47 protein-coding genes (2 of these 47 cut by a window edge) are annotated in these 57,671 nt (G+C 39.8%); 18 read left to right on the top strand and 29 right to left on the bottom strand.

Annotated features, from left to right (window positions below):
- From EJ103_RS07400 to EJ103_RS07365, 8 genes are all read left to right on the top strand, one after another.
- Window positions 1-317 carry the 3' portion of a hypothetical protein gene (locus EJ103_RS07400; protein WP_126006825.1) on the top strand. The gene continues 112 nt to the left of window position 1, outside the view, so the window shows 317 of its 429 coding nt (coding positions 113-429); its start codon lies off the left edge, out of view; it ends in the stop codon at window positions 315-317.
- Between the two features lie 190 nt (window positions 318-507).
- Complete coding sequence (locus tag EJ103_RS07395; RefSeq protein WP_055253336.1) at window positions 508-1,212, top strand: hypothetical protein; 705 nt, start codon at window positions 508-510, stop codon at window positions 1,210-1,212.
- Window positions 1,213-1,451: 239 nt separating this feature from the next.
- Window positions 1,452-2,000, top strand: a complete 549-nt coding sequence (locus EJ103_RS07390) for a 3'-5' exonuclease (RefSeq protein ID WP_126006823.1) — start codon at window positions 1,452-1,454, stop codon at window positions 1,998-2,000.
- Window positions 2,000-2,455 (top strand): hypothetical protein, encoded by a 456-nt coding sequence (locus tag EJ103_RS07385; protein WP_126006821.1) that lies wholly within the window; start codon window positions 2,000-2,002, stop codon window positions 2,453-2,455. Before EJ103_RS07390 ends, EJ103_RS07385 begins: the two co-directional genes overlap by 1 nt.
- Window positions 2,456-2,589: 134 nt before the next feature.
- Complete coding sequence (locus EJ103_RS07380; protein WP_126006819.1) at window positions 2,590-3,192, top strand: helix-turn-helix transcriptional regulator; 603 nt, start codon at window positions 2,590-2,592, stop codon at window positions 3,190-3,192.
- A 28-nt stretch (window positions 3,193-3,220) separates the two neighbouring features.
- The gene (locus tag EJ103_RS07375; RefSeq protein WP_126006817.1) at window positions 3,221-3,631 is read left to right on the top strand and encodes a DUF3310 domain-containing protein; all 411 of its coding nucleotides are present in this window, start codon (window positions 3,221-3,223) and stop codon (window positions 3,629-3,631) included.
- Window position 3,632: 1 nt separating this feature from the next.
- Window positions 3,633-3,815: a hypothetical protein gene (locus EJ103_RS07370; RefSeq protein WP_055253325.1), complete on the top strand. Its 183-nt coding sequence runs from the start codon at window positions 3,633-3,635 to the stop codon at window positions 3,813-3,815.
- An 11-nt stretch (window positions 3,816-3,826) separates the two neighbouring features.
- The gene (locus tag EJ103_RS07365; RefSeq protein WP_126006815.1) at window positions 3,827-4,693 is read left to right on the top strand and encodes an FAD-dependent thymidylate synthase; all 867 of its coding nucleotides are present in this window, start codon (window positions 3,827-3,829) and stop codon (window positions 4,691-4,693) included.
- A gap of 44 nt (window positions 4,694-4,737) precedes the next feature.
- On the opposite strand, the gene EJ103_RS07360 is transcribed toward EJ103_RS07365, so the two are convergent.
- The 3 genes from EJ103_RS07360 to EJ103_RS07350 form a co-directional block, all read right to left on the bottom strand.
- Window positions 4,738-5,289 carry a hypothetical protein gene (locus EJ103_RS07360; protein ID WP_126006813.1) on the bottom strand — a complete coding sequence of 184 codons (552 nt, stop codon included), beginning with the start codon at window positions 5,287-5,289 and terminating at the stop codon, window positions 4,738-4,740.
- 107 nt (window positions 5,290-5,396) lie between these two features.
- A complete protein-coding gene (locus EJ103_RS07355; RefSeq protein WP_126006812.1) occupies window positions 5,397-5,762 on the bottom strand; it encodes a S24 family peptidase in 366 nt (121 codons plus the stop codon).
- A gap of 155 nt (window positions 5,763-5,917) precedes the next feature.
- The gene (locus EJ103_RS07350) at window positions 5,918-7,540 is read right to left on the bottom strand and encodes a methyl-accepting chemotaxis protein (RefSeq protein WP_126006810.1); all 1,623 of its coding nucleotides are present in this window, start codon (window positions 7,538-7,540) and stop codon (window positions 5,918-5,920) included.
- Between the two features lie 213 nt (window positions 7,541-7,753).
- Here EJ103_RS07350 and EJ103_RS07345 point away from each other — a divergent pair, with 213 nt between their 5' ends.
- Window positions 7,754-10,273, top strand: a complete 2,520-nt coding sequence (locus EJ103_RS07345) for a bifunctional diguanylate cyclase/phosphodiesterase (RefSeq protein ID WP_126006808.1) — start codon at window positions 7,754-7,756, stop codon at window positions 10,271-10,273.
- Between the two features lie 104 nt (window positions 10,274-10,377).
- Here the strand turns inward: EJ103_RS07345 and EJ103_RS07340 are convergent, their stop codons facing one another.
- The 4 genes from EJ103_RS07340 to EJ103_RS07325 form a co-directional block, all read right to left on the bottom strand.
- Complete coding sequence (locus EJ103_RS07340; protein WP_164521616.1) at window positions 10,378-10,812, bottom strand: thermonuclease family protein; 435 nt, start codon at window positions 10,810-10,812, stop codon at window positions 10,378-10,380.
- Window positions 10,813-11,061: 249 nt separating this feature from the next.
- Window positions 11,062-11,973 carry a hypothetical protein gene (locus EJ103_RS07335; protein ID WP_164521615.1) on the bottom strand — a complete coding sequence of 304 codons (912 nt, stop codon included), beginning with the start codon at window positions 11,971-11,973 and terminating at the stop codon, window positions 11,062-11,064.
- Window positions 11,951-12,937, bottom strand: coding sequence for a DGQHR domain-containing protein (locus EJ103_RS07330; protein ID WP_126006805.1), 987 nt, complete (start codon window positions 12,935-12,937; stop codon window positions 11,951-11,953). Before EJ103_RS07330 ends, EJ103_RS07335 begins: the two co-directional genes overlap by 23 nt.
- A gap of 278 nt (window positions 12,938-13,215) precedes the next feature.
- Complete coding sequence (locus tag EJ103_RS07325; RefSeq protein WP_126006802.1) at window positions 13,216-15,123, bottom strand: beta-ketoacyl synthase; 1,908 nt, start codon at window positions 15,121-15,123, stop codon at window positions 13,216-13,218.
- 124 nt (window positions 15,124-15,247) lie between these two features.
- Here EJ103_RS07325 and EJ103_RS07320 point away from each other — a divergent pair, with 124 nt between their 5' ends.
- Window positions 15,248-16,258, top strand: a complete 1,011-nt coding sequence (locus EJ103_RS07320) for a helix-turn-helix domain-containing protein (protein WP_126006800.1) — start codon at window positions 15,248-15,250, stop codon at window positions 16,256-16,258.
- A gap of 75 nt (window positions 16,259-16,333) precedes the next feature.
- Window positions 16,334-17,560, top strand: coding sequence for an EAL domain-containing protein (locus tag EJ103_RS07315; RefSeq protein ID WP_126006799.1), 1,227 nt, complete (start codon window positions 16,334-16,336; stop codon window positions 17,558-17,560).
- Between the two features lie 44 nt (window positions 17,561-17,604).
- Here the strand turns inward: EJ103_RS07315 and EJ103_RS07310 are convergent, their stop codons facing one another.
- From EJ103_RS07310 to EJ103_RS07300, 3 genes are read right to left on the bottom strand one after another with little or no spacing between them, the layout of a single operon-like run.
- A complete protein-coding gene (locus EJ103_RS07310; RefSeq protein ID WP_126006797.1) occupies window positions 17,605-18,117 on the bottom strand; it encodes an MgtC/SapB family protein in 513 nt (170 codons plus the stop codon).
- Between the two features lie 17 nt (window positions 18,118-18,134).
- Window positions 18,135-19,244 (bottom strand): GNAT family N-acetyltransferase/peptidase C39 family protein, encoded by a 1,110-nt coding sequence (locus tag EJ103_RS07305; protein ID WP_126006795.1) that lies wholly within the window; start codon window positions 19,242-19,244, stop codon window positions 18,135-18,137.
- A gap of 3 nt (window positions 19,245-19,247) precedes the next feature.
- The gene (locus EJ103_RS07300; protein ID WP_126006793.1) at window positions 19,248-20,642 is read right to left on the bottom strand and encodes a RimK family protein; all 1,395 of its coding nucleotides are present in this window, start codon (window positions 20,640-20,642) and stop codon (window positions 19,248-19,250) included.
- 305 nt (window positions 20,643-20,947) lie between these two features.
- Between EJ103_RS07300 and EJ103_RS07295 the strand changes: the two genes are divergently transcribed.
- On the top strand, window positions 20,948-21,289 hold the full coding sequence (locus EJ103_RS07295) for a zinc ribbon domain-containing protein YjdM (RefSeq protein ID WP_126006791.1): 342 nt from the start codon (window positions 20,948-20,950) through the stop codon (window positions 21,287-21,289).
- Window positions 21,290-21,445: 156 nt separating this feature from the next.
- On the opposite strand, the gene EJ103_RS07290 is transcribed toward EJ103_RS07295, so the two are convergent.
- From EJ103_RS07290 to EJ103_RS07270, 5 genes are all read right to left on the bottom strand, one after another.
- On the bottom strand, window positions 21,446-21,940 hold the full coding sequence (locus tag EJ103_RS07290) for a transposase (protein ID WP_004587815.1): 495 nt from the start codon (window positions 21,938-21,940) through the stop codon (window positions 21,446-21,448).
- 197 nt (window positions 21,941-22,137) lie between these two features.
- A complete protein-coding gene (locus EJ103_RS07285; protein ID WP_126006789.1) occupies window positions 22,138-22,614 on the bottom strand; it encodes a GreA/GreB family elongation factor in 477 nt (158 codons plus the stop codon).
- Window positions 22,615-22,731: 117 nt separating this feature from the next.
- A complete protein-coding gene (gene secF, locus EJ103_RS07280; protein ID WP_126006788.1) occupies window positions 22,732-23,664 on the bottom strand; it encodes a protein translocase subunit SecF in 933 nt (310 codons plus the stop codon).
- Window positions 23,657-25,495, bottom strand: coding sequence for a protein translocase subunit SecD (gene secD / locus EJ103_RS07275; RefSeq protein WP_126006786.1), 1,839 nt, complete (start codon window positions 25,493-25,495; stop codon window positions 23,657-23,659). Before secD ends, secF begins: the two co-directional genes overlap by 8 nt.
- Before the next feature lie 105 nt (window positions 25,496-25,600).
- Window positions 25,601-26,062 carry a hypothetical protein gene (locus EJ103_RS07270; RefSeq protein WP_126006785.1) on the bottom strand — a complete coding sequence of 154 codons (462 nt, stop codon included), beginning with the start codon at window positions 26,060-26,062 and terminating at the stop codon, window positions 25,601-25,603.
- A 612-nt stretch (window positions 26,063-26,674) separates the two neighbouring features.
- Here EJ103_RS07270 and EJ103_RS07265 point away from each other — a divergent pair.
- The 3 genes from EJ103_RS07265 (at window position 26,675) to EJ103_RS07255 (ending at window position 30,989) form a co-directional block, all read left to right on the top strand.
- Window positions 26,675-28,738: a hypothetical protein gene (locus EJ103_RS07265; protein WP_126006783.1), complete on the top strand. Its 2,064-nt coding sequence runs from the start codon at window positions 26,675-26,677 to the stop codon at window positions 28,736-28,738.
- A gap of 168 nt (window positions 28,739-28,906) precedes the next feature.
- Entirely contained in the window at window positions 28,907-29,620 is a 714-nt protein-coding gene (locus EJ103_RS07260; protein WP_126006781.1) for a YebC/PmpR family DNA-binding transcriptional regulator, read from the top strand.
- A gap of 73 nt (window positions 29,621-29,693) precedes the next feature.
- On the top strand, window positions 29,694-30,989 hold the full coding sequence (locus EJ103_RS07255) for a leucine-rich repeat-containing protein kinase family protein (RefSeq protein ID WP_126006779.1): 1,296 nt from the start codon (window positions 29,694-29,696) through the stop codon (window positions 30,987-30,989).
- 69 nt (window positions 30,990-31,058) lie between these two features.
- Here the strand turns inward: EJ103_RS07255 and gap are convergent, their stop codons facing one another.
- The 5 genes from gap to glk form a co-directional block, all read right to left on the bottom strand.
- A complete protein-coding gene (gene gap, locus EJ103_RS07250) occupies window positions 31,059-32,063 on the bottom strand; it encodes a type I glyceraldehyde-3-phosphate dehydrogenase (protein ID WP_029773117.1) in 1,005 nt (334 codons plus the stop codon).
- A 10-nt stretch (window positions 32,064-32,073) separates the two neighbouring features.
- The gene (eda, locus tag EJ103_RS07245; RefSeq protein ID WP_004587806.1) at window positions 32,074-32,694 is read right to left on the bottom strand and encodes a bifunctional 4-hydroxy-2-oxoglutarate aldolase/2-dehydro-3-deoxy-phosphogluconate aldolase; all 621 of its coding nucleotides are present in this window, start codon (window positions 32,692-32,694) and stop codon (window positions 32,074-32,076) included.
- A 34-nt stretch (window positions 32,695-32,728) separates the two neighbouring features.
- A complete protein-coding gene (gene edd, locus EJ103_RS07240) occupies window positions 32,729-34,579 on the bottom strand; it encodes a phosphogluconate dehydratase (protein ID WP_029773525.1) in 1,851 nt (616 codons plus the stop codon).
- A gap of 325 nt (window positions 34,580-34,904) precedes the next feature.
- The gene (locus EJ103_RS07235; protein ID WP_024034047.1) at window positions 34,905-35,918 is read right to left on the bottom strand and encodes a LacI family DNA-binding transcriptional regulator; all 1,014 of its coding nucleotides are present in this window, start codon (window positions 35,916-35,918) and stop codon (window positions 34,905-34,907) included.
- Window positions 35,919-35,952: 34 nt separating this feature from the next.
- Window positions 35,953-36,945, bottom strand: a complete 993-nt coding sequence (glk, locus tag EJ103_RS07230; protein ID WP_126006777.1) for a glucokinase — start codon at window positions 36,943-36,945, stop codon at window positions 35,953-35,955.
- A gap of 279 nt (window positions 36,946-37,224) precedes the next feature.
- Here glk and EJ103_RS07225 point away from each other — a divergent pair, with 279 nt between their 5' ends.
- The gene (locus EJ103_RS07225; RefSeq protein WP_054982417.1) at window positions 37,225-38,241 is read left to right on the top strand and encodes a LacI family DNA-binding transcriptional regulator; all 1,017 of its coding nucleotides are present in this window, start codon (window positions 37,225-37,227) and stop codon (window positions 38,239-38,241) included.
- 108 nt (window positions 38,242-38,349) lie between these two features.
- Here EJ103_RS07225 and EJ103_RS07220 read toward each other — a convergent pair whose 3' ends face one another.
- The 6 genes from EJ103_RS07220 to EJ103_RS07195 all read right to left on the bottom strand — a co-directional run bounded on the left by EJ103_RS07220 (window position 38,350) and on the right by EJ103_RS07195 (window position 50,462).
- Window positions 38,350-40,761 (bottom strand): glycoside hydrolase family 15 protein, encoded by a 2,412-nt coding sequence (locus tag EJ103_RS07220; RefSeq protein ID WP_126006775.1) that lies wholly within the window; start codon window positions 40,759-40,761, stop codon window positions 38,350-38,352.
- Between the two features lie 9 nt (window positions 40,762-40,770).
- Entirely contained in the window at window positions 40,771-42,270 is a 1,500-nt protein-coding gene (locus EJ103_RS07215) for an MFS transporter (RefSeq protein WP_126006773.1), read from the bottom strand.
- A complete protein-coding gene (locus EJ103_RS07210) occupies window positions 42,263-44,122 on the bottom strand; it encodes an alpha-amylase family glycosyl hydrolase (protein ID WP_126006771.1) in 1,860 nt (619 codons plus the stop codon). The genes EJ103_RS07215 and EJ103_RS07210 overlap by 8 nt, the downstream gene beginning before the upstream one ends.
- An 88-nt stretch (window positions 44,123-44,210) precedes the next feature.
- Window positions 44,211-46,067: a glycoside hydrolase family 13 protein gene (locus tag EJ103_RS07205; RefSeq protein ID WP_126006769.1), complete on the bottom strand. Its 1,857-nt coding sequence runs from the start codon at window positions 46,065-46,067 to the stop codon at window positions 44,211-44,213.
- Complete coding sequence (locus tag EJ103_RS07200; protein WP_126006767.1) at window positions 46,067-47,560, bottom strand: tryptophan halogenase family protein; 1,494 nt, start codon at window positions 47,558-47,560, stop codon at window positions 46,067-46,069. Before EJ103_RS07200 ends, EJ103_RS07205 begins: the two co-directional genes overlap by 1 nt.
- Window positions 47,561-47,675: 115 nt before the next feature.
- Window positions 47,676-50,462 (bottom strand): TonB-dependent receptor, encoded by a 2,787-nt coding sequence (locus EJ103_RS07195; protein ID WP_004587796.1) that lies wholly within the window; start codon window positions 50,460-50,462, stop codon window positions 47,676-47,678.
- Between the two features lie 653 nt (window positions 50,463-51,115).
- Between EJ103_RS07195 and EJ103_RS07190 the strand changes: the two genes are divergently transcribed.
- Entirely contained in the window at window positions 51,116-52,741 is a 1,626-nt protein-coding gene (locus tag EJ103_RS07190) for an alpha-glucosidase family protein (protein WP_096739693.1), read from the top strand.
- A 121-nt stretch (window positions 52,742-52,862) separates the two neighbouring features.
- On the opposite strand, the gene EJ103_RS07185 is transcribed toward EJ103_RS07190, so the two are convergent.
- Entirely contained in the window at window positions 52,863-53,414 is a 552-nt protein-coding gene (locus tag EJ103_RS07185; RefSeq protein ID WP_126006765.1) for a TIGR00645 family protein, read from the bottom strand.
- A gap of 235 nt (window positions 53,415-53,649) precedes the next feature.
- Here EJ103_RS07185 and EJ103_RS07180 point away from each other — a divergent pair, with 235 nt between their 5' ends.
- Window positions 53,650-53,892 carry a hypothetical protein gene (locus EJ103_RS07180; protein ID WP_004587793.1) on the top strand — a complete coding sequence of 81 codons (243 nt, stop codon included), beginning with the start codon at window positions 53,650-53,652 and terminating at the stop codon, window positions 53,890-53,892.
- A gap of 119 nt (window positions 53,893-54,011) precedes the next feature.
- Here the strand turns inward: EJ103_RS07180 and topA are convergent, their stop codons facing one another.
- Together topA and EJ103_RS07170 are read right to left on the bottom strand one after the other, a co-directional pair.
- On the bottom strand, window positions 54,012-56,708 hold the full coding sequence (gene topA, locus EJ103_RS07175) for a type I DNA topoisomerase (RefSeq protein WP_126006763.1): 2,697 nt from the start codon (window positions 56,706-56,708) through the stop codon (window positions 54,012-54,014).
- 249 nt (window positions 56,709-56,957) lie between these two features.
- On the bottom strand, window positions 56,958-57,671 hold the final stretch of the coding sequence (locus EJ103_RS07170; RefSeq protein WP_126006761.1) for an Ig-like domain-containing protein. Its footprint extends 3,258 nt past the window's final position; only the last 714 of its 3,972 coding nucleotides appear in the window; its start codon lies off the right edge, out of view; its stop codon occupies window positions 56,958-56,960.

Raw genomic sequence — 57,671 nt, 5'->3', positions numbered from 1 at the left:
TAGCTCTAATTGAAGCAGAGCAATTAAAAACCCTGAAAGAGCGTAAAACCGAGCTTGAGAACTACCTAAAGGCAACCTTAGAAGTAGGCGAAAAAGTGGCTTACGTTGGCGTAGGCGCTGTATCTATGAGCGAAGAAACACAACCCTCTGTTACGGATTGGGACGCATTGTACGAGCACATTAAAGACAATGATGCGTTTTACCTTCTACAGCGTAAAGTCAATGCAGCACCATTTAGAGAGCTTATCTCGATGGGCGACACACTAGCGGGGGTACAACCTGTACAAGTGCGAAAACTATCGGTACGAAAAAATTAATTAGTAACACTGTTGACTTGAATTAACAGTGATACTAATATTGCGGCCTCAACTGGTTCTCTCTATGTACTTGTTGTGGTTGCTTGCTAACCCCCTACTTCCTAGTCAGTTGTTGGGGGTTTTTCGATCAAACTATTTGATCCAATGACTCATTAACGATTAACAAATAACGAATATAAGGAATACCATCATGGCGAATAACACTAACGTAGCTGTTCAAGCGGAAAAATTCGGCGGTGTAGCAACTATCGAAGAACGTGGCGATTACGTTGGCCGTGGCTCAGAGAATGTAACCACAGACGATTTAGCCATTCCTCGCTTGAAACTGTTACAAATGATCAACCCAGAAGTAGAGCCTGGCAACCCTAAACAAGTTGAAGGTGCGCAAGCTGGTATGATCATGAATAGCGTTACAGAAGAACTGTACACGTCGCTTTTTCTAATCAATTTAAGCTTTACGAAGAAAATCGTTGTATGGCGTAAGCGTAAGTTAGGTGGCGGTATGGTCGGTTCATATGACACAGAACAAGAAGCCCTAGACGCACTAGAAGAACAAGGTCTAGCGGTTAAAGACCATGATATTTCTGAGAACCCTACTCACCTAGTATTACTTCTAGACGACGAAGGTAATCCGAAATCTGTTGCACTACTTGATATGCCGGGGGTTAAAGTCAAAAAGTCACGTATCTGGAATACCCTGATTAATGACGAAGAAAAACAAGGCAACCCTCGCTTTGGTTGTGTGTGGCAATTAGGCGTTGTGTCTGAGTCTAATAGCTCAGGTAATTTCTTCAACTACGACGTATCACTTGTAGCTCATGCTCCTGACGAGTTATACGATCAAGCTGTTGAAATGTATAGCGCTTTATTTGCTTCAAAGACCGAAGCAGCATAATAGCCCTACCACTTTAGGGCATTGGCCGACTCGTTTTAGGGTCGGCTTTTTTGTGTGAAACATTAAAACAAAATGAATGAATGTTTAAAGTTTGATCATAAAAATTTACTATTTTTTGAATCTTTAGTTAACAATTAATTTTTTATTAGATTTCATAAAATTAACACCTCAAAACACCTTTACAATACTTTACATTAGCGCCTTAAATTTTTGGTGGCCAATGGTAAAAGGAGAATATAATGGTCAGCGATTACATGGTGGACATCGAGTCTATGGGCACGAACGCAGGTGACGCGATTCTGTCAATCGGCATTGTTCCAATGGATTTAAAAAGCAAAAAGATACGCAAAGGTTACTACACTCGTATTAGCCTCGAAGATAGCCAAAAAGCGGGTTTCCGCATCGACGCGAGCACCGTCCTATGGTGGCTACAGCAAGAGCAAGCAGCGCGTGACGAGTTCAAGGGTAACTACGCACATAAGCCAGTTAAAGACGCACTAATCGAGCTAAGCGAGTTTATCGCTGAACAATCGAAAGATGTACCTGCCGACGAAATTCGCCTGTGGGGTAATGGCGCAACGATGGACAATGTGCTGATAGCCGAAGCCTACAAGATTTGTGGCCTCCCCCGCCCTTGGTCATACCGAGGTGACATGTGCTACCGCACTATCAAAAACCTAACACCACACGTTGAGCGAGTTGAGCCGACTGTTGCTCATCACGCATTATTCGATGCGGAGGCACAAGCACTTACTCTATTCAAACGACTAGAGGCGTTAGGCCTGTAATGATTGAGTCACAGTACACAGCGAACGTCGGCAAGAAGCTGAGTTCTGACATAATGCGTACGTGGAAAATCAACGATAATTTCGCGGGTGGCGTACCTGACGCATTTTATCGGCACCGCAATGGAAAACGCCCATTATGGGCTGAGTACAAATTCATAAAGACACTACCCAAGCGGCCTACGACGTTCGTTAAGCCCAACTTATCTGCACAGCAGCTATTGTGGCTTAATGAAGCTGTAGAGGCCAATGAGCTTGCAGTAGTGATCATCGGCTGCGAAGCCATAAAACATCAACGACAAGTTTGTGGTGTTGTCCTAACTGACCCTAGCGAATGGGTTAACGGCATAACCGCCGAAGAATTTGCCAATCGTGCAGAAAAATTAAACTACACAGCTATAGCAGCATTTATTGAGGAAACTACATTAGAGGGGGGGCTTTCAGACCATCGATTATAAGGAGGCTAGATCGGCTGGAGGCCACTCCGAATGTGGTGTTCATGTCTTAGCAAACGTTAACATATGCGTTGACATGTAACAGTGCTACTGTTAAATTATGTATAAGCAACACAACCACAACGGGGATTTTTAAGATGGAATACAGTAATGATGTACTAAAGAAAGTACAGCTTGCATGGTCATCCCATAAAGATGCTACGGCGCTAAGTCAGGCCAGAGCAGCAAAAGCTATGGGCATGAACCAGTCGGCTTTCAGTCAATATCTGAGAGGGACGATTCCGCTTAACACTGACTTTTTGACCAAGTTCACTGCTTTTACAGGGCTAGAACTATCTGACTTCGGTGCTTCCTCGGACACTGTTCCCGAGAAGCCGTTACGGGTATTAGCAACATTGTCGGGTCGTAAACCAACGAACCCGTCAGTGCTTGTAGAAACCATACTCGAATGCGACGAGTCGTATTTCATAGAAGTGGATTACGACGACTTCGGCCTAAGAAAAGGGTCAATGCTGCTCGTTAACCCAAAGGGTAACGTACGAGCTGGCGACAGAGTGGTTTACCTTCGTAAGAAGGGACAACCAATTGTGTTTGGTGAGCTATCAGAAACCGAAGAAGGCTGGGAGATCTTGGAACAACTCTGGCAAGGTGGAAGACGCTATTTAGTTGACCCTAAAGACGACGTTTTTAGAGTCGTGTCTGTATATAATCCGCAAGCTAGGGGGAGAAAATTTAGATAGAGTACGAGTGTGTACTAAAGGAATTTAAATGCCTGACTCAGCACAACAACACGACATTATAGAAAAATCGCCCCACTACAATACCCGTTCAGTGGAGGCTATTCACTTTATTAGGCATATGGATTTTGCAACAGGTAACGCGTTTAAATACATTTGGCGCTATGGCCTGAAAGACACAACCGACTTGGAACGCGGAAAAAGAAATTATTACATTAAGAACGCTCTTATATACAGACCCAACTTTGTATCTGAGGACGTTGGCTATTGCATGATTCGCATGTTATCAGCAATGGCTGAAGAATTTGAAAGAGAACAATTCGAGCTTTTAGTTGCCCTTATATCTGCCTCTATGGGTGACTACGAAATGTTAATCGCGCGTGCTAGACAGCTTGAGCTGTTCCCTATCGCCGCAGAACACCTACTACTAAATGGGGGTTAATATGGCTTTTAACGTTGAGTGGGTAACGCTTAACGCTATGGCTAAGGCAACGGGTTACACCGTTGCCGCCCTACGTAGCAAAATTAAGCGTGGACAGCTATTTGAGGAAAAGCACTGGCGCAGAGCGCAAGATGGGCGTTTACTCATACATGTAGAAAATTTTAACGACTGGCTTAAACAGTAACACTAATAAATATGATAACAGTAAAGATTATTGCAGATTTAATCGCAAATGGCGTACGTATTACAACAGCAGAACTAGAGTACCCTAGATTCATTCACGCTGAGCTTATGACTCATCGTGTCTTTTCACGAAACAGTGCAAGCTCGCGCGCTATACCAACAAAGAAAGTGAGACAGCAAGTATGGAATACGCCAGAGTTGCCAATACATTGGGGCGCGAACCAGAGTGGTATGCAAGCCCAAACGACTTTAAAGACCCTCCCGTCATCCTTAGCACGCGCTTTGTGGAAAGGTGCATCGAAAGCGGCATGTATGTTTCATTGGGGGATGGAAAAGGTAAAGCTACACAAACAAGTCTCGAATCGTATATTAGAGGCCTTCCAAACAATGAAGGTTGTGGTTACATCGACGGGGTGGGCGAATTTCTTATGGTTACGCGACCACAAAGACGCACAACCAGAGATACGTGAACTCGCACGTCAAATAAGCACGGCCTTAAATAACAGTGTTCCTAATGAACTAGGCTATCAGGAATGGCACTTACCATACATCACTGATGAAATGCGTGAGAAGTATGAGCTACAAGAGTTACTTATCATTTCTGTTTCGTGCTGCGCGCAGGTTAGCTACCGTACGCTTGATATGTCACTAGACAAGGCGCTGCGTATCTTTGAGTCATTGACCTCGGGCGACCGTGTTCATGCCTCCCCTTTCGAGCATCAAGCTACACCTATTCCTAATTACCATAAGCTAACGAAGGCCAAAGCTAAACGTATTGGTGTTACGCACTTTGACGTAGATGGTGCTCGCTGGTCAGGTAACTTCCGTGGTTGGATTCAGCATAGACAGCTCATTAAGGGGCATGTAGTTATCGATTAACAGATTACGCCCGCTTTTTGCGGGCACATCACACATACTACCTGTTACGGAACTAAGGAAAACTCTTTCTTAAACTCATCGCCCTGTATAGACGAATAGCTAAGCTCCAAAGAGTATTCACGTAATTGCATTAGTATACTGTCATATACCTCTTTTTTCTTCGTTGAAAAGCTGAGTATATTTAAGGAAGAATTTGCCGAAATACCTAATTCAGAACCAATTTCTAATTTAATCCACCCACCTATAGCTAAAATTTGCTCTTGAAGAACTTTAACTGTGAGCTCCTGCTCGCCTCGCGTAACCGTATACTTAAAATTAATTGCAGAACCAGTACCATAGTTTTTGAGACTAAACTTATATGCAAACTTGTCCTCATCAAGCGCTATGAACCTTTCAATCACAGGCGTTATTGAACTCATATAAATTTTTCTATTATGTTTTAGACCATTACTTGCATACCATAAAGTACCGAGCGTAGCGCCAAGTGTAAGTAGATCTTTTAGCTCTACTTTAAACTCGAAGCCTTGACCAATTATTACCCCCGCAATCAAGACCAAACAAACAATTACGAAATATAAGCTACCGCTACTACTCATAGATATTTAAACCTGAACATAAAATAAAACTACAGTATACAGTTTTTTGCGAAGTTTAAAGCCTATTCCCTTTTACAACAAAATATACGATCCAATAAAATTTCGAGCTACCCCAACCTAGAACTGCCCCTGTGCATCCTTATCGACTGCGTAACAACCCCTTCTACACAATATTCGTCGGTTGCCTTGATTTTAACTGGCTTATAATCTGGGCTAGCGGACACAAGCTGATTGTTCTTCATATCCGCTAATTTGCATATGAATAAACCGTTGTAGCACGCTACGATGACATCATAATGCTTTACGTTTTGTGCCCTATCGATAATTAATATATCACCGTCATATATTCCTACGCCCTCCATGCTTCGACCGCTGGCACGGCCAATAAACGTAGAATCTTTGATAAAAGCTGAATCTAGCGTGCTTTCTAAGTCTGTAAGTTGAGGCCCAACTTGGGCGTTTTCTGTTAGCATTGTATAAGCACCAAATTTATACTGTATATATACACAGTATAAATGTATAACCATTCTTTTGGTACTTCATTTCATAATTTTGGCATTTTAATATAAATGTAGGTTCTTAACTTACGAGCTAAAAGTAAATACTGTACTCAAACAATAATAAGCCTCTAAAGCTTAAACCTGAGTATAAGCTCGTTTAAACGATCCGCCAATTTTGCAAGTTCAGTACTCGATGCAGATGTCTGGTCCGCGCCCTCTGAAGTTTCCGAAGATAATACTTTAATGAGATTTAAGTTTGTGTCTACTTCTTTAGCGACAGTGGCTTGCTCTTCCGCAGCACTTGCAATCGTTGCACTTTGACTATTAATGTCATTTACGAGTAATAAAATCTCTTCAAAAGCAGCCCCGGCATCTTCCGCGACTCTAAGGCTAGACGTGCTAAGTTCGCTGCTTTTATTCATGCTGCTCTCAGTTTTAACTGTAACCTCATCCACTGACTTAAGCATCTTTTCTATGTCTTTTGTTGACTCTTGGGTTCTATAAGCAAGTGCACGGACTTCATCAGCTACCACAGCGAAACCACGCCCATTTTCACCAGCTCTTGCTGCCTCAATAGCTGCATTTAATGCCAATAAATTAGTCTGTTCAGCTATGCTACGTATTACTTCTAAAACGGTTGATATATCTTTTATGTTATTGACTAACTGGCGTACACTTTGCCCAGATATTTTGATGTCAGACCTCAATAATTTAATTGAGTTTATTGTATCTAATATCTTTTCTTTTCCAGCTACAGTTTTCTTGTTTGCTACTTCGACACTGTTACTAGTATATGATGCAGTTTTAGCTACCTCTTCAATTGCAGATCTAAGTTGACTAACAGCACTAGCAGCCATATTTATTTGGTCGCTTTGCTTATCAACTGTATCTGAGGAGTGAGCAGTTACAACATTTAGCTCTTCAGAGGTAGATGCTAATTGCTCTGAAGAAGTTCCGATGCGCGATAGAGCATCTCTAAGTTTATTTTGCATTTCAGCAAGAGCTCTTAATAAGTCAGCGGCCTCGTCCCTAGCAGGATCGATAATTTCCTGGGTCAAATCACCACTTGCAATTTTTTCAGCTATGGCAACGGCCCTACGAAGGGGTAGAACTAAACTTTTTGTATAAATGTATGCCAAAACCAACGTAGCCAAAACTGACAAAAATAGACTGAAGACGACAAGTCTTTTGGATGAAACAAAAGTACTTTTTGCCTCTAGACCGTTTTCATTTGCTCTAGCTCTTTGAAAGTCTGAAAATTCATCTAAAGCAAGGCGCAACTCTCTCGCTATAGGCATGAATGACTCTTCCCGAAGTGATACAAAATTTTCTATTTTTTTGTTGTCTACTAGTGAATATAGAGCTGGGAGCTGAGATAACATCTCATTATGTAAAGCCTTTACTTTTTTTAATATTATATTTGATTCAGGTGTTTTTGAGTAACGAGACATCTCTTCTTCATACTCGGTGTAATGCAGATTGATTTTCCTCATTCTATTTTTAAGATATGAAATTTTTTCTGTTGTGCTGACATCAGATAATTCATTGATTATAACCTGCATCAGAAGTACGTCTCTTCGGAGCTCACTTAGAGTAATTATAGCGGGCAACCTATGGGAGGCTATCACTTCGGTAGTTTGGTTAAGTTTCGATAGCTGTGCAAAAGCACCTGCGGCGACAAGCACGGTAATTATTGCTGTTACGGCGAAAGTGGATAGAGTTCTAAAGCCTATTCGTAAATTTCTAATCATTACAATTCCTATTAATAGTATTTTTAATAGTTTCCATGTAATAATTTATTCCTATACAATATAAATACAACAACCATTAAGTAGTACATAATACACATTAAGTACCTATTAACATAGTGACTTTAATTATTATTTTTACTTTATGTTTAATTGAATTATGGATATCTGCCTTCTAAACTAAGTGGAGCATGCTAATGAATTTAATGGATATTTATGAGATTTAATGTTTCAAGAAGTGCGTCTAGCATACTGTATAATGCAATTCTGTATTTCCACTGTATTGTTTTTGCCTTGGGAATGGCTGAATCTACTTTTCTTGGGTATGAGTTAATGGAGGTAATTAGCCCAACAGTGGCGGTAAACTCATTAATAATTGCGGCCGTACTATCAATAACGAAGAAAATTGACCTAAGTACTAAGAAGTTTTGCGCCGCTATAGCTTCTGCAAGTGCATTGTGCCTTCTATTTGTACAATTTTCTTTTTTATTTCACATGCAGATTAACTATGACCTATGGGGCATCGATGATAGCCCATTTACATTATCGTTATCAGCTATTTTTACGTTCACTATACTTTCTGCATTTACTATCAAAGCTTTTCACGGAAATGTAAAAGCAATAAAAAACAACAACTTAAATTTAATCATATTAATAATTGTATTAACTGGATCAGTAGTGTGGCATCAGGTATCTTTAAAACTAGTCAAATCTCAAGATGCCAGTGCAAGAGAAAAAGTGCACCTAGTCGGATCTATGTTGAACAACTCTTTACTCGCACAGAAAAAAGCTCTAGCTAGACTAAAAAACAGGGTAGAAAAAGTTAATTTCGAAGATTTCAGACGTCTAATTAGAATAGATGCAATGAACTATAAAGCGGATTATGATGTAATTAAAGGGGTTTTAGTACTTGATGATGAGCTCCAGCATATCGCAACTGATAGTTTTTCCACAAATTTTTTCACAGAAGGAATGATTAATAAACCTACGATAAGTTCGTGGATAAAAGGCGATTCAGAGGAAGTTCGATTCGCAGCCAACTCTCTCAGCTTGGACTCGGATACACCAATTTTAATGTTTCTGGCTCGCGTTACACTCGCTGATCAAAATCGTTACTATGTATTAAATTTATTAGATATGAACTTACTGATAGAGAAAAATTATTTAAAATATCTTGGTCAATTTGATGCATTTTTAGAATTGACACCAGGCACTTACTTTTCAGTCGATTATAAAAATAAAACTCGAGTTGAATTGAGCGAGCTAACTAGTCGTTATATTAACTTTATTATGGAAAAGATAAACGTAATGGATTTAGTAGAACATAAAGTTTATAACTTTCTAAGTGATTATAAGGCAATACATGTAAGCACAATAATTGACCAATCAATATTATGGCTCACTTTCCTATTCGTATTTATCTTTACACTAGTTGCAGACTCTTCAAGAATCTTAGAGTTTAATGCAAATCACGATGAATTAACTGGTTTTTTAAAACTAAAAAGTTTAAAAGATAAGTTTTCAGAGTATTGTTCAATAAAGAAATGCAATAATTTTGCAGTAGTTATAATCAAAATAGACTTTTTTGATGAGATACAAAACTCTTTAGGCTATGAAATTAGTGATCAAATAACAAAACAAACTGCTGAAAAAATAAAGGCTAATAGTGGCAATCATGTGCTAATATCAAAAGGATTTAATAATAGTTTTGTTTTATATTATATCAATACTTCAGAAGTTTTTCTTACACACAAAGTTGAAGCTATACTACTTGAATTATCGAAATTTTATTGCATTGACAAATTTGAGCTCAACCTAACATCAAGCGCTGGAGTTGTTTATTACGATAGCCCTAAATCATTTAATTTTAAACTAAACTTACAACAAGCCAACATCGCACTTGAAAGGTCTATGGAACTTGGAGGTAATCAAATACAAATTTATAAACAATCTATGGATGATAAATTTAATGAAAAGACTACCATCCGTAATAAGCTAGATTCAGCGCTCAAGAACAACGAATTACAAGTATTTTATCAACCTATACATAACTTAAGTGGGAACCAAGTTGTAGCGGTTGAAGCGCTAGTTAGGTGGCCTCACCAAGATGGATGGATTTCCCCAGCGAAGTTTATACCCATAGCTGAAACTACAGGTCAAATAGTACAAGTAGGTAAATACGTTTTAAATCAAGTTATTCGTGACATCGGTCATTACCCTGAGTTACAAAAAATAAGCGTGGCTGTTAACTTTTCAACCAAACAACTCATTAAAGAAAATTTTGCAATTGATTTACAGTACCAGCTTACACAAAACAATATCGATTACCGTAAATTTACAATAGAGGTTACTGAGTCTGCCTTTCAAGAGAAAACCACGATAGAAAAAACATTGACTCAACTAATCGCCTCGGGCCTTAATGTTGCTATCGACGACTTTGGGACTGGTTTTTCAAGCTTATCTTACCTAGCTAACCAGCCAGCAAACATTATTAAAATAGACAGGGAGTTCACTTTAGGAGCCGATAAAAATACTAAAGAACAAAAGCTTTTAGATACTATAATCACTATTTGTTACGACTTAGGCAAGAATGTAGTGGTTGAAGGGGTTGAGGATGAAAAGCTAATTAACCATTTATCTAGGTACAAAGATATTAGAATCCAAGGATACTTTTTTTCAAAACCGCTCCCAGTTGATCAGGTTGCTGAATATATTAGGGCCACAATATCTAAGTAGTTTATCAAGTATGAAAATAACTCAATGTATTCATACTCCTAATACCATGGAACAGGAGCTTTTATCACCTATTTTTGGGCCGAAGCAACCAACAGGTTCGTTGCCTAAACGCACCAGCTACGAGCTTTAGTGCCACCATCGTAAGCAACACCCAAGCCTGACTTGATTAGAATGTCAGTCAGGCTTTTGTTATCCACGTATACGTCAGCAACTATCCTAAAATACTTACCACGCTTTGTATTCCTAAGCTCAATAACCTTTGCCGAACGTAAAGCTTCAACGGTTACTTGCTTTGCTTGGCGAGCTAGATCTTTTTCTTGCTTACACTTGCCGCGCATCTCTGGCGTATCGACACCAGCTACTCGAATGCCGATTCGCTCCCCTATTAAGGAATGAAGTCCTCTTATGTTAGCTCTAAAGGTATCGCCGTCATAGATTGAGGTTACTTCTGAGACTATCAAAGTGCCATGATTCTTGTTTCTTATACTTTCAGCGTTAGCTGTGAAGGACAACAAAAGTAATAAAGCGAATAATCTCACGCGACCTCTCAATGATATTAACTCGTTATTTTGTACCAATTTAAGTTAAGATCTTAAAACTTGCAACTTTTGTCGTGTGGTGATGATTAAAAATATTGAGCTTTGGGGTAAAAGACTCAGTGCTTTTTGAGTCTTTATGGTCAAAAAAGTGGATCCAGGCTGGGTCTGTATTTATAATAAAATATTAGGGCATAAACTATGACTTGGTATATCAATCGATCCAGAGAAGTAAGTATTTAAAATCTATTTTCAAACATTAAATATCTTCTTTATGATGTTCGTATAAGATATATTTAAAACCTCATAAACATAACCGATACTAGATGTAATATTCTCTTCACTAGGATGTAGAGTGTTATTACTAAACCTCTTGATACTTGAACCTGGACTTTTCAGCATTTTTATAAAATCACTAGCTAATTTATCTCCCTTTACCCCATAGAGGTTAATCGCACTATAATTCCATTCGTTTCTTACTGTGCTTGGTAGCCTCCATTTGGTACTATCAGAGCTAATAATATCCTTGAAACGATGTAAACTTATCTCGTTAGATTCAACTTTAACTTCTCGAAAAACACCATATAAGTTATGCCAAGCCACCTTGTGAGGTTTTGCTGCAGTCCTAGCAAGCCTTAAACAAACTTCATTTTGAAATTCACTCAGTGAAACAGTGATAGCAAGACTTGCATCACTATCTGATTTGAATGAACTAGGATTACCTTCAACTGTATTTGACAATAATGATTGAATATTACTAGCTGTTAAGTTAGTTATAAATTGGCCGCTTAACTTTGCTATATCACACGCAAGAAAATATGAAGCGTAATAAGTTGAGACAAGTATCCATGCAGCTTGTTGATCTGATTCTATCTGGGACTGAATATTTTGATTCTGCCGTTCAACTCTTTCTTTACCAAAAAATAAATCTGTAATTATAGCTGATAAATAATCTGACTTTTTCATTTTAACTTCAAGTACACTTGAACTAATGACAGAAACTTCTTTATCAACATGGTTGTTAATTAATGATTCCTTAAAAGTTCCTGAAAATGAATACCTAGTTGGGTTATCACCATATGTATAGTTCAGTGAGCTTAAACTTTTGAGTACTTTATTTGTTAATGCTTGTGAAATCATTTTAGAGAAGATCTGTTGGCTCACCCATCCTTTTACTATAAATATCGAGTAAATCAGAAAACTCTTTTGCCATACCACTTACCGTGGCTTGGTTTGAACCTGAGTGCTTGGAAAAGTCAATTGGTTTTATTCCAGTTAATATGTTTTTCATTGAAGAGCTAGAGTAACTTTTATGGTGGGTCAATGACATACGACATACTTTATCAAAAATTTTAAAAATTGCCTGAAAAAATGCAGATGTTGTCAACCTATCATTATTCCCATCGATTTCTTCTAGAACACCTTCTGTCGCTGAAAGATAATTAATTAATAGTTTTTTCTTATCTTCAAATGAGAACTGAGATAAAACATCGCCTTCAAGTAATGGATCAATTGCATCTTTAAAAGGGACTAAAGTAACTTTCCCACGAGCAGAAGCTGTTGCGCTCGTTCTTCCGTACAACGGTGACTCAGGAGATGAACCGAGTTCAGAGAAAAGTTTACTTCGAAGTGTATCAATGGAAGTTTCGTCTTCAGCTAGAAACTTCATCAATTCAATTCTTAGTGTTTTAGGAACACCCTTTTGGGTTGAATTAATGTCAATAAAATATTGCACCTCAGCTTTTTGATCTAACCCATTAAAAATACAAACAGGCAGTAGAACATCTGTTTTTGCTATATGTGACCCATATAGTCTATGTTGCCCATCAATAACAAAAAGAGAGTTATTGTCTAAAGTCATAGACAATTCGTTATTTTCATAGCTAATTTCTACGCCTTGTTGTGTACTCAAAATGATTGCACCGGGAATGATATTTCCTGAGTCTAAATATTCAGCAATAGATTTAGCACGACTCTCATTAAGATGTCTTTGATATCCTTTATCAGGGTTCTCGTTTACTCTTGATACTTTTGAAAAACTAAAAATTTCTTTTGCTGTCATAGCTGTAAGATATACTTCAACACTTTCGTTGCCTATATTAAAAGCGGGTTTCTTAATTTCTCTCACGTTATCTTTCCCTTAACATTTTTGTACATAGTAAGTAATGCGGAGTATTAGTTCAAGGTTATATTCAGCTCATACCTAAACAATACAGAAACTATATTTCATCTTTATAACTTTAGAATAAAAAAGTGGGTCCACTGTGGGTCCATTTCGGGTCTATTTTTGGGGATGGGTCCATGTTGGGTCTGTACCGATTATAAGCTTTGATAACTTATGTCTACGCTACAGCCCAGCAAAAACGGGGGGTATAAAATTATGCTAACCTATGCAAAACTCATCTTCTAAAACATATCTTGATAGGAGTTGGTTGTATTAAACGAAATTGCTTTATCAAAACCGGGAAGCTCTATTCCGTCTTCGCCAATTACAATGTCGTTATCGTTAATGGCGCCATCACCAAAACGATATACTAATTCGTACTTTCCAAGGTCAGCTTGCGCTTTATAGGTATTTCGCGCAGCAACAACGGATGTGTTTTTATCAGCGTAATCACTCAGCGCTTTTTCACCATGGCGTTTAGCAAGCATTTGAAGTGTTACTTTAGCGCTTAGTACAGTAGCAGTGGCGTTATTACCGCCAAAACCTTTTGAGTTTATAAAGGCTATGTCCATGTCGCCACAATCGTAGTGGCTGTTACGTATATCTAAGTGTTCAGCATAAACATCGTCGGCAACTTTATCTATGGTAGTAATGCCCGGCATAATATTATGGCTAAATACACCCAGTGCAATAGCGAGCTGATCGCCACTGGCGGGAGCAATTGTATGCCCTACATAAGCTTTTGGCGCCGTCACTTTCCAGCTATCAATGGCAAACGTTTGTGCCACTTTATGATAAATAAGTGACTCTGTTACTCTATTTTGCGGCGTGCTAGAACCGTGCGCTAAAATAAAGCTGCGCTTTTGTAACGCCTCTTTACCTAATAAACTTGTTGCAAGCGCTGCAGATTTGGCCATTGTAATGTAGTTACCAGGGCCCGGTGAGGTGATTGATTTTTTAATACCATCGGCATTTACAAATACATCAGGTACTGAGCCCATAATGTCTGCACCTAGTTCAAGTGCTAACGCATCGTCCATTAAAATGGCCACTTGTGCGCCTTCACCTAATGTAAAACCACAGTTTTCGCCAAATGGGCGGCTGCTTTTACGGTAATTTGGCTCTTGTTCACTGCTTAAATTATCTAAACGGCGCAGGCCTTCAACATTGGCAAGGGCGCTCATATTACCAAAGCCTTCTACTACTTCAGGCGTAATAGCGCATTCAACACTTGCTACCACCGCAACACGGGTGCGCCCTGCTTGAATATCGTTTACTGCAGCGCGTAAGTTATATAAAAATGTGGCACATGCACCCGAGGTAGAAAACGTAGTACCTACATTACCTGTAACGTATGCGTTTATAAAATCAGTCGACATCGTGTTTAGGCCAAGTGCTAATTGCTTTGTACTAACACGATCGCCCTGCTGGCGTGCTTTAACTAAACCGCCTAATCCTTTGTCGTCCATTTGGCCAATAACCGAGGCTGAATAAGTACCAATTTTATCTGGCTCTACGCTATTCATTATGCGTTGCCAATCAAGACCAGTTGACTTAATGGCATCGTTTGCTGCAAATATAGTGGCTTGCAAACCACGTGGCTGGTAACGGCTGTTATACATTATTGATGGATCAAACCCGGTAGGAAACTGCCCTGCCGATTTAATTGGGTTATCACGGGTAGAATCTAATTTTACATCTAGCTCTGCCGCTATAGTCACTTTTACTTTTTTGCCTTCAAGCTCTTGAACTTTCCAACTGGCAGGCACCGGGGTTGGTAAGTCGCGTGCGCGCGTTTCAAATACAATTGCATTTTCATCAGAGGACTTTAACGTCATCTTTTGCTGCCAAGGCGTGGCATCTGCGTCAAAATGTTCTTTTTCAATTTTACGAATAAGTGTGCCAGCAATAATTTGCTCACCAAAGCGTGCTTCTATGTCGCTTTGCTCAACATCATTACCGTTTGTGTCTTGTAATTGACCATCAACAACGCGTACTAAGTTCATTAATGTGGCGAGGCCTAAAAATGTTTCACTACGAGCTTGTGCGTTTAATGCGTCTAACACGATACGGCGGTAACCTTGATGAAAAGAAGTACGGCCAGCGGCGTTAATACCACCCATGCCTACTATTACGGGTAATGCTGTCATAATTAACCTTTAAAACGTGTTATAGGAGAAGCAAACAGTTTAATTGGATTAACCAAAGCGCTTTGTGCTTTAATAGCCAAATATTCAGCATTAAAGGCCAAAAAGTACTGGTCGGAGCATTCACATGCATAAAAAATCAGTAAACCCAGCGTTAAATATTGCCATAGCAGTGTACCCGCATTTACTTATTACCAGTTTAACACTGCCTATTGAAATGCTAAGAGCGGGTGAGGTTTATGCAAAAGGCCATTTAAGCCACACGGATTTTAGACCGCTTAGTATAAATTTGATTGCTAAAAATAATGAGCCAATACAAAACCGCACTGGGCTTGCCATAGTTCCCGACTGCACCACCCATAACGCGCCCTACAACGACCTAATTATTGTGCCTGGGATTTGGCGAAACCCTCGCCCTGTCGTTCGTACTAATAAAGAAGTGGTTGAATGGCTACAAGAAAGCTTTGAAACCGGCAGTCATATAATTGGTGTAGGTACGGGTAATTGCCTAGTTGCAGAAGCGGGCTTACTGGATGGGCACCCTGCAACAACCCACTGGCATTATGCAAAACAATTTAGCAACGACTACCCGTTAGTGCGCTTAAAGCCCGACTTTTTTATCACCCAGTCTGAGCGCATGTATACGGTGGCAAGTTTAAATGCCCTTGCCGATGTAATCGTTCATATCATTAGCCAATACTATGGCAAAGCAGCAGCTCAACATGTAGAGCGTAACTTTTCGCATGAAGTACGTAAACCATACGAAGATCAGCGTTACCTTGAAGGCGCGGTTGACCGCCATCCAGATGAACTCATAGCGCAAATTCAGTTTTGGCTTAAAACTAATTTAGCCAGCGAGTTAAACTTACAAGAAGTAGCCGCCCAATTTAGTTTGAGTTACCGTACATTTACTCGCCGCTTTAAGCTTGCGACTAATCAAAGCCCTATAGAATATTGGCAACAATTACGGGTAGAAGGCGCTAAAGAGTTATTAGCTTCATCTAATTTAACGATTCAAGAGGTGGCACTTGAGGTCGGCTATAACGACCAAGGTCATTTAACCCGCGTATTTAAAAAAGTGCTTAGCCAAACGCCAAGCGAGTACAGAAAAGTAGTACGAAGAAAACTATTTGGCTAATACAAAGCTGCAATTAAGTGGCTTTTTTCCTTATATAAATTACACTATTAGCTAAAATCCTAGCTAGGTTATTGTATGAGCGATGAAATAAAACAGCACCTTTTTGAACAACAAAATAATGGCTCAGTGGACGAAAAGTTATTAAGGTTACTTTCGCTTGTGCGCAAACATCTTACAATGGATGTGGCGTTTATATCAGAATTTACACAAACAGATCGGGTTTTTAAGGTGGTCGATAATCATACCGATAACCACTGCGTATCAGTAGGTAATTCAGATCCTATTTGTGAGACTTACTGTAAAAAAATTTCAGACAACGACCTTGAACCAATAATTCCTAACACACATAAACACCCTATTACTAAGGTTATGCCGGTCACCAAAAAGTTAAATATAGGCGCTTACATAGGTGTACCGATTGTTTTAGCATCAGGTAAAACCTATGGTACCTTTTGCTGTTATAAAACCACATTTGATGACGATTTAAATGATAGAGATCTGGCTTTTTTAAAACTAATTTCAGAGCTTGCTACCGAGCTCATTGAACAAAGATCACAATCAGACACCATAAGTAATGAAACAAAAATACTGATTGAAAATATTATAAAAACAAATGCCATCACTATTTATTTTCAGCCCATTTTTAACCTAGCGACGAATCGGCTATCGGGTTATGAATCGCTTTCACGCTTTTTTACTCAACCTTACAAAACCCCCGATGTATGGTTTAAAGATGCCGACAACTTAGGACTAGGTGAAGCCCTAGAAATTCTTGCTATACAAAACACCCTACATTGTATGGATGAACTTGCCCCACATGCCTACGTGACTATAAATACATCCCCTGCACATATATTATCGGGCTCAATTAATAATGTATTACAAAATGTTGATTGCACCCGCAGTATATTAGAAGTCACAGAGCACTCGCCTATTTTAGATTACCAAGCTATGCGCGCTGCACTTGAGCCATTGAGAAATAAAGGCGTAAAATTAGCTATTGACGATGTAGGTGCTGGGTTTTCGTCTTTTCAGCACATACTGGAGCTAGAAGCCGATATTATAAAACTTGATATAAGCCTGACTGAAAATATAAATAACGATCAAAGAAAGTTTTTACTCGCAAAAGCATTATGTGGTTTTGCAAAAGCAATTAATTGTACGATTGTAGCTGAAGGTATCGAAAATAAAGAAGAGCTTCTCACATTGAGGCAGCTAAAAGTAGATAACGTCCAAGGCTACTTTATTGGTCGCCCTGCGCCTATTAACGAGGCAATAGAGTACCAAGCAGTCACGCTTTAGCTAATACACTCATATAATAACGCCACTAAATTAGTGGCGTTAAATCAGTGGCTTTCTGTGTCGTTAAAGTCTTTTCGGTAGTAACGTTTTTGATAATTTTTTACTTTAGTGTGCACGCCTTTGCTTAGGCTTTTAAATTTTGCCTCCAGTACATCTACACCGTATAAAATACCAACCACCAGCACCGAAAGTTTAATAGCTGCACCTAAATTGTCGGTGGCTATCATTACGCCAATTGAGGCAAGCACCCAAATGGTTGCAGCAGAGGTTACCCCTACTACAGCGCCGTCTTTTGCAAGCATAACGCCAGCGCCTAAAAAGCCAATGCCTGTAATTATTTGCCCCACTACACGAGAGTGATCAATCACATCGCCTTGTAAGTTAAACGCGGTCGATAAAAACAAATACGTGCCCAGCGTTATGAGCGCAGATGTACGGATACCCACAGGTTTACCGCGCAATTGCCGTTCTAAGCCAATTATGGCACCGCAAAAAGCGGCGGTACTAATGGCCGCCCACGAATAAGGGGCTACATCAATTAAATCTAAAAAAGTCACTCTTTACTTAAAACCTATTAATTATTAGCAATGGCTACTGCGGTTCTTAAACGTTGGCTACCAAATGCTGACATTTTACTAAAATCACTTCGCGCTATAGGCACGTACTGGCAATCTATTGCGAGTTGTTTATCGCTTCCTGGCTCGCAAAACGGGTCGTGAACATACACGCAGTGCTCATCAAGGTGGGTAACGCACACCCAATGGGGCGATTTTTTACCATCAAACCGGTATGTGCTAATTAGTAGCAGCACACTAAAGCCTTGACTTAACCACTGCTCAATATGCTCAAGCTCAACATCTTTATAGCTAAGCGGTATATTTGCCTGCGCTATACCCTCTACAAATTGTTGGTGTACTGTTGAAAGCACCACTTTTTTATTTTCATTACGTACGCCATCTAAAAACAAAGGCTCTGTGGTATTTACCATTACCTCGCTTTTAAAGCCGCGTTTATTAGCCGCCAACGCTAAACCAAACGGATGGCAACCACCGTGACCCGATGTCATAAAAATGGTGGTGCCTTCGCGCCAAAGTGCCAGCTCATGTGATTGGCTAAGCTCGGTTGTTGGCTTAAGTGCCCCCATTGCCATTAATAACGCCGCAGGCCCACAGGTAAACTCGGTAGTTTGTTGGTACCACGGCGTTAACCGCGCTACTTTTAGCTCACACGTTTGGCGAATATTTTTTTGCATTCGCAGTGCATCACTATGATCGTCATAATAATCACTATATTGACCAAACACTCTGTAACCCAAGCTTTTGTAGAGCCCTATCGCACTTTCGTTATTTACCGCCACTTCTAATCGTAAGTAAAGCCGGCCACGCTCACTGGTTTGTTTTTCAAGCTCAGCTAATAGCATTTTGGCAATGCCTTTACCTTGCATTATGGGTTTTACAGCAAGCGAATATAAACGCGCTAAACGTGTGCCTTTATGACACCACACCAGCCCATAGCCGCATACTTGCTCGCCGTTATCTGCAACGAGCAAAATACCGTGCTTAGCACTTAGCCAACGCTTTAAACTGCGTGGGCTCAATTTGTCGTTATTAAAGCAAGCGTTTTCAAGGTCTATTAGTGCGGTTAAATCACTGCTAAGTGCTTTTCGAATAACAAGGTTACTCATGTATTAGCCACGGCCTCGCGCTTCTAGGCGTTGTTTAAATTCGTCCATAATGATCATGTATAGCTCGTCGCCTAAATAGCCATCTTCTACTTTGTGATCAATACTTGGATTGTCATTTACTTCAAGCACGTATGCTTTGCCTTGATGTTCTTTAACATCTACGCCATATAAGCCTTTGCCCACAGTTTTACATGCTTTTAAAGCGGCATCTAAAACAACTTTTGGTAACTCAAAGGTAGGTAGCGTTTCAAAACCACCAGAGAAAAACCGTTTAGCATCATGATTATAAATTTGCCAATGATTACGCGCCATTAAGTAACGACACGCATATATAGCGCGGCCATTTAATACACCTACTCGCCAATCGTATTCTGTATACATGTATTCTTGTGCAAGTACCAATGCGCTATATTCAAACAGCTCGGTTAGTTTAGCTTCAAGCTCACTGCGGTTTGCAACTTTAAATACCCCTTTAGAAAACGACCCTTCAGGCATTTTTAAAACAAGCGGATAGGTAAAAGCCTCTTCTAATTGCTCAAGCGTTTGCGCTGATTGATCAGCCACTACCACCGTTTTTAAGCTCGGCACTTTTTGATAATTAAACGCATCGTGTAAATACACTTTATTACAACAACGTAAAATAGATTCAGCATCATCAATTACTACTAAACCTAGGCTTTGTGCTTTGCTTGCAAGGCGATACGTTGGGTGGTCAATTGCTGTAGTTTGGCGAATAAATAACGCATCAAACTGGGCAATGTTGTCTATTTCTTCAAAGCTTAATGCTTGAGCATTAATACCATGCTTAGCCGCTGCTTTTATAAAGCGGGCTATGGCATCTTTATCGCTCGGTGGTACTTTTTCGTTATGATCAACAAGGATTGCCATATCCCATCTAAAACGGCGCTGCACAGTACCAATGCGCCATTGGGTTTGAGTAAACGTATTTAGTTTCGCTACAAAATTGCTGTATTGCTCGTCGTTTAAAGTGCTAAGCGAACCTTGCTGTAACAAGCCTTGCTCATCTACATATAAAATAGGTGCTGGGTATTGCTTAAATACCGATTTAGCCGCTTTGCTTTGTAGCTCGTTTAAGGCATTACCAAAGTAAATTTCGCCATCAATAGAGCCAATATTTAACATAGGAGCTTGACCGCTTCGAAGCGCGTTTATTGTTTTAACGCTGGGTAATACTTGGTGTTTACGGGCCTCTGCAAGTAATGAGCAATAGTAACCTTTACTCAAGTATTGGCTTGAGTCGCATAAATTAATAATGCGGGTTTTAGGTTCATTATGTTTTGGGTAATCACGTAAGTAACTATTAAACGTAATTACATTGTCGAACGATTGAGCAAGTGTTTGCTCGTTGTTATCAACCACTATTAAGGTTTTAAACACGACTTTTCCTAGTTAAGTCAGAAATATAAAAAGCATGCCTAATAAAATACTCAGCACTATAAATAGAAACACCCAGCGTACTAAGTGGGCATTGCGCGTATCACTTAATACGATGGGTGCTTTAACAAATACCTACTGTAAGTGTTAGCGCTTAAATTGCTTAAGCGACATCTGCTTTATATGCCCTTTTTAAAAACCACACAAACGAGATATTTTTAGCGTGAAGATAAAAAATATTGATTAACTATATTTTCCTATTAATGCAGATTAAAATACGTAAAATTAATATTTTATGAGCGTTAAAAATGTCACACCCTGCCTGTCCACAGTGCGAATCTGAATATGTTTACGAAGACCAACAACTGCTTATTTGCCCTGAATGCGCCTATGAATGGAACCCAAACAGTACAAACGATGAAGACGCAATTTTAGTTAAAGATGCCAATGGCACTATGCTAAGTGATGGCGATAAAGTAACCGTAGCCAAAGATTTAAAAATTAAAGGCAGCTCACAAGTCATTAAAATTGGCACAAAAGCAGTCGTAAGGCGTGTGCTTGATAAAAAAGATCACGAGCTAGATTGCAAAGTAGATGGCATTGGCGAAATGATGGTAACAGCAAAGTTTGTGAAAAAAGCTAATTCGTAGGTCGGATAAAGGGCGAAGCCATGCCATCCGAAGCGTAATAAAGGCCGAAATTATTTCATTTAACAAAAACTTTTGTACAAAACTAAAGTGTATTATGAAGCTATAGCTTTGTCGGATGGCGCTTCGCTTATCCGACCTACGAAATATTTATATTTTTTATCCGCACCAATTATTTGCATAAATACCTTGTTTAACGGCTCTATGAAAACTTGAATAAGGCCAATCAGCTACTTGACTAACTAGGCCATGTTTTAACGGATTAAAATGAACATAGTTAACATGATGCCAATAATCATTATCATCCCTAATAGTATGTTCCCAAAAACGGCGCTGCCAAATTCCACGTTCATTTTTACGTTTCCGTGTTTGAGTTAAAAACTCTGTCTTTGGGAGTGATTTTGAAAATCGCTTTTTAATTTCTCGCCAGCGACTCGAATAATCCACATCATCATCTGGTAAAGTTAAAACTGCATGAAGGTGATCGGGCAGCACAACCCATGCGTCTATATAAAATGGCCTTTGAGATTTAACAAAACGGATAGACTCTCTTAATAAATCGATATGCTCAACCAACAACGATTTATTCCTATCGAGCAAATTAACTGTAAAAAAGTACGTCCCACCTTTTACATAATTACGACGATATTGCATTGCATATCCATTGTATTATTTGTTACGCATTAGACAAATAAAGCGCAAATTTAGGATATATACAACATTGACGTATGTCGGATAAATGGCGAAGCCATGCCATCCGACAATTAATTTATAAGTATAAGCGTTTATTGTATTGATATGGCTTTGTCGGATGGCGCTTAGCTTATCCGACCTACATATAAAACCAATGTTTATAAAATTTCTACCACTTCATATTCATGGTTTTTGCCTGCAATGGTTAGGATTACTTCATCATCAAGCTGTTTGCCTAAAAGTTGTTTACCGAGGGGTGCTTCGGGTGTAACAACTTGAATAGTTTGCCCTTTTACTTCAACCGTTAACCCGCCTGCGGCTGGGCCTAAATAAAACCATTTTTGTAGCTCGTTTTCATCTTCTAAACAAACGAGTGAGCTTATAATCACTTTTTTGTGAGTGGGCTCTTTAAAAATGGCTTCAAACTGTTTAATGCTTTTGTAGCAATCGTTTACACGCTCGGCTTGGCCTTGTGCTAAATAAGCGGCCTCGAGTCCTAGGGTATCGTACTGCGTTTCTGCAACGCTTTCTTCGTGAGTGGCGGCGTCGTGCGCGGCTTTTGCTGCTTGTTTTGCACTGTTTAATTGTGCTTCGAGTGCAAATTTAAGGTGTTCTGTTACGTGGGATTTATTCATGAAAGGCGCTAATAACCAATACGGTAAACTATGTGATTAATTTTACCGTTATAAGGCGCTTAAAACCATTATTTTAAACGCCTGTGTTTTAATGCAGATTTTTATAAGCATTTATTGCTAGGGCATATCGAGCAACGCTTGCGTTTCTGCATCTTGTTTTTCTTCGTAATTTTTAGCACTTAACCCTAAAAGCTCAGGTAAAGTAGCCGCTATACAAATAGACGAGAACGTACCTACTACAATGCCTGTAAATAGCGCGATGGCAAAGCCTTGTAATGGTGCGCCTGCGAGTAACCAAACGCTGGCAACCGTTGCAAGCGTGGTGCCCGATGTAATAAGCGTACGTGCTAAGGTACTTTTTATGGCGTTGTTAATAATACTTGCGGGGCTAAGCGCATTATTAGATTTAACACGTAAAAGCTCGCGTACTCTATCGCCCACTATTATAGAGTCGTTAAGTGAATAACCTATAATCGCCAGCAAACTGGCAAGTACGGTTAAATTAAACTCAATACTTAATAGCGAAAATAGCCCCAGTACCAGTAATAAATCATGCACTAGCGCAACCACAGAGCCTACGGCTAAACGCCATTCAAACCGCACCGCTAAATAAAGCATTACTGCAACCATGGCTGAAAATAGCGCTAAACAACCTTGTTCAAACAGTTCATCACCCACTTGCGAGCCAATATACGCTGATGATAAAACCTCGGCGTTAATGTCTGCATTTTGTGTAATGGCGCTTTGCCAATCACTACTATTTGCTGTTGAACCGCTGGGCGCTTCGCGTAGTTGAAAGTGATTATTCCCTTGTGCGGTTAGTTCAAACTCGCCATTGTGATTTTTAGTAATAAATTGCTCAAGTTGTTTTAGCTCAACACCTTGGCTGGTGGTAAATTCTGTTAGATAACCACCGGTAAAGTCGAGTCCAAAATTAAGCCCTTTTTGACTAAGCGTAAATACCGATAACAATACAAGTATGGCGCTCAAAAGCATGCCCGAAAAACGCAGACGTGTACCCGCCTCGCCCTTTAAAAAAGTGTTAAGCATGTGCATTTACTCCTGCTTTTTTAGCCATTTTTAAATATACCGTTTGGCTTAGTACTTTTGATACGTACACGCCAGTAAATACCGAGGTTATTAAGCCAAGTGCCAATGTTATGGCAAAACCTTTAACTGGGCCGTAACCTATTCCATATAAAATAAGCGCGGTGATCATGGTGGTTATATTGGCATCAAATATGGTGTTAACGGCTTGCTTGTAACCTTCTTGAATAGCTTGATAAGCAGAGCGGCCTTTTCTACGCTCTTCTTTTATTCGCTCAAATATAATAACGTTGGTATCTACCGCCATGCCAATGGTGAGTACCAGCCCGGCAATACCCGGAAGTGTTAACACAACCCCTGGTAATAACGACATTAGCCCCACAAGCGACGTTAAATTTAATAATAGCGCTACGTTTGCAATAAGTCCTAAGCGGCGATACCACATTGCCATAAAGGCAAGTGTAATACCCATTCCCAGCATCAATGCGGCCAAGCCGTTAGTTATATTTTCTTGACCTAGGCTTGGGCCAATTGTTTGCTCGTGCACAATAGTAACCGGTGCAGTTAGCGAGCCTGCTCGTAATAATAGCGCTAGGTCGGCTGCTGCTTGTTGGCTTTTCATATTGGTAATACTAAAACGTGAACTTAAATGCTGCGCAATATTAGCCACATTTATAACTTCGCTTTTTTTAACCGTTTCACCTTTAGCGTTTTGAGAGTACTCAGAGTAAACCGTGGCCATAGGTTTACCAATATTTGCTTTTGAAAACGCTGACATGGCATCGCCGCCTTGTCCATCAAGGCTAAGTTGCACAAGGGGTTTACCCCAATCGTCGCGCCCTATGGTGGCGTTATTAATATGCTCACCGGTAAAAATTGGCACTGGGTCAAGTTTTATGGTCCCGCCCGATTGCATATCAAATGTTTGCCCACCAATTTCTTTTAACTGATAAAACCCAAGTGATGCAGTTGCACCTATAATGCGCTTTGCCTCTGTTGGGTCTTGCACGCCAGGTAGCTCTATGCGTATACGGTTTTTACCTTGGCGCTGAGTGACGGCTTCGGTAATGCCTAATTCTTCTATGCGTGAACGAAGCGTTGTGAGCGTTTGGCTCATAACTTCTTTATCAAAGTTACTTCGCCCTTGCTCTGAATAGGTGAATTTTGCATTTTTAATATCACCATTACTGGTTGTTGAAACTGCTAAATTAGCAAATCGACTTTGTAGCTCATTGATTACCGGGGTAAGCTTTTTCGCTCCATTTGGGTGTGCATTTATTTCAAAGCCGTGCCCTGTTTGCAGCACTTTAAGGCCGTGCGCTTTTTGCTTAATAATAATTGATTTTGCTTGTTGATACGCACTGACTAATTGCTCATCAATTGCTTTATCTAAATCTACGTCGAGTACAAATAACACACCGCCGTTTAAATCTAGTCCCAATTTTATTGGCGATAAACCAAACTCTTGCAGCCAAAGTGGGCTCGTTGCATGTTCTACAATTTTAACTTGCGCGTTTGGATACTGCGCCTTTATAGCCACTTGGGCTTGTGCGCTTTTAGTTGGCTCGTTTAACAAAATATTTATAGATGTTTGATTATTTAGCCCTTGCTCAACTTTTAAGCCTTGGTTATTTAAAAAAGTAACTAATGTATTAGTACTTGGCACAGCTTGTGTTTCGCTATGAGGTGCATTGCTTACATGTAACCACGATTTATTTGGGTATAAGTTGGGTAATGCGCTAATGGCTAATAAAACCAGCACAATAAGCATGGCTATATAGCTTAATTTAAATTTAGCCATAAACGGCTTGTGATCTTTTTTTACACTTAACATGGTGTTTCCTTATTACCAGAACCGGTAACGTACTTTTTAAAAGCACAATTAATCTCAAGGCTTAAACGTAAAACGTTAAAACCTAATAAAAATTAAATAAGAAAATTAAGCGTGGTAGGTACTTACAGCGGTATAGAGTAAATTAGCGTCTTTCCAGCCGCTGAGTCGCGACTTTTTGCTATGTGTTACAAGTGTATACCATGGCTGTTGGGCAATAAAAGCGTTGGGGCTTAGGTATATTTCTCTAAAAAGGGTGTGTGCAAAAAATTCAAATACAACGTCGTATTCAGGCTCACTTTGCGCGACATGTAAAAATAGCGAAGAATTACTAGCCGTTAACCTAGGTTGATGTGCGTTAAACCCTGTTTGATGTGTTTTTTTGTGCTCACTCCCCTTTACCGATTTTGATATAGGCAGCGTTTTAGCTAACTCAACGCTATCAGCAAACACATTGAATGAGGTGGTTGCGGTGTTTAATTTATGTGTCGCGCACTGCGCACTAGTTTGAACACTAAAAAGCGCACAAAACAGTAAAAAAGCAGTTATAAACACACGAACGTTAAACATGGTTGCGTCAAACTAAAATAGGGGATGCGTAGTATATATGGGCAAGTATTTAAAATACAATGCATTACAGAAATTATCTTGTAAGATAACTACAACACAAAACTTACCTCGTACTTGCTAATTTAGAGTTATTGAGACTCCCCCTACTGAGCTATTGATACTTTTGATTAGCAAAGCCAAAACTATATATGTCTGTGCAATTTTTTGTTCCTTTTTTTGAATATAGACTTCTTTAAATGCACTTTCTAAGCCGGACGTACCAAAGAGGCACCTATAAATCTATTGAAGCAAAAATAAAGGTAGAAATTATAGAACAGCAAAAACCAGCACTTTAGTGCTGCACTTGTGTATTAAAAAGGCATTAATTAACTATGGACATTTTAAAATCAAACTATACCGCGAGGTATTTAAATAAATTTAAAAGGATAGTTATTAAATGTAGGTACAGTTTTCAAATTTGTGGTGATTGTTATTTTAAAAATATAGTAACGGTGTGTTTTTTATCATTGCACAAATAATAATAAATTATGTACAATAGCTGAATATAACAAAATATTTATTTGTTTCGTTATTTTTGTTATGGATAACTAATAATGTGTGCAGGAAGTCATTATGAAAAATAATTTACTAAAGCGTATCTACTCAAGACTTTACACTAAAATTTTTAAGATAAAGTATAGCGTCTTTAACAATAAAGATTTATGCAGCCTCATTACCAAAAATGACATCATATCTTTTGATATATTTGATACTGCTATCCTAAGGAAAGTATACTCACCGTCTGATATATTTTACCTAACTGAAAAAGTCTATACTGAAAAGCATGGCGCACTGAGTTTTAATTTCAAAGATGTTAGAACTAAAGCAGAGCCGCAAGCGGCAAAACTAATATCTAAACAAAACTACACAGAATCGATTTGCTTAGATGAAATTTATGATTATATACATGAATCACTAAACATTAGTAAACGCGAATTAAACATTCTTAAATCAATAGAAATGCAAACAGAATTAGAGTTCTGCACCCGAAATGAATATATTTTTTCATATTATCAGCAATGTATTGCGCAAAATAAAAAGGTTATATTCACCTCTGACATGTACCTACCTAAAGATATTATAAAAAGAATATTATTAAATAATGGCTATGAAAAATATGAAAATATATACTTATCTGGAGAAATAAGAAAATCAAAATATAAAGGTGGGTTATATAAGTACATATTAAAAGAATTAAAATGCAAATCAAAAAAAATATTACATATAGGTGCCAACTTCAAAGAAGATATAATTAATGCACAACATTATAATATAAATATTTTTTATTATAAAAAAGTAAGTGATTACGCATTAAAAAACACCCATTTTAAAAGATTGAGAGAACTTTATAATAAAAACTTATCTATTGAAGAGTCATTATATTTTGCAACAATAACGAATAAAGCATACTCAAAAAGGAATACTAAAAAAGCAGATTTTTGGTACGATTTTGGCTATATATATTGCGGGATAATTTACTTTGGTTTTATACGCTGGCTAACAGCTCAGCTAGCCAACAATGAACCAGATAAAGTTCTATTTTTGGCGCGCGATGGTTATATAATGCATCAAACATATAAGCTTTTAAATAGCGACAGTAGCGCCCCTCTAAGCGAATACATGTACGCATCAAGAAGAGCTATAAACATCCCCACTATCCGAAATAAGATAGATGAAAGCTCGATTAAAATTCTCTGTCATACTTTCCCAAATTTAAGTGTTAAAAACTATCTTGAAAGGGTTGATTTATGTGCCTCTAATTACACAAAAGAAATTCATCAAGTTGGTTTTAATGATAAAGATCAAATTATTTTAAACAATGACGATAAACAAAAACTTGCTTTATTATTTAATTTGCTTGTTGCAGATGTTACTAAAGTTTCAGTAATAGAAAGGTGTTATTTAATTAAATACTTAGAGCAAATTAAATTCATTGGGGCTAAAAAAGTAGCGATTGTTGATATTGGTTGGCAAGGAACTATTCAAAATTCACTTTCTGAGCTAATGAATATTGCAAATGAAAAAGTCGAAATCGATGGTTACTATATTGGCACTTTTCAAACGGCTGCCAAGTTTATTGACAAAGGCATGAATATGTCAGGTTATATGTGTAATTTGTCGGTCCCAAAAAATAATTTTAATATTTTGGCGGAAAGCGTTCATATGTTTGAGTTTATTTTTTCCGCACCTCATGGCTCTGTCATTAAGTTTCGTGAAGAAGGAGATAAAATAGTGCCGGTTTGTGAGCCTAATGAGTCTTCTGATCAAAAAATTATAATCATCAATAACTTTCAAAAAGGTGCACTTGATTTTATTTCAGACTTTAAGGAGGTTGAAAAAGCCTTTAAAGAAATTCACATTAACCCTGAATTTGCTATCAAGCCTATCTCTCGGCTATTAAATAATCCTACCTACAATGAGTCAATACATTTTGGTGATTTAAAGCACTCTGAATACGTTGGTGATAACAGTTATGAAAACTGTTTTGCAAAGGCATCATCACCATGGAAGATGTACTTTAACCCATTAAAATTTCGTAGAAAGTACTCCTCTTCATTATGGAAAGCTGGTTTTAGAAAACGCTACCTTAGGTATGTATTACCTGACAGCTTATACTGCTTTTTAAAACATAGGTAAATGCACGGCTACACGCCTACTGAATGTTGTATTAGCTCTTTTATAGGTATCTATTACACCAGCAAGATGATTAATTAACGCCATTTACTGGCGATACTGCGGCTTTACCTTTAGAATACGGCCTTGCAATTTTATTCAATAATTTACATATATTAAGGCGAAACGCAGATGGGAAGAGCTTACCAAAACAAAAAAGATTCAATGGCTAAAACTGCGGGTGCTAAAACTAAAGTTTATTCTAAGTACGGTAAAGAAATTTACATTTGCGCTAAAAATGGTGGCGTAGACCCAGATGGTAACCTTGCGCTGCGCCGTTTAATCGAGCGCGCTAAAAAAGACCAGGTACCCGCACACGTTATTGAGCGCGCAATAGACAAAGCCAAAGGCGGCGGCGGTGAAGATTACGCAGCCACACGTTATGAGGGTTACGGCCCTGGTAACTGTATGATTATTGTTGACTGTTTAACCGACAACAACAAACGTACGTTTGCTGATGTGCGTATTTGTTTTACCAAAGCAAACGCTAAAATAGGCGCACAAAATTCAGTATCACATTTATTTGATCACCTCGCTATTTTTGTTTTTGATGGCGATGACGATGAAGCTGTACTAGAAGCCCTTATGATGGCCGATGTTGATGTAACAGATGTAGAAGTAGAAAACGGTAAAGTGACGGTTTTTGCACCACATACAGAATACAACAACACCCGTACAGCGCTTGAAGAAATGGGTATTACAGATTTTGAAGTAGATTTAATTTCGTTTGTACCACAAGTTGAAGCCCCTATTGAAGGTGAAGACGTAGAAGTAATGGAGCGCTTTTTAGCCATGCTTGAAGATTGTGACGACGTGCAAAACGTTTACCATAACGCGCAATTTTAAACTTTACTAAACGTATTTACTTTAAGCCAACAGCGATGTTGGCTTTTTTATTTTAAAAGGCTTGTGAAAATTTATGAATACCCTTGCAGAGCTTAGAGCTGGTAGGTTGAATGGTGTTACTCGCTTACAACTCGTTGAAGGCTTAACTGAGTTTCCTTTAGAAATTTTAACCCTTGCAGATACCCTAGAAGTACTCGATTTATCAAACAATAATCTCACTACACTGCCAGATGAATTTGCATGCTTAACAAAGCTTAAGCGGGTGTTTGTATCGTTTAACCAATTTAAACATATACCTGAAGTACTCGCTAAGTGCCCTGCTTTAATTATGGTTGCATTTAAAGGCAATCAAATAACAGAGTTTGCACTAAACAGCTTACCTAAAAATATTGAATGGTTAATACTTACTGATAACAAATTAAGCGCATTGCCAAGTGACTTTGGTAATTACACACAGCTTAAAAAGCTCGCCCTTGCAGGAAATAACCTAAAACAACTACCCGCGAGTATGGCTTCTTGTACTAATTTAGAGCTAGTTAGGCTCTCTGCTAATAACCTAACAAAACTTGATAATTGGCTATTAGAACTCCCCAAACTTGCTTGGCTTGCCTTTGCGGGTAATGCATTTAATAAAGCTCAGTGCTTAACTAACAGTCGTTTGCAAAACACGCCACTTGAAAATTTTGAGCTTAAAAAAGTAATTGGCCAAGGTGCATCGGGCGTTATTCATTTAGCTAAAACAGCACAGCACGATGTGGCGGTAAAATTATTTAAAGGGGCAATAACAAGCGATGGCTACCCACTTGATGAAGTAAACTGCTGTTTACAAGCAGGCTATCATAAAAACTTAATTAACGTATTAAGCTACATAGAGCAAAGCACACAGCTTGGTTTAGTTATGGAGCTAATAGATACACGCTTTACTAATTTAGGTTTGCCGCCAAGTTTAGAAACCTGTACGCGCGATACATTTAATACACACTGTCACTATTCGCCTGAAGCAATTTATAAAGTTGCCCAGCAAATGATAAGCACACTTGCCCACTTACATGCTAACAACGTAAGTCATGGCGATATTTACGCCCATAACACCATGATAAATGAACAATATGACGTTTTATTTGGTGATTTTGGTGCAGCAACAAATTTAGCCATGCTTAGCGAATATCAGCAACAGCAAATACAGTTAATAGAAGTCCGCGCTTTTGGTTGCTTAATTGAGGACTTGCTAAGCACTGTTAGCACTGCAGATAAGCAAAGCGAACTGTTTAATAAAATGTCCGATATAGCAGCGCGTGCTATAAATACTGATATTGCATCGCGGCCTAGTTTTAAAGAGCTAAGCGCTCTATTAAACGAGCGGGTATAAATTAATCTAAATAAAAAAGCCTGCATAATGCAGGCTTGGTTGGATAAAGCTAAACTTTTACAGGGTCAATTATAAGTACTGACCTAATGCTTTAACTTGGTCTAACATGCGGTTTGAGAAACCCCACTCGTTGTCGTACCAAGCCATTACTTTAACTAGTTTGCCATCAGCTTTAGTTTGCGTTGCATCAAAAATTGATGATGCAGGGTTGTGATTAAAATCAATAGAAACAAGCGGAAGCTCGTTGTACTCTAAAATTTCTTTCATTGAACCTGTTGCTGCGGCTTTCATTACTTCGTTGATTTCTTCAGCAGTTGTTTCGCGCTTAGTAATAAACGTAAAATCAACTAAAGAAACATTGATAGTAGGTACACGTACCGACATACCGTCTAATTTACCCGCAAGCTCAGGAAGTACTAAGCCAACAGCTGCAGCAGCACCTGTTTTAGTTGGGATCATAGACTGAGTTGCACTACGTGCACGGTATAGATCTGGGTGATAAACGTCAGATAAGTTTTGATCGTTTGTATAAGCATGAATTGTAGTCATGCTACCTTGCTCAATACCTACTGTGTCGTTAATTGCTTTTGCAATTGGCGCTAAACAGTTAGTCGTACATGATGCGTTAGAGATAATGTTGCTATCAGCGTTAATTACATCGCTGTTAACACCGTGTACTACCGTTGCATCTAAATCTTTACCAGGAGCAGACACAATTACTTTTTTAGCACCTGCTGTAATGTGCTTAGCTGCGTCTTCACGCTTAGTGAAAAAACCAGTACATTCTAGAACGATATCTACGTTTAACTCTTTCCACGGTAAGTTTGCTGGGTCACGCTCTTGAGTCAAAGTAATTACGTCATCACCAATCAGCATAGTGTTATCTGATAACGTTACTTTTTGAGAAAATTGACCGTGAACTGAGTCAAATTGTGTTAAATGCGCATTTACGTTAGCCGGTGCTAAATCGTTAATTGCTACAATTTTAATTTCACTGTTTTGTGCTGACTCGTAAAGTGCACGTAATACGTTGCGACCGATACGGCCATAGCCATTAATTGCTACATTAATCATTTTTAGACTCCTATTTAACTTCACTTGCTTGTCGAGCAAGCGCTTCAATGGCTTGCCAGTCTTTGTTTTCAATTAGTTGTTTATCTAGCATCCACGTACCACCAACACAAATAACGTTATTAAGCGCTAAGTAATTAGGGGCTGTTGCTAGGCTAATACCACCGGTTGGGCAAAAAGTAATGTGCGGCAATGGCCCGCCAATCGACTTAAGCATTGCCGTTCCGCCTGCAGCCTCTGCAGGGAAGAATTTTAAATACTTAAAGCCATGGCTTGCTAACTGCATTACTTCGCTTGCAGTTGCTGCACCCGGTAAAAAGGGAATGTCTGAATCTTTAGCTAATGCTAATAATTCATCACTTACACCTGGGCTTACCATAAAATCAGCGCCTGCTTCTACTGAAGCGTCAAAGCTTGCTTTATCAACCACTGTACCTGTACCAACGTATGCTTCTGGAACTTCTGCTTTCATTAGTTTTACAGCTTCCACTGCAACAGGCGTGCGTAGCGTAATTTCAAGGGCTTTTAAGCCACCGTTGTATAACGCTCTAGCGAGTGGTGCTGCATCTTCTAGTTTTTCGATTACAACCACTGGCACCACAGGTGCCGACGCTAAGATTTTTTCAATACTCATTACTTGTTCCTCATTACCCAGTGTGTGGCAATTATTATTCAAGTCCAAAAGCACTCGCACCTAAATCGGCGCTGCTTACAATATTTCTAAATCCAGTAAATAACTCTCGGCCGGTACCAAAGGTTAAGCTTGGTTGGCTAAGTTGTAGTTCACGCTTAGCAAGCTCTTCGTCGCTAACATGTACTTTTAATATTCCGTTTGGCGCATCCAGGGTTACTAAATCGCCCTCAAGAATTTTTGCAATAATGCCACCTTCAACAGCTTCTGGCGCTAAGTGAATAGCTGCAGGCACTTTACCTGATGCGCCCGACATACGGCCATCAGTCACAATAGCTACTTTAAAGCCTTCGTCTTGAAGTGTTGCCATTACAGGCGTTAATTTATGCAGCTCTGGCATACCTTTCGCTTTAGGGCCTTGCTCTTTAAGCACGGCAATAAAGTCTTGGTTTAACTCGCCACGGCTGTATGCCTCTTGCAGTTCGCCTTGTGAGCTAAATACTTTAGCTGGGGCTGTTACTACTTGATGCTCAGTGGCTACAGCAGAGACCTTAATGACTGCTTTACCTAGGTTACCTGTAAGTAGTTGTAAGCCACCTTGCTTACTAAATGGATTGCTAATTGGACGCAGTACTTCTTCATCGAGTGAGTTTTCTGGGCAATCTACCCATTTCACTTTTGAAGGGCCTGTTGAGTTGCTCATAATTAAGCTGTCGTCTTTATCTAAACGCGGCTCCATCATGTAAGGCGCTAAGCCTTCACCAAGCATTGTTTTAACATCAGTATGCAAGTAACCCGCACCGGCTAATTCACGCATTAAGAAGCCCATACCGCCTGCGGCTTGGAAATGGTTTACATCTGCTGAGCCGTTAGGGTAAATACGCGTAAGTAGTGGTACAACTTCTGATAAGTCAGACATGTCTTTCCACGTTACTTGTATGCCCGCCGCTTTTGCGATAGCAACAATATGAATAGCGTGGTTAGTTGAGCCACCTGTAGATAGCAAGCCAACTAAACCATTAATAATGGTTTTTTCGCTGATTACATCTGCTAAACACGGGCTTTCTTTATCATCTGTAAGCTGCTTAAGCATGGTTTCTACAGCATTACCTGTTAAACCATCGCGAAGCTCAGTGTAAGGGTTAATAAACGAGCTACCTGGAAGGTGTAAGCCCATTATTTCCATTAACATTTGGTTTGAGTTAGCGGTACCGTAAAACGTACATGTACCTGCGCTGTGGTACGAGGCACTTTCAGCTTCAAGTAAGTCTTCACGGCTTACTAAGCCTTGTGCAAATTTTTGGCGAATACGTGCTTTTTCTTTGTTAGGAATACCAGATTGCATTGGCCCAGCAGGTAAAAAGAATACCGGTAAGTGACCAAAAGATAAGGCACCAATTAATAAACCTGGGACAATTTTATCACATACGCCTAAACAAAAAACGCCGTCAAATACGTCATGCGATAGTGATACCGCAGTAGACATAGCAATTACGTCGCGAGAAAAAAGCGATAATTCCATGCCGTCACGCCCTTGCGTAACGCCATCACACATTGCTGGTACACCGCCTGCAACTTGGGCAGTTGCGTCGTACTTAGTAGCAAGGTCTTTGATTAAATCTGGGAAATCTTTGTATGGCACATGGGCCGAAAGCATATCGTTATATGAGTTGATAATAGCAAGATTTGGCTGCTCATCAGCCTTTAAGCGCGCTTTGTCGTCGCTGCTACACGCAGCCATAACGTGAGCGATGTTTCCGCAGCCTAGTCCGGCACGGACTCTTGTTTGTTTTTTTGCGTGCGAAATACGATCTAAATAATCTTGACGGGTTTGTTTACTGCGTTCAATAACGCGTTGGGTGACTTCTTCAATGCGAGGGTGCAACATAATTTAGCTCATCTCTATTAGTTAGAGGAAAAAGGCTCAGTAGCAATTACAGACTCCACGTAAATAACTGCACTGAGCATCTTTGATTTACCCGTTCAAAGGTACGCTACCAGGGAGCCTCTCACAACAACCCTGACACCGGTGTCACTGTATTAACGCATAGCATTGACACCGGTGTCAACCCTGAGTAACAAAAATAGTGTAAAATTTTAACGTGACCAATTAATGACCATGCTAATTTTAGTTTATTTGCTAAAATCCGCACAAAAAAAACCCGAATAAGCGTCACTCAAATTCGGGTTACTGTGAAAAACAAAAAAGGGGGTTATTTTATTGCAGCAGTAGACTCGCGGGTAATTAAGCGTGATTCTAGCGTTACCTGATACGGCTGCTCTTGTGGCTGCGAAATATGCGATATAAGCTGCGTAACAGCTTGTTTAGTCATTTCTTCTACAGGTTGTGCAATAGTCGTTAAGCCCGGCCATATATGGCGAGCAATTGGTGCATTATCAAACCCTGCAATAGAGATATCATCGGGTACGCGTAATTGGCGCTGTGTGGCAAGTTTTAATACCGCCGCCGCCATGTAATCGTTTGATGCAAATACCGCGGTAGGACGTGGCGATAAATCTAAAATGCTGCGCGCACTGTCTACACCTGAGTGATAACTAAAGTTACCCTCTTCTACTAACCGCTCGTCAAATTCTATACCGTGGCTTGCCAACGCTCGTCTGTAACCTTTAAAGCGCTGTTGCGTAGCACTGTGATCAGGGTGGCCTTTAATAAAAGCAATCGACTTATGACCAAGCGAAATTAAGTGCTCGGTTATTTCATAGGCGCCCTGCTCGTCGTTGCTGCGCACTGAAATTGAATCATCTTCTAGCAGTGCCGATGCAACCCGTGCATAGGGTATTTTTTTAGCTTTTAAAAAATTAGCGAGTTTTTCAAAATCACCAAATGGCGGGGTAAGTACTACGCCATCTAAACGCGAGGTTTGTAATAACTGCTCTATATCGTTAATTAAATCATCGCCACGTAATTCACACGGGTGTATTAGTAAGTTGTAGTTATTTTCTTTACAGGCAGCAAGCGCACCCGTTTGTACGCGTGTTATATAACTTTTACTGGGGTTGTCATATAAGCAGCCAATAATAAAGCTGCGATTTTGCGCAAGTCCGCGTGCTATTGGGTTAGGCGTGTAATCAAGCTCTTTAAATACTTTAAGTACTTTTTCGCGCGTAGCTGCACTCACGTTAGGCTCATTATTTAAAACCCGCGACACGGTTTTTTTAGAAACGCCTGCATGGCTTGCTACGCTATTTATGGTTACTTTTTTCATTTGTTCATTATCCAAATACAACCATTAAGCAAATTTACTTGCTGTTATATAAACACGCACCCGCCCCAATTAGCGGTATGTTATCTTGTGTTACTAAAGTAACTGGAATTTGCCCTGCATATTGCGACATAACACCTTTTTGCGAAAAACGCTCTACAAAGCGGCTTTCAAGTAATCGGGTTTGCATGCGCGGTAAAATACCGCCACCTATAAATAGGCCACCTAATGCGCCGTATACTACCGCTAAATCGCCTGCCACACTGCCTATCCAGTCACAAAACTGATTAAGCGTTGCATCGCACACTTCACACTCGCCACTGTTTGCAAGGCTACTAATTTGTGCTGCGTCTAAATTTTTAGCTGTAACCCCTTTCACGGCTGCCATTGCTTTGTATAAATGGGCAATACCTGGGCCTGAAAAAACAGTTTCTATAGATACATGAGGGTGCTCTTTTCGAAGCTCGTTAATTAATAAAGCGTCTAGCTCGTTTACAGGAGCAAGCGACATATGCCCGCCCTCAGAGCTTAATACTGCAGTTGACTGCGCTGTACGCACTAAACACGCAGCACCAAAGCCAGTACCTGGGCCCATAACACCAATGTTTGCATTTGCATCGGCTTGGCCAGGCTTAATAGTAATGTTTTGCGTTGAGTCTAAATAAGGCGCTGCATAAGCAAAAGCAGCAAAGTCATTAATTACTTCTAATTGTGTTAAATTAAAATGTGCTTTAAATTCACTAACACTAAAATGCCAACCTAAATTGGTTAAATGCACTTGGCCTGCTTTTATAGGGCCTGCAACAGCTAAACATGCCTGAGTTGGCGTAACATGGGGAATCGTTGTTAGGTATTGTTCAAGTGCGCTTTCCAAAGAGCCAAAATTAGCACTGGGAAATATGTTAATATGCTCAATAACAAATTGGTTAGTTTGCTCATTAAAGTCGGTAATTAATGCAAAGCGCGCATTGGTGCCACCAATATCGGCAACTAAGATAGGGTTAAACTTGGCAGAAGAATTTTGGCTCATGGTATTATCTCTTTTGTGTAAGCGGCTTATGCTTATTATTTTACAACGGCTATGCGTTGTTATTTATACACTTTGAGCTATCACCTCAAAGTAGCTATCACAGTAAAAAAGGCTGCTATATAAAATAGCAGCTAATACGTTTTGACAACAAAATGATAAAACATTGGCATTATGACACCGGTGTCAGGATTAGATCAATAATAAATCGCAAAAAGCTTGAAATAATTCACTAATAGTCGAAAATGACACAATTATTTAGCATTTAATTAAGTTGTAACAATGAAAGGTAAAGCCACCTCATTTGACATTGCCCATTATGCAGGGGTTTCACAATCAACTGTATCTCGCGCTTTACGTAACAGCCCCCTTGTTAATGAAGAAACACGCAAACGCGTCCACGACATAGCAAAACAACTTAACTATAAAGTTGATAAAAATGCCAGCAACTTACGTACTCAGCAAAGTAGTACCCTTGCGTTATTGTTGTTTGAAGACCCAACATCAGATGAATCACAAATAAACCCATTCTTTTTATCAATGCTGGGCAGTATTACCCGTGCGTGTGCAAAAGAAGGTTACGACTTATTGGTATCGTTTCAATCAGCTAGCGCCGATTGGCAAGCCGACTACGAAGACAGCCACAGAGCCGATGGCATTATTTTGCTCGGCTATGGTGATTACATAGACTTTCAACCAAAATTTAAAACCTTGCTTGACCAAAACACTAAGTTTGTATGCTGGGGCGCTACAGTAGATAACCGCCCAGATCTTACTGTATGCTGCGACAATTACGGCGGGGGCAAACTAGCCGCTGGCCATTTAATTGCCCATAACCGCACCGATTGCGCGTTTATCGGTGATGCATCTGATCACAGCCCAGAATTTTTTGCCCGCTTTCAGGGGTTTAAAGATGAGCTACTTACTAATGGTATAACCATTAATGAGCGAAAAATGGCCAATGCTATTTCAACTGAAGAGTCTGGTTATCATGCTACACGCTCACTTATTGCTAATAACATAAAATTTAACGCCTTATTTGCCGCCAGTGATTTAATTGCCATTGGTGCAATTCGCGCTTTAAAAGAAGCCAATATTAATGTTCCTAACGAAGTGGCCGTGGTCGGTTTTGATAACATAGCCATTGCAAGCTACATAAACCCACCGCTTACAACCATAGCGCAAGACACCACCGTCGCAGGGCAAATGTTAGTAGAGAACCTGCTTAAATTAATACGTGAAGAAGAAGTGCAAAGCACCCTTTTACCGCCGGTATTAATTGCCAGAGGGTCTAGTTAAGAATTTATCACTCAACTTCATTGTGCTTATTAAACATTAAACCCCCACTTAGATACAAAAAAGCCACGGCTGTTAACCGTGGCTTTAATTTTACATTTTGAACTAGCCTTATTTTAAAGCTTTCTCAACAACGGGATAATGATCCCAAACTTGTTTGTCGCTCAGTGAACGAACTAATTTAATATACTCGGCATGAGTCCATGCCAATGGTGTTGCTGAATTAGTCCCCTCGCCTAGCTCATAACCTGCTTTGTTAATCCCTACACCATCCCATACTTGCTCTGGTAACATAAGGCCGTTATTAGCAAATTGCTCTAAGCCTTTTACATAGCTGTTTTTAATTTGCGCCTGTTTAGCATCATCCAGGGCGTTGTTTGCATTAGCTGCTGCGATTTCGTAATGCCCGCGCTCACCGGTGAAAAATGGCCATACACGCCCACGTTGGCCTGGTGTATTGCTGCCACCCTCAGCATAGTTTGTGCCTTTAACTTCATCTTCACCGTAGCCATCATTGCCATAGCGGCGGTAGCCTGCAAAAGTGCCGCTGCCATCATCAAAACTAAAGCTGTATTTAACTTGTAGGTTATCTTCAAGCGTTTCGTCGTCATACTCAGGTAGTGTTTTAACGATGCTTTCATCATTTGCACCGCGAACGCCATAGCGTACTAGCTCTAAAAACCCGCCATCTAAAATTTGCTTTTTATTAAACCCTTCGCGGCCATTATTAGCGTTAATTTTAGTGTTTGAGTTTGCATCGGTATCTTGGCCTATACGAATAAAGTATTCGCCATCGCTATTTTCGCCTTTTAAGTTACCTTTGGTAGTAAACATTTGCGATTCAATATCGCTGCTGTATTTTTTAGCCGTGGCAAGGTAGCGCTGCGCGTTTTTATCATCGCTACTAAGCGTTGCGATATCGCTTGCGGTAATAAGGCCTGCCACTATTGCCGCAGTTGTAGATGGCGAATAACCACTTTGCTCTTCCCAGCGCTCTTGTTGTGTTGCCGGTGGTGTAATTTGTGTGTCGTTCCACAAAATTTTAGCAAGTCCCCCCTCGACTAAAAAATCGGCCGCTGGTTTTAACATTTTGCCGTACCAGCTTTTTAGCTCTTCATCGCTAAGTACGTTGGCTTTATGTAACTTCCATGCCAGCATGATAGGCATAGCAGTTTGATCAAGCTGTACGCCTACCCATTCTAATTCACCATCGACGTGTGTTTTTTGTAAAAACCAGCCGGTATCGCCTTTATTACCTGGTGTTTTGCTGTTTACTTGCACTTTTTCAAGGTATTCAAACGCTGTTTTTGCTGTGGCAGTATCGCCAAGCGCCATAAAGGCCATGGCTACTTGATAAAAGTCGCGCACCCATACTGCTTTATAGCCAGTAGAGCCCTCTTTAGCCGAAACCGTTTCGCCCCATGGATTAGATAGAGAAGCAATTAATGCCCCTGCGTGTGTTTTATCTTCTTGTGCTTTTAGAACCATGGCGCTGGTGTATAAAAGCTTACCGTTATCGGCTGTTTGTTCAACCATGGTATTAAGTGGTTTTAGGCTTTGTAGGTAATCTTCCCAGCCTAGCGCTTCACCTTTGCCGTTGTAGTGATCAAGTACCGCTTGGTACCCTTTAGCTAAACTTTGTTCACCTTGCTGAATACTTTGCTGCTGCGTTTTACCAAAGCTCAGGGCTAAATCAAAAGTGGTATTTGCACTTATCTCGCCAAGCTCTGCAAGCATGCTTACATTACCAGCAGTTTCGCCAGTATTTGTGTATTGGTTATTTATAGATTGCGTAGTTTTAAGTGCATTAATGCCGTCACTTTTTCCTGTAAACCCGACCGTTTTTGTTTTAAATGGTGATGCGGATTGAAGTGATAAATAGTTATCATCTTCCCATGCTACAAGCCCTTTCTCTGTTGTTTTAGCAAAGTCACCTAAGCCGTTATTATTAATGTACGGATTAACAGACACATACGCTTTTAAACCTTCAAGCTCAGTATTAAATACGCTGCGTACAAACAGGGTTTGCCCATCTGGGTCAGTAAATATGTGTTTTTCTAGGCTAAAGCGGCCTTGTTTATCAGTGCTTGTTACTTTATAAGCCAGCGATAACGGGCGACCTTGTGCATCTTTATGTAAGTAATCAATGGTGACATTTAAATCATCCGCTTCACTAACTGTAAAATCTTTACCTGTTACTATAAATTGCATGTCTTTTATTTGTGCTTGGTGAATAAGCCCAAACATGGTTTCGGTAATCATACCTTTAGCAATTGAAAACCATACTTTAGACACATCCCCCGTTGCAGCTGCATCAGTGTATTGGCCGTTTTGGTATTGCTCGTATGATGTACCAATACCTGTTTTACCCGCATAAGCCCAAAAAGGCTCTGCGCCTGGAGCGCCTGGTGCCGATGTAACTTGTGCTGTGGTACTTTCGTTAGTTGTACTTGTGTTTTGAGCGCCGCAAGCCGTTAAACCTAACGTTAAAAGAGAGGCGGTTATAAGGTTATATTTTTTCATTGTGTGTCCTTAATGAGAATTTTTAACGCGCATTACTGCAACAGCAGCAACAACAAACGAAGCTGCACCAATTAATAATGCGTAAATAGGCTGATTAGAAAATACGTGGCGTAAAATAAGCCCTAAAACACTGGCGGCAAGTAACTGAGGTATAACTATAAAAAAGTTAAAAATCCCCATATAAACGCCCATTTTGTTACTCGGTAGTGCGTTACTTAACATGGCATACGGGAGTGATAAAATAGACGCCCACGCAAACCCTACGCCTATCATAGGTATAAGTAACATTTTAGGGTCTTGTATAAACATAAAGCTTGCAAGGCCTAACGCGCCTAGCAATAAATTAAAAAAATGTGCGCCTTTTAAACCCAATTTTTTAACTAAAAATGGAATACACATAGCGGCAATTGCGGCAAATCCATTGTAAGCGGCAAATAAAATACCCACCCAATCTGCACCATCGTTAAATGCTTTAGAAGTTGCATCGCTACTACCATAATGAAAGCTTGTTACTGCAGCGGTGGTATAAATCCACATAGCAAATAAAGTAAACCAGCTAAAAAACTGCACCCAGGCAAGCTGCTTCATGGCCTCTGGCATAGTAAATACATCTTGTACTACTTGGTAAAAACCACCTTGGGTTTTATTCGCACTTTTAAGCGCCGCTGCAACCCACTGCACAATACCAAACGCTAATAAACCACCAGCAAGTAGGTATAATTCTTTTTCAAGGGATAAGCCCATGACTAATGCAAGAGTTGCTAAACCCAGTACCACAAAAATAATGGCACCTTTATTAAAGTTAATATCAACCACTTTGCTTGTTGTAGGTTGTGCGTTTTGCTTTTCAAAAGCCGCTAATTGCTCAGGGCTGTATTCTTTAGTACGTGCAACGGTCCAAAGCACCGCAACAAGTAACACCACCCCGCCCCAATAAAATGAGTATTTAACAGATTCAGGAATTTGCCCTGGGGCTGCGGTATTACTTACATCAAACCAGTTGGTCATCATCCATGGTAATGCTGAGGCTAGTACAGCACCAATACCAATAAAAAAGCTTTGTAAACCGTAACCTGTCGCGCGTTGTTTTTCTGGCAAGTTATCACCAACAAGTGCTCTAAACGGTTCCATAGTCACATTGATTGACGCATCCATAATCCATAACATACCTGCGGCAATCCAAAGCGTTGGTGAATGCGGCATAATAAATAGTGAAAGCGTTGTTAACACTGCGCCTATAAAAAAGAACGGACGACGACGCCCAAAACGCCCCCAGGTTTTATCACTCCAGTAACCAATAATTGGCTGTACAATTAAACCGGTAAGCGGTGCTGCGACCCATAAAATGGGAATATCATCAACTTGTGCGCCTAATGTTTGAAATATTCGGCTCACATTGCCGTTTTGCAGGGCAAAACCAAATTGTATGCCTAAAAAGCCAAAGCACATGTTCCATATTTGCCAAAAACTTAAATTTGGCTTATCGGTATTATTATTTTGATTATTCATTATTAGCCTTATTTGTTAATACTGCGCTGCTAAATGCATCAAGTGTGAGGTTAAATGTAGCGCCTTGCGGGTGAGCTTTAAGCTCGGTGGTGTGATTTTCAAGTAAATCATTTAATAGCGTATTTTCACTCATTGCACCTAATTGTGCCTTTGATAAATTAACCGTAACTGTTTGTGGCTGCTCACTAAAGTTACTTAACACATACACACTTTGCTGGCCTAAAGAGCGGGTAAAACCAACTACACGTTCACTTCCTACAAGGTTAAGTGCCGACATTTCTCCGCCTACTACAGCAGGTAAACTATTAAGTGACATAACCGCTTTGTAGTAATCACGAAGTGCTACTTGCTCTGCGGTTAAGTTAGCGCCATCAAATTTTCCGTTATTCATCCATGCTTGGTGCGCTGGGACGCCAATGTAGTCAAAAATACTGGTACGTGTCGGCGCTCCAAACCCCGCGTTTTCAGAGCCATCTTCTCCCACATCTTGAGCAAAATATAAAAGTGTTGGCGCGCGGCTAATTAAATTAGAAACAACTAAAGCAGGTTTACCCCACTGGGCATTACCCGCAAAATCTGGGCTTGCGATTCGTTGCTCGTCGTGATTTTCTAAAAAATGCAGCATATGTTGCTCTATATCGAGCACACTTTGATGCGCATCAAAAATACTATTGGCAGGTTGTTTAAGTTGCATTATCGCTTTTAAGGTATCGTAAAAGCCGACTTTATCGTAAAGGTAATCCATTTTACCTTGCTGAATATAGGCACGGTACATTAACGGGTTATATACTTCGGCCAATAAAAAGGCATCGCTTTTTTGCATTTTTATTGACGAATTTAAAAAGCTCCAAAATTCAACCGGTACCATTTCGGCCATGTCGTATCTAAAGCCATCAACGCCTTTGTCTAGCCAAAAAAGCGCAATGTCTCTAAATTTGTACCAGCTATCTGGTAGCTCTTTATCTTGCCAAAATGCATAATGAGCACGGTAATCCTTGTCTTTGTAATCGTTTGGCAGCTGAGCAAAATCGTAGCTCCCATCTGGCTTTACGCCATAATTTACTTTTACTGTTTCGTACCAATCGTTAATGTCGGGTTTTGGTGCACGGGCACCGTTACCTGTCCATTTAGCAGGTGTTTCATCAAAAAAGCCATCCGCAAGTGGGTGAGCCTTTCCACCTAACACGGTATAAGTTGTAGAAGTAGGCACTTGAAATGACTGCCCAGGCACATAATAAAAGTTGTTATTTTTATCGTACGTTTTACTGGTGTCGTCTTGTGCGCCGAAATCCTCTACGCCTTTAGGCTTTCCAAGTGATTGATAATTTCGGGCAACATGGTTAGGCACTATATCAATAATGACTTTCATACCGTGGCTATGTGTACGTTCAATAAGCTGGCTAAACTCCCCCATGCGGTTTGTTACATTAACGGCTAAATCGGGGTTAACATCGTAGTAATCTTTAATTGCGTACGGTGACCCTGCGCGGCCTTTTACTACATCGGGGTCATCTTGTGAAATGCCGTAGTCGGTATAATCGCCCACTAACGCGTGGTGTAATACACCGGTATACCAAACGTGCGTGGTACCTAGCTCTTTAATGCCTTTGAGGGCTGCATCGTTAAAGTCGGCAAATTTACCTACGCCGTTTTGCTCTTTAGTGCCCCATGGCACATTGGCTGTTTCGGTATTGCCAAACAAACGGGTAAATACTTGATATACAACCGGCTTGGTAAGCTCATTTTGCGTGTGGGCAGGTGCTTGCTGTTGTTCAGGTTTGCTATTTTCTGAACACCCTATAGCAATAAGTGCACTACACAGTACTGCGGGTACATAAACTGATTTTTTCATTGTGTGTCTTTTTTGTCAGTATTGTTATTAACTTTATACTAAAGATTACTGCAGCAACCATACAGTTGCTGCATACGTATTCAGGTCACTATTGTGGCGTATTTATAACGAGTACCGTTGCGCTCATCGCTGGTAATTCAATGGTTTTGCCAAGCTTTTGTGTTTTTTGAGTAAATAAATTAAATGCTGTTGTGCTGTTAGGCATTACCTCTTGCATATACTCAATATTTTTTTGTAGCGTTTGTGTGTTTTTATTCATAAATACCAACACTGTTTGCTCATCGCTAATACGCGCATAACTATAAACCCCTTGTTGAGGCGTAAAATGTACAAGCTTTCCTTTATCTAATGCTGAGCTGTTTTTTCTAAAGTTAAGCAGCGTACTGATGGTGTTATGCATCTCTTTTTGCTGTTTTGTTAAGCCCTCTTTGGTAAAGGCATTACGAGTTTGGCCTGCAAACCCGCCGGGGAAGTCGATTCTAATATCACCATGGTCTTTACTTGGGGTGTTATCTAATAGTACTTCCGTACCGTAATACATTTGCGCTATGCCACGTGTAGTTAAAAACAAGGTCATCGCCATTTTTGTTTTGGCTACATCTTGACCAAGCTCAGTGTAAACACGGCTCATATCGTGGTTATCGGCAAATACCATAATGTTATTTGTATCAGGGTATAAAAAGTCATTAGCTAACGATTCATATACTTTAACCCAACCCGTGTTCCAGCTTTCATCTTCATTTAGCGCTTGAATTACCGACTCTTGCAACGAAAAGTCCATCACGCTTGGTAAGCTTGATATATAGCCATCTTGGTTATGCTTGCCACGTTGCCAGTAAGAGGCAATAGCAGGGTTAGACGTCCACTCTTCTCCAACAATATTAAAGTTTGGGTACTCTTGCATTATGGCTTTTGTCCAATCACTCAAAAATGCTTTATCTGAGTAAGAGTAGGTATCAACACGTATGCCGCTTAAATCGGCGTATTCTATCCACCAAATCGCATTTTGAATTAAGTATTCACTTAACAGTGGTTGGCGCTGATTTAAATCAGGCATGGTTTCTACAAACCAACCATCGTTAAACTGGCGCTTGTCGTATTCACTGGCGTGTGGGTCTTGTATGGTTTGGCGCGCATGGCTGGTGGCATTTTTGCCTTTATTAAACTCACCATTAAAGTTAATCCAATCTTTAGTTGGCTTATCGTTAACCCAAGTATGCTCAGAGCCAAAATGGTTAAGGACCATATCCATTACCAGTCCAATACCCTGCTCTTTTGCTTTTACTGATAACGTTTTGTATAGCTGGTTTGAGCCCATTCGTGGGTCAACCTTATAAAAGTCTGTAATTGCATAACCATGATAAGAATAGTTAGGCATGTTGTTTTCAAGCACAGGCGTTAGCCATAGCTGTGTTACCCCTAAGTCGTTTAAATAGGGAAGCGCGTTTATAACGCCTTGAATATCACCACCGTGGCGCCCACCCTTTATACTCGGGTTTGCCGCTTCTAACATGCTTGGGACGGTATCGTTTTGTTTATCACCATTAGCAAAGCGATCGGGGTTAATTAAATAAAGCGTATCAGCTGATGTAAACCCTTTACGCTGAGCGCTGTTTTTATCTCGCTCAAGAAGTGGAAACTCAAAGTTATTGCTCGTTTCGCTACTATTAAACTCAAGCGTTCCGGCTTTAGCGGCGCCGGTAATGGTAATATTTAAAAATACATAATTTGGATTATCGGTACGGGTTACTTTATTTAACTTAACGCCGTTGTATTTAGCTAATTTAATTTGCTCGTTTGCAATGTTTTGCTCATGAACCATGATGGTAATCGTGTTTTTGTTCATGCCAACCCACCAATTAGCTGGCTCAACGTCAAGTGCGAAGCTAATGGTTGGTAAAGTACAGGCACTTACAAGTAAAAGTTTTTTTAAAAGTTGCATCATCAGGCCTTTTTAATTTTTGCTAAAAAATCTTTATGAGTGGGTAATTGATCTACCGTTGAGGTAATAAGCGTTTTTAGTGTTGAGAATAAATCGTTTAGTTGTTCACTACTGAGTGAGTCAACAATGCTGTTGTAATCTTCGGGGATAAGTCCTTGGCCAATAAACACCTGTTGCCAGGCAACTTCGGCAAATAATTCGTCGTTTTCGCGCACTACTTTACCGGTTTGCTTAAATAATTTGAGCTTATGGGCCAATGAGTCAGGAATGTCCATTTGCTTACATTGTCGCCAAAATGGAGAGTCTTCTCGCGCTGTTAGTGTGTAATGCAATATTATAAAATCACGAATGTGCTCTATTTCTATCACGCTTTGCTTATTAAATTCAGTAACTAAAGCATCGCTTATGCCATTGTGTGGAAACAGCTTTATTAAACGGGTTACGGCACTTTGTATTAAATGAATACTGGTAGACTCTAACGGCTCTAAAAAGCCACTGGCAAGGCCAACCGATACCACATTTTTATGCCATTGCTTTAACCGCCGCCCTGTTTTAAATTTAATAACCCGCGGCTCAGTCATTGGCTCAGCGGGTAAATTATCTATTAATAACTGCGTTGCCGCATCGTCAGTTAAATAACGACTACAATACACCAAGCCATTACCTATTCGGCTTTGCAGCGGTATTTGCCACTGCCAGCCTGCGCTGTGTGCAATTGAACGCGTATAAGGTTTTAGCTCGCTAGTACCTTGAGACTGCACCGCCACGGCACTATCACACGGTAAATAATGAGACCAATCGACAAAACCGGTGTTAAGGGTTTGCTCTATGAGTAAGGCGCGCTGGCCTGTAGCGTCTATAAAAAGGTCGCCATTTATCTGCTGTGTGTTATCAAGGATTAATGATTTTATATCCCCTGATAGAGGGCATTGTTCAACCTGCTCTATTTTGGCATCAATATGCTCAACACCGCGTGATGTTGCGAGGTTTTTTAAAAACTCAGCATATAAGGTTGCGTCAAAGTGATACGCATAACTCAAGCCAGGCAATTGTGTATTAGGTAGGGTATTTAAGGGTGCAAATTTATGCTGTTTAGCCGCTTGGTAGTTAAGAGAAAAATCCCATAAGCTTTCTTCTGCACCGCTAATATGTCCTTTTACCCAAAAATTGTAAAAATCGCAAAAGGGGAAGTCTTTCCCAAATGAGCCAAAAGCATGCATATAGCTATGAGAGGGGGTTTTCCAATTTTCGAACTCAATTCCTAATTTTATAGATGCATTTGTTGCGTTTATAAAATCTTGCTCGTTTATACCCAGTGCATTGTTAAGTTGAATAATAGGCGGAATTGTTGCTTCACCCACACCAATAGTACCAATAGTACTTGACTCGATAAGGGTTATTTTAATTACTTTACCTAACACTTTATTAAGCAAGGCGGCTGTTATCCACCCAGCCGTGCCCCCGCCTGCGATTACGACGTGTTCTATTGGTTTCATATTATTGTCCACGTTTACAGTTTAAAGCTTTGTTAAGTTTGATAAAATTTAGATAAAGTAGCTATAAAAAAGCCCTTGTAAAACAATTTACAAGGGCTCCTACACACAACCTTTATTATAGCTTGTAGCTAAAGCCTAACAAGTAAGTACGACCGTAATCTTGGTAGTCACGAACTTGTAGCGCGTTATCGCCAGAAAGCGATGTAAACGGCTCTTCTGTTAAGTTTTGAACTTGGAACTGAATTGATAACCCTTCAAGGCTTTCAACACCGGCCTCACTAAAGTCGTAGCCAGCTTGAATGTCCCAAATTGTTTCGCCTAGGATATCCACTTGCTCGGTATCAAAACCTAGCCCGTATACATCACCTTTAAAGGCACTACGTTTACGCATGCTGGTACGCAGTTGAATACCATTCATTTCGTAGTAAACCGTTAAGCTTTGAATTTTGTCAGACAGACCCGGTAGCTCGTATTCATTGCCGTTTTGATCTTCAATGTCTGATTCAATACCGGTATGGCTTGCAATTAAACCAAAGCCTTCAAGTGATGGGTGGAAAATTTTAAATGGCAATGCGAGAGATAGCTCGTAACCGTATAGATCGCCGCCACCGCCATTTACTTTACCACTACCAGTACCTTCAGAAGTAGCTGGGATTTCACCTGTTGAAGGGTCAGCAACGCCCGACATATCAATTTCGTATGTGCCGTCAAAAATCCACTGGGTTAAGTCTTTATAGAAAAACGCAGCAGAGAAGTAACCTTCATCGCTAAAGTAGTTTTCGTACGTTAAATCGTAACCAGTTGCTTCTTTAGGCTCTAGGTTAGGGTTACCACCCGATACAGACCAAAAGTTACCGTTTTCATCAGGCGTTGTGTTGTATGATGCATCAATAGATGAGTTCATCTCGTCCAAACGGGCGCGTGAGATTGTTTTAGCTGCACCAAAACGTACTGTTTGCTGCTCATCAATCGCAAGTGATAAGTTCAAACTTGGTAAAACGTGTGAATAATCGTGGCTAATATTGGTAGGTGATGCCACAACAATGCCATCTACAGTACTAAATGCATTACCTTGCGATGACTGATCAGTGTGAACGTAACGTACACCTATATTACCAGTTAACGCTAAGCCGCTTACTTCTGCATTAATATTAGCTTGTGCAAACGCAGAGGTAATTTCTTCTTTTACAGTCCACGATTTAGTTAAATGGCTCGTATTTGTTAAGCTTTCATCTAGTAAGTCGTAGTAGCCGTCATTAACAAGACCATTTACATCGTAGGCAATCATATCGCCCATGCCAATAAAGTCTAAATCAACGCTGCCCATTCGATACTGCTCTGGCACGGTAACTAAACCCGGGTTATCAAGTGAAAACCCAGATAACGTCATAAAGAAGCCCTGCGAATCTTTGGTTTTTTCGCGCTCTTTATAAGACATACCAAATTCAATTGAGCTGAAGTATTCGTTTTCTAATACTTTAGATGCCGCTAGTTTTAACGTAGATAACTCATCTTCAATTGTAGGTGCATTAATGAAACCATCTTGCGCTTGGTTTTCATACTCGGTGCCCGTTAAGCCATATTTATCATTTAAAGCAGAGCTCGCACCCCATGATAAAGGACCACCTAATTGCATTAAGCTGTAATCGCTGTAATCTAAATCGTGAGTAAACGTAGCACCTGTATTACCACCGTTAAATGTGTAACCTAGGTTATCTGCAACACCGCGAGCATCGCCTCGACCTGTTCCAGAGTAGCTCTCAAGGCTCCAAATTTTACGGTCTACTTGAGAGTAACTTGCGTCAAACTCTACTGACCACGAGTCATCAATATCGTATTTCGTGTTAAAGCCAAACGCGGTTAACTCTGCTTCACGCTCTTCGTAGTCGTTACGAACAACCACACGTTGGCCATTTGTTACCGCACTGGTAATAAAACCACTTGCGTCATCTACAGCTACGCTTGCAGGGTCAATCGAACCTTGACCCCAAGCGAATGGAATTTCGATACCACGTAAGATTTTTTCATCTGTAAAATCAACATATAACGCATCAAACGTCATATTTAATTTGTCTGTAGGCGCGGCCTCTAGTACGAGCATTGCTGAGTCACGTTCAAGGGTTGATGAACGTACAAATGGTTTTGCACCCCCTAATATAGAGTACGTTTGACCATCATCAGCAGTAAATTCAGGGTAACCCCAAGAGTTCCAACGTTTTTCTTGATTTGGAGAGCTCATGGTATTTAGTGCAAACGCAACACCTATGGTGTCATCTGCAAATTGATCAATGTATGAAATAGTACCGCGGTAACCATCGTCGTTACCGTCTGGGTTTAGTTTATCAAAGCTAGTTTGCTCGTATTGGCCGTTAACTTGAAATACACGCTCGCCTTTACTTAAAGGACGTACGGTTTGCATGTTAATAACACCGGCAATACCTTCTGCTTCAATACTTGCATTAGGTGTTTTATATACGGTAACGCCGCTCATAATTTCTGATGGGTAAAGGTCAAACTCTACGCCGCGGTTATCGCCAATAGATACTTGCTCGCGGCCATTAAATGTGGTGCCACTTTCGTTTTCACCAAAACCACGAATTGATACTCTACTTGCGCGACCATCTAGGCGCTGCGCCGTTAAACCTGGTAAGCGTGCAATAGACTCAGCAATAGACGAGTCAGGAAGTTTACCTATATCTTCAGCTGAAATTGACTCAACGACTTGAGTAGAAAAACGCTTTGTGTTGATTGATTCAACAACACTGCCACGAAAGCCTTTTACTTCGATAACCTCAACGTCATCATTTTTAACTGTATCTTCTTGTGCTGCTACAGAGGCAAAGCTTGCTAATCCTGCAGTAGCCATTGCCAACGTTAATATACTTGGTTTGAACATAGACATGATGTTTTTCCCGTTACCCATATTGTGATACTCGCTTCTTTATTTGAGTGATAGTCAAACAGGCGAGCTAATTTTGTTGTCAGCATCAATATTAACGCTCGAATTATTTTATTAACAACTTTATGCATACGTATTCAGTACTATGCAAAAGGCTAAAAGTTAACAATGAGTTCACAAATAAAACTTTAACCCACTGTTTTAAATAGTTTTATATTGGTGCAACCTAGTGATTTATTATCATTATAAAAATACATCAATTATTTAACTGAAATCCCTGTGTCATCGTTTGTAAATAGCGTTAATTAGAGGTTTTTTATAAATTTACACGCATATCTTTTGTAAAAATCATCAGATTAAATTGGTCTGACCAAAGAATGAAATCACCAAAGCTGTGCAGCCCTTTAAAAATAAGCACCAAAATAGCCAGTTGTTTTAGTTACACATAAATAAACATGATTGGTAAAAGTGCTGCAGCGGTTTTTATGGGTAACTTTCCGCTTAGCTAAAACCGCTTTTATGTAAGTAAATTAGCTGCATACGTATGCAGACTTTTTACAGAGCAGCACCCTTCACGTATGCTTTTTGAAAATTTAGTGATTGTTTCAATCAAACTAATAACAATATAAATACTGTGTGGAACGACGGAGAAAAGCATGGCCCAACAGCAGTGGTATAAAGGTGCGGTTATTTATCAGGTTTACCCGCGAAGCTTTCAAGACAGCAATAACGATGGTATTGGTGATCTTAAAGGGATAATTAATCGCATTGATTACATTAAAAGCTTAGGCGTTGACGCTATTTGGATTTCTCCTTTTTTCAAATCTCCAATGAAAGATTTTGGCTACGACATAAGTGACTATCGCGATATAGACCCCATATTTGGTGACCTAAACGACTTTGATGAGTTAATAGATCAAGCACATAAACGCGACATTAAAATTATTATTGACCAAGTGTTAAGCCATACATCAGACCAACATCAATGGTTTTTAGATAGCCGCGAAAACCAAAACAATGATAAAGCTGACTGGTACGTATGGGCAGATGCTAAAGAAGATGGCACAGCGCCTAATAACTGGTTATCTATTTTTGGTGGCGGTGCTTGGCAATGGGAGCCTCGTCGCGGTCAATACTATTTACATAACTTTTTAACCGAACAGCCTGATTTAAACTTTCATAACCCAGATGTAAGAAAAGCTGTTTTAGAAAACGTAGAGTTTTGGCTTAAAAAAGGTGTAGATGGTTTTAGATTAGACGCTATTAACTTTTGCTACCACGATGCACAATTACGTGACAATCCTGCAAAGCCTAAAGATAAACGCCAAGGCCGTGGCTTTAGTGAAGATAACCCATACGCGTTTCAGTACCATTATTATAATAACACCCAACCAGAAAACATTGAGTTTATGCAAGACATACGTGCACTACTTAATAAATACCCGGGTACTGTATCACTTGGTGAAATTTCATCGGAAGATTCATTGGCAACAATGGCAGAATATACCCAAGGCGGTGATAAGCTGCATATGGGCTATAGTTTTGAGCTACTCACTGATGATTATTCAAGTGAATACATAAGAGAAACCGTACAGACTCTAGAGCAACGCATGACTGAAGGTTGGCCGTGCTGGGCGTTTAGCAACCACGATGTAGAGCGTGTTGCGAGCCGCTGGAGCCAAAATGGTGAAATAAACCCAGCACAATGCAAAATGCTTACTGCTTTATTAGCTTCTTTGCGTGGTAGCGTATGTATGTACCAAGGTGAAGAGCTGGGGCTAGGTGAAGCCTCTGTAGCATTTGAAGACCTACAAGACCCATATGGCATTACCTTTTGGCCAAACTTTAAAGGTCGCGACGGCTGTAGAACGCCAATGCCATGGGAAGGTAACAACACACAAAACGCAGGATTTAGTGCTGCTAAACCGTGGTTACCGGTTGATAGCGCGCATACGCAGCAGGCTGTGTCTGTACAAGATAAAGATGCAAACTCTATACTTAATGCTTATCGTGAGTTTATGGCATGGCGTAAACAGCATACTGTGTTATTAGCAGGCGATATTAAGTTTATTGATACTGCTGAGCCTATCCTCGCTTTTTACAGAACGCTAAACGAGCAAACTATGTTATGTGTGTTTAACTTAGCTGATACCAATCAAACATTTGAGTTGACTAAAACAGTGACTGAGGCGCATGACTCACTATCTCATTGTAATGCTACTTTAGATGGTAATAAGCTAAACATGAATGGTTTTGACTGTTACTTTGCTTTTGTAAAATAAGAATGCCCTGACGTATGATGCTCAAAAGCCCGATTTTATCGGGCTTTTTTGTGCGCTCAAATAGTGGGGCTGCTATAGCCGGTATTAAGACGAAATACAGGCCACCAAACCACTAACCTTTCTAATGTGATTGTGTTTTACTATTTAAATAATCAGTGAGCGCAAATAACACGCCAGAGCTTACGAAGGTGACATGGATAATCACTTTCCAAAATAGCTCATCATTTGAATGAATATTAGAATTAATAAATACCTTTAAAAGCTCAACTGCAGATATGGCAACAATTGCGCTAATAAGCTTCATTTTTAAGCCAGAGAAACCTACTTTTCCCATCCATGACGGCCTATCTTCGTGGCCCTCAATATTAAGCTTTGAAACAAAGTTCTCATAACCACTAAAAATAATAATAAGTAATAAACCAGCCAGTAAAGCGGTATCAACGAGGGTAAGTATACCCACTAATAACTCTTGGTTTGTTGCACTAAAAGTGGCAATACCCATTAAATAAAGTTGCTTAAAAAACTTTATTAATAGCAATATTACAGCAAATAGTAGGCCTACAAAAAACGGGGCTAATAACCAGCGCCCTTTAAATATAAACGACTCTAAGCCCTGCTCTACTTTGTGTATTTTACGAGGCGTACTGGTTGGTTTTGCTTGGTGTTCTGACATTAACTTATCTTTTTATAAAAAAGCGACCTTAGCTTATAATTTATTACAACACAATTACTTATATTATTATTTAAGCGTAATTTACTCATCTTGACGATAAAAATTTTTCGTTATCTTTTATTTTAATTTCGATTAAAAATCACTACACCAACAGAGTTGTTCTGCATTGGGCACTATTTAAATACAGCTTTAAAATGTATTTAAATCGTTAAACCATTTATTTAGGAATCAACAAATGAATAAAGCATTGCTAGCATTAATAGTTGCACCACTTTTTGCTGTATCTGCAACGGTTGCAATCGCAGACGATGCACCAGTAGCTTCTGCACAAACAATTAAAGAATACACAGATATGTGTGTAAATTGGGCTAAAGATGATGATGTAAGTAACGACGATCTATTTGGCTATGTTCTTCAATGCGTTAATGATGAATTAGAGTCTGAAGGCTACAAAAAAGTATCTACTGTACAAATCTAAACAATAAAAAATATGCGGCTAATAAAGCCATTGCGACGCATATAATCATAAAAAAACCGGAATGACACAGGCTGTGTATTCCGGCTTTTATTTGTCTTAGGCTAAATAAATTTTAACGTTTATTCAGCTTCTTTTTTTGCTTTAGGTTTAGCTGGCGATTTTTTTGCAGCCGCTTTCTTTTTAGGTGCTGCTTTTTTCTTCGCTTCTTCTACCCATTTACCCGCTTCATAGTGAGCAGTCCAGCCTGTGGCTTTTCCGTCAACTTCAGTCATTACGTATTGCGCTTTATTTTTACGGCTATAACGTACTACGGCTAAATTACCATCAGGATCTTTTTCTGGCGCATCAGCTAAGTAATAAAACTTAGGTGAAATACGCTCTCTAAAACGCTTTAGCTCAGCCACTTTAGGCGCTCGCGTCTCGCGTGATTTAGGGAAAGTGTTAGCCGCCAAGAAAATACCTGCAGCCCCGTCACGTAAAACAAAATAAGCTTCTGACTTTTCACATTCAAGTTCAGGTATGTGCACAGGATCTTCTTTTGGTGGCGCAGCTTCGCCGTTTTTAAGTAACTTACGCGTATTTTTACACTCTTCGTTGTTACAGCCAAAATACTTACCAAAACGGCCCGACTTAAGCTCCATGTCTGAGCCACATTTATCACATTCGATAATAGGCCCATCGTATCCTTTAATTTTAAAGGTACCTTGCTCAACGATATACCCTTCACATGCAGGGTTATTACCACAAACATGTAATTTACGGGTTTCGTCTATTAGGTAAGAGTCCATAGCCGTTTCACAGATTGGACAGCGCTTCATTTGCATTAATGTTTCAGTTTCAATGTCTTCAACATCTGCCGCAACCGCTTCATCCCCTGATACTAGGTTCATAGTGGTTGTACAACGCTCTTTAGGCGGTAAGTTATAACCTGTACACCCTAAAAACACCCCTGTAGATGCCGTGCGAATACCCATTTTTCTGCCACACGTAGGGCAGTCAATATCAGTTTCAACCATTTGATTAAGGCGCATTCCGCCTTGCTCTGGCTCATCTTTGGCTATGTTTAATTGCGTAGAAAAATCAGCATAAAACTTATCAAGCACTTGGGTCCATACACGCTCGCCTTCGGCGATATCATCTAAACGACCTTCCATTTTTGCTGTAAAGTCAAAGTTCATTAAATCAGTGAAGTTTTCAACCAAACGGTCGGTAACAATTTCGCCCATTTTTTCAGCGAAGAAACGACGGTTTTCTACCCGTACATAACCACGGTCTTGAATTGTTGAAATAATTGATGCGTACGTAGATGGACGACCAATACCACGTTTTTCAAGCTCTTTTACTAAACTTGCTTCACTAAAGCGCGCTGGCGGTTTAGTAAAGTGCTGCTTAGGGTCAAGTTCAATTAAACTAAGTACTTCGCCTTCTTTTACTGCTGGCAGAGATTGATCTTCTTCATTCTTTTTGCGTACCGCAGGTTGCACTTTTGTCCAACCATCAAAGCGAAGTACTCGCCCTTTTGCTTTTAATTGAAACTCATCAGCGGTCACAGTAAGCGTTGTTAAATCGTACTCTGCAGGCACCATTTGACAGGCAACAAACTGACGCCAAATTAATTCGTACAGTTTTTTGGCATCGGCATCAACACCTTCAACATGTCCAGAAAGTACAGTGACACTTGAAGGACGGATCGCTTCGTGCGCTTCTTGTGCGTTGCCTTTAGAGCTGTAGCTAATTGGGTCTTTAGGTAAGTACTTTGCGCCAAACTCTTGGGTTACATAATCACGACACATTTCAACTGCATCTTTTGATAGATTAGTTGAATCGGTACGCATATAAGTAATGTAACCGCCTTCGTAGAGGCGCTGTGCAAGCATCATTGTTTTTTTAACGCCATAGCCTAAACGTGTACTGGCGGCTTGTTGCATGGTTGAAGTAATAAAAGGCGCACTTGGGCGGCTTTTGCTGGGTTTTTCTTCAACACTTATTACTTTATATTCGGCTGTCTCAAGGCTTTTAACTGCGGCTGTAGCCTGAGCCTCATTTACCGGCTTAAATGGCTTATCTGCTTGCTTGGTGACTTCTAAGCGTAATTGTGAATCGGTATTTTTAACATCGGCGTGTATATCCCAAAATTCTTCAGGAATAAACGCTTTGATTTCACGTTCGCGCTCTACTAATAAACGTACCGCAACCGATTGCACACGCCCAGCAGAAAGCCCACGCGCTACTTTAGCCCATAATAACGGCGATACCATAAAGCCAACTACACGGTCTAAAAAGCGGCGTGTTTGTTGTGCATATACCATGTCGGTATTTAGTTCACCAGGTGTTTCAAACGCTTGTTGAATCGCATTTTTTGTAATTTCGTTAAATACAACGCGTTTATATTTTTCAGGCTCACCACCAATAATTTCTTGAAGGTGCCAAGCAATTGCTTCCCCTTCTCTATCCAAATCCGTTGCGAGATAAACTTGGTCTGCATTTTCGGCCAGCTTTTTTAACTCTTGAACTACTTTCTCTTTACCTGGCAAAATTTCGTAATGTGGCTCCCACCCTTTTTCAGGATCAATACCCATACGTGCAACTAAGTTAGTGTAATCTCGTTGCTGTTTATACGCTGCCTTTTCTTCAGGCTCCATTTTACGAACTTCAGCTGGCGTTTTAGTCGCCGGTACTTTAGCTTTGTTCGAACCTGAAGTAGGTAAATCACGCACATGTCCAATACTGGACTTTACGATGAAGTCTTTACCTAAGTATTTATTAATTGTTTTAGCCTTAGCAGGTGACTCTACAATTACTAGCGATTTGCCCATAGTTGCCTATTTCTAACCAAATATTTAAATGTGTTTTGCCGACATAAACGGCGCGAATATTTATAGGTATATCTACAAACACCTATTGTTACAAGCTTTTAATACAAACTTTTCAGTATTTACTGAATAAACAAACAATTTTTGTTGTTAAATTATACAAACCGGTGTTTTTAAAATAATTGCTGTGGAATATATAGAACACAAATAAAAAAGCCAACCTTAAGGTTGGCATTTTTTACATTCTACCGATTATAAATCGTCGGTTACGCTAACAGAAAGCGTACTTTCTAACCCTGAAGGCGCTTCGGCAGTAACGGTTAAAATACCACTAAACTGCTCATTTCCTCCATCTAAGTCTTCACGCGTAATACCAAACGATAAACCAACAGGCACAATACTTGTTGTATTAGGGTAAGTGTAATTATCACTACCTGTTAAAATACCGTTGTCTGTGTCAATAGAGATGGTTGTTTCAGCAGGCATTGGGTTGTTATATATATCTGCTATAAATACCGTAAGCCCTAGGCTAGCAGTGCCTGATGCAGTTTGTGTTAAATCTATTGCATCAACCTGACACATTATTGCGCTAGTGGGGTCGTTTTGCACACGGCGAACAAGTGGACTTGCAGGGTCGCTGTTTACACGTACCTCTGAAGCGGTTGCACCCGCGATAGCAGAACAATCATCCGCGTATGTAACTAGCCTAAAGTATGCAGTATCACCCGACATAACGATTTCTTGGTTTTGAAATACATTAACCATTTGACGACTACAAATACCTGCAGCTTCGTCTTCTTCACGACACAGTAAGCCGTTGTATAGGCCGTTTTCTGTGGTCCATGTACCATTGCCATCAAAATCGACAAATTCTTCAAACTCATCACCGGTTGAGTTATCGCGTGAACAGGGGTCGGTTCCATCATTACAGTCTTTACCGCCATAGGTGCCATCTTCATTGTTATC

The organism is Pseudoalteromonas sp. Xi13 (assembly GCF_003952205.1).
GTDB classification, from domain to species: domain Bacteria; phylum Pseudomonadota; class Gammaproteobacteria; order Enterobacterales; family Alteromonadaceae; genus Pseudoalteromonas; species Pseudoalteromonas atlantica.
This window is presented reverse-complemented; position numbering and strand designations above follow the sequence as displayed.

Excerpts from the sequence above, each read along its gene's own strand:
- EJ103_RS07395 (WP_055253336.1), top strand. The coding sequence starts at position 508 with ATGGCGAATAACACTAACGTAGCTGTTCAAGCGGAAAAATTCGGCGGT.
- EJ103_RS07390 (WP_126006823.1), top strand. The coding sequence starts at position 1,452 with ATGGTCAGCGATTACATGGTGGACATCGAGTCTATGGGCACGAACGCA.
- EJ103_RS07385 (WP_126006821.1), top strand. The coding sequence starts at position 2,000 with ATGATTGAGTCACAGTACACAGCGAACGTCGGCAAGAAGCTGAGTTCT.
- EJ103_RS07380 (WP_126006819.1), top strand. The coding sequence starts at position 2,590 with ATGGAATACAGTAATGATGTACTAAAGAAAGTACAGCTTGCATGGTCA.
- EJ103_RS07375 (WP_126006817.1), top strand. The coding sequence starts at position 3,221 with ATGCCTGACTCAGCACAACAACACGACATTATAGAAAAATCGCCCCAC.
- EJ103_RS07370 (WP_055253325.1), top strand. The coding sequence starts at position 3,633 with ATGGCTTTTAACGTTGAGTGGGTAACGCTTAACGCTATGGCTAAGGCA.
- EJ103_RS07365 (WP_126006815.1), top strand. The coding sequence starts at position 3,827 with ATGATAACAGTAAAGATTATTGCAGATTTAATCGCAAATGGCGTACGT.
- EJ103_RS07360 (WP_126006813.1), bottom strand. The coding sequence starts at position 5,289 with ATGAGTAGTAGCGGTAGCTTATATTTCGTAATTGTTTGTTTGGTCTTG.
- EJ103_RS07355 (WP_126006812.1), bottom strand. The coding sequence starts at position 5,762 with ATGCTAACAGAAAACGCCCAAGTTGGGCCTCAACTTACAGACTTAGAA.
- EJ103_RS07350 (WP_126006810.1), bottom strand. The coding sequence starts at position 7,540 with ATGATTAGAAATTTACGAATAGGCTTTAGAACTCTATCCACTTTCGCC.
- EJ103_RS07345 (WP_126006808.1), top strand. The coding sequence starts at position 7,754 with ATGAGATTTAATGTTTCAAGAAGTGCGTCTAGCATACTGTATAATGCA.
- EJ103_RS07325 (WP_126006802.1), bottom strand. The coding sequence starts at position 15,123 with ATGACAGCATTACCCGTAATAGTAGGCATGGGTGGTATTAACGCCGCT.
- EJ103_RS07320 (WP_126006800.1), top strand. The coding sequence starts at position 15,248 with ATGCATAAAAAATCAGTAAACCCAGCGTTAAATATTGCCATAGCAGTG.
- EJ103_RS07315 (WP_126006799.1), top strand. The coding sequence starts at position 16,334 with ATGAGCGATGAAATAAAACAGCACCTTTTTGAACAACAAAATAATGGC.
- EJ103_RS07305 (WP_126006795.1), bottom strand. The coding sequence starts at position 19,244 with ATGAGTAACCTTGTTATTCGAAAAGCACTTAGCAGTGATTTAACCGCA.
- EJ103_RS07295 (WP_126006791.1), top strand. The coding sequence starts at position 20,948 with ATGTCACACCCTGCCTGTCCACAGTGCGAATCTGAATATGTTTACGAA.
- EJ103_RS07290 (WP_004587815.1), bottom strand. The coding sequence starts at position 21,940 with ATGCAATATCGTCGTAATTATGTAAAAGGTGGGACGTACTTTTTTACA.
- EJ103_RS07285 (WP_126006789.1), bottom strand. The coding sequence starts at position 22,614 with ATGAATAAATCCCACGTAACAGAACACCTTAAATTTGCACTCGAAGCA.
- secF (WP_126006788.1), bottom strand. The coding sequence starts at position 23,664 with ATGCTTAACACTTTTTTAAAGGGCGAGGCGGGTACACGTCTGCGTTTT.
- secD (WP_126006786.1), bottom strand. The coding sequence starts at position 25,495 with ATGTTAAGTGTAAAAAAAGATCACAAGCCGTTTATGGCTAAATTTAAA.
- EJ103_RS07270 (WP_126006785.1), bottom strand. The coding sequence starts at position 26,062 with ATGTTTAACGTTCGTGTGTTTATAACTGCTTTTTTACTGTTTTGTGCG.
- EJ103_RS07265 (WP_126006783.1), top strand. The coding sequence starts at position 26,675 with ATGAAAAATAATTTACTAAAGCGTATCTACTCAAGACTTTACACTAAA.
- EJ103_RS07260 (WP_126006781.1), top strand. The coding sequence starts at position 28,907 with ATGGGAAGAGCTTACCAAAACAAAAAAGATTCAATGGCTAAAACTGCG.
- EJ103_RS07255 (WP_126006779.1), top strand. The coding sequence starts at position 29,694 with ATGAATACCCTTGCAGAGCTTAGAGCTGGTAGGTTGAATGGTGTTACT.
- gap (WP_029773117.1), bottom strand. The coding sequence starts at position 32,063 with ATGATTAATGTAGCAATTAATGGCTATGGCCGTATCGGTCGCAACGTA.
- eda (WP_004587806.1), bottom strand. The coding sequence starts at position 32,694 with ATGAGTATTGAAAAAATCTTAGCGTCGGCACCTGTGGTGCCAGTGGTT.
- edd (WP_029773525.1), bottom strand. The coding sequence starts at position 34,579 with ATGTTGCACCCTCGCATTGAAGAAGTCACCCAACGCGTTATTGAACGC.
- EJ103_RS07235 (WP_024034047.1), bottom strand. The coding sequence starts at position 35,918 with ATGAAAAAAGTAACCATAAATAGCGTAGCAAGCCATGCAGGCGTTTCT.
- glk (WP_126006777.1), bottom strand. The coding sequence starts at position 36,945 with ATGAGCCAAAATTCTTCTGCCAAGTTTAACCCTATCTTAGTTGCCGAT.
- EJ103_RS07225 (WP_054982417.1), top strand. The coding sequence starts at position 37,225 with ATGAAAGGTAAAGCCACCTCATTTGACATTGCCCATTATGCAGGGGTT.
- EJ103_RS07220 (WP_126006775.1), bottom strand. The coding sequence starts at position 40,761 with ATGAAAAAATATAACCTTATAACCGCCTCTCTTTTAACGTTAGGTTTA.
- EJ103_RS07215 (WP_126006773.1), bottom strand. The coding sequence starts at position 42,270 with ATGAATAATCAAAATAATAATACCGATAAGCCAAATTTAAGTTTTTGG.
- EJ103_RS07210 (WP_126006771.1), bottom strand. The coding sequence starts at position 44,122 with ATGAAAAAATCAGTTTATGTACCCGCAGTACTGTGTAGTGCACTTATT.
- EJ103_RS07205 (WP_126006769.1), bottom strand. The coding sequence starts at position 46,067 with ATGATGCAACTTTTAAAAAAACTTTTACTTGTAAGTGCCTGTACTTTA.
- EJ103_RS07200 (WP_126006767.1), bottom strand. The coding sequence starts at position 47,560 with ATGAAACCAATAGAACACGTCGTAATCGCAGGCGGGGGCACGGCTGGG.
- EJ103_RS07195 (WP_004587796.1), bottom strand. The coding sequence starts at position 50,462 with ATGTCTATGTTCAAACCAAGTATATTAACGTTGGCAATGGCTACTGCA.
- EJ103_RS07190 (WP_096739693.1), top strand. The coding sequence starts at position 51,116 with ATGGCCCAACAGCAGTGGTATAAAGGTGCGGTTATTTATCAGGTTTAC.
- EJ103_RS07185 (WP_126006765.1), bottom strand. The coding sequence starts at position 53,414 with ATGTCAGAACACCAAGCAAAACCAACCAGTACGCCTCGTAAAATACAC.
- EJ103_RS07180 (WP_004587793.1), top strand. The coding sequence starts at position 53,650 with ATGAATAAAGCATTGCTAGCATTAATAGTTGCACCACTTTTTGCTGTA.
- topA (WP_126006763.1), bottom strand. The coding sequence starts at position 56,708 with ATGGGCAAATCGCTAGTAATTGTAGAGTCACCTGCTAAGGCTAAAACA.